At 61.6% G+C, this 56,409-nt stretch carries 51 protein-coding genes and 1 pseudogene (2 of these 52 cut by a window edge); 19 read left to right on the forward strand and 33 right to left on the reverse strand.

What is annotated here, in order from left to right; translation table 11 throughout:
• Window positions 1–103 carry the end of a DUF2750 domain-containing protein gene (locus tag C7I36_RS06195; RefSeq protein WP_106452847.1) on the forward strand. Its footprint begins 239 nt before the window's first position, so 103 of the gene's 342 nt are visible here — the last part of the coding sequence; the start codon falls outside the window, past its left edge; the stop codon is at window positions 101–103.
• Between the two features lie 50 nt (window positions 104–153).
• Here the strand turns inward: C7I36_RS06195 and C7I36_RS06200 are convergent, their stop codons facing one another.
• Entirely contained in the window at window positions 154–2,703 is a 2,550-nt protein-coding gene (locus tag C7I36_RS06200) for a bifunctional diguanylate cyclase/phosphodiesterase (protein ID WP_106452848.1), read from the reverse strand.
• A 205-nt stretch (window positions 2,704–2,908) separates the two neighbouring features.
• On the opposite strand from C7I36_RS06200, the gene wrbA reads away from it, so the two are divergent.
• Window positions 2,909–3,508: an NAD(P)H:quinone oxidoreductase gene (wrbA, locus tag C7I36_RS06205; RefSeq protein ID WP_106452849.1), complete on the forward strand. Its 600-nt coding sequence runs from the start codon at window positions 2,909–2,911 to the stop codon at window positions 3,506–3,508.
• Window positions 3,509–3,522: 14 nt separating this feature from the next.
• Here the strand turns inward: wrbA and C7I36_RS06210 are convergent, their stop codons facing one another.
• The 6 genes from C7I36_RS06210 to C7I36_RS06235 form a co-directional block, all read right to left on the reverse strand.
• A complete protein-coding gene (locus tag C7I36_RS06210; RefSeq protein ID WP_106452850.1) occupies window positions 3,523–4,176 on the reverse strand; it encodes an HAD family hydrolase in 654 nt (217 codons plus the stop codon).
• Window positions 4,176–5,192, reverse strand: a complete 1,017-nt coding sequence (locus C7I36_RS06215; RefSeq protein WP_106452851.1) for an ABC transporter ATP-binding protein — start codon at window positions 5,190–5,192, stop codon at window positions 4,176–4,178. Before C7I36_RS06215 ends, C7I36_RS06210 begins: the two co-directional genes overlap by 1 nt.
• Window positions 5,192–5,974 (reverse strand): ABC transporter permease, encoded by a 783-nt coding sequence (locus C7I36_RS06220; protein WP_106452852.1) that lies wholly within the window; start codon window positions 5,972–5,974, stop codon window positions 5,192–5,194. Before C7I36_RS06220 ends, C7I36_RS06215 begins: the two co-directional genes overlap by 1 nt.
• Window positions 5,967–6,821: an ABC transporter permease gene (locus C7I36_RS06225; protein ID WP_106452853.1), complete on the reverse strand. Its 855-nt coding sequence runs from the start codon at window positions 6,819–6,821 to the stop codon at window positions 5,967–5,969. Before C7I36_RS06225 ends, C7I36_RS06220 begins: the two co-directional genes overlap by 8 nt.
• 218 nt (window positions 6,822–7,039) lie before the next feature.
• Window positions 7,040–7,843 carry an alkaline phosphatase family protein gene (locus tag C7I36_RS06230; protein WP_106452854.1) on the reverse strand — a complete coding sequence of 268 codons (804 nt, stop codon included), beginning with the start codon at window positions 7,841–7,843 and terminating at the stop codon, window positions 7,040–7,042.
• Window positions 7,844–7,845: 2 nt separating this feature from the next.
• Window positions 7,846–8,892, reverse strand: coding sequence for an ABC transporter substrate-binding protein (locus C7I36_RS06235; RefSeq protein ID WP_106452855.1), 1,047 nt, complete (start codon window positions 8,890–8,892; stop codon window positions 7,846–7,848).
• A gap of 179 nt (window positions 8,893–9,071) precedes the next feature.
• Between C7I36_RS06235 and C7I36_RS06240 the strand changes: the two genes are divergently transcribed.
• Window positions 9,072–9,803, forward strand: a complete 732-nt coding sequence (locus tag C7I36_RS06240) for a UTRA domain-containing protein (protein WP_106452856.1) — start codon at window positions 9,072–9,074, stop codon at window positions 9,801–9,803.
• A 10-nt stretch (window positions 9,804–9,813) separates the two neighbouring features.
• Here C7I36_RS06240 and C7I36_RS06245 read toward each other — a convergent pair whose 3' ends face one another.
• Entirely contained in the window at window positions 9,814–11,544 is a 1,731-nt protein-coding gene (locus C7I36_RS06245) for a potassium/proton antiporter (RefSeq protein ID WP_106452857.1), read from the reverse strand.
• A 171-nt stretch (window positions 11,545–11,715) separates the two neighbouring features.
• Between C7I36_RS06245 and zapE the strand changes: the two genes are divergently transcribed.
• A complete protein-coding gene (zapE, locus tag C7I36_RS06250; RefSeq protein WP_106452858.1) occupies window positions 11,716–12,828 on the forward strand; it encodes a cell division protein ZapE in 1,113 nt (370 codons plus the stop codon).
• An 80-nt stretch (window positions 12,829–12,908) separates the two neighbouring features.
• Here the strand turns inward: zapE and C7I36_RS06255 are convergent, their stop codons facing one another.
• Complete coding sequence (locus tag C7I36_RS06255) at window positions 12,909–13,844, reverse strand: AEC family transporter (RefSeq protein WP_106452859.1); 936 nt, start codon at window positions 13,842–13,844, stop codon at window positions 12,909–12,911.
• Between the two features lie 75 nt (window positions 13,845–13,919).
• Complete coding sequence (locus tag C7I36_RS06260; protein ID WP_219899603.1) at window positions 13,920–14,198, reverse strand: AAA family ATPase; 279 nt, start codon at window positions 14,196–14,198, stop codon at window positions 13,920–13,922.
• A 144-nt stretch (window positions 14,199–14,342) separates the two neighbouring features.
• On the opposite strand from C7I36_RS06260, the gene C7I36_RS06265 reads away from it, so the two are divergent.
• Window positions 14,343–15,503, forward strand: a complete 1,161-nt coding sequence (locus C7I36_RS06265; RefSeq protein ID WP_106452860.1) for an AAA family ATPase — start codon at window positions 14,343–14,345, stop codon at window positions 15,501–15,503.
• Between the two features lie 82 nt (window positions 15,504–15,585).
• Here the strand turns inward: C7I36_RS06265 and C7I36_RS06270 are convergent, their stop codons facing one another.
• The 16 genes and pseudogenes from C7I36_RS06270 to C7I36_RS06340 all read right to left on the reverse strand — a co-directional run bounded on the left by C7I36_RS06270 (window position 15,586) and on the right by C7I36_RS06340 (window position 34,154).
• Complete coding sequence (locus C7I36_RS06270) at window positions 15,586–16,236, reverse strand: AAA family ATPase (RefSeq protein WP_106452861.1); 651 nt, start codon at window positions 16,234–16,236, stop codon at window positions 15,586–15,588.
• A gap of 37 nt (window positions 16,237–16,273) precedes the next feature.
• On the reverse strand, window positions 16,274–16,468 hold the full coding sequence (locus C7I36_RS06275) for a hypothetical protein (RefSeq protein ID WP_106452862.1): 195 nt from the start codon (window positions 16,466–16,468) through the stop codon (window positions 16,274–16,276).
• Between the two features lie 425 nt (window positions 16,469–16,893).
• Window positions 16,894–20,007 carry a type III restriction-modification system endonuclease gene (locus tag C7I36_RS06280; RefSeq protein ID WP_106452863.1) on the reverse strand — a complete coding sequence of 1,038 codons (3,114 nt, stop codon included), beginning with the start codon at window positions 20,005–20,007 and terminating at the stop codon, window positions 16,894–16,896.
• Window positions 20,004–20,690 (reverse strand): DUF4276 family protein, encoded by a 687-nt coding sequence (locus C7I36_RS06285; protein ID WP_106452864.1) that lies wholly within the window; start codon window positions 20,688–20,690, stop codon window positions 20,004–20,006. The genes C7I36_RS06280 and C7I36_RS06285 overlap by 4 nt, the downstream gene beginning before the upstream one ends.
• A complete protein-coding gene (locus tag C7I36_RS06290; RefSeq protein WP_106452865.1) occupies window positions 20,683–21,789 on the reverse strand; it encodes an AAA family ATPase in 1,107 nt (368 codons plus the stop codon). The genes C7I36_RS06285 and C7I36_RS06290 overlap by 8 nt, the downstream gene beginning before the upstream one ends.
• Window positions 21,790–21,798: 9 nt before the next feature.
• A complete protein-coding gene (locus C7I36_RS06295) occupies window positions 21,799–23,670 on the reverse strand; it encodes a site-specific DNA-methyltransferase (protein WP_106452866.1) in 1,872 nt (623 codons plus the stop codon).
• A gap of 53 nt (window positions 23,671–23,723) precedes the next feature.
• Complete coding sequence (locus tag C7I36_RS17855) at window positions 23,724–24,134, reverse strand: DUF4391 domain-containing protein (protein ID WP_181256305.1); 411 nt, start codon at window positions 24,132–24,134, stop codon at window positions 23,724–23,726.
• 14 nt (window positions 24,135–24,148) lie between these two features.
• A pseudogene (locus C7I36_RS17965) lies at window positions 24,149–24,427 on the reverse strand (DUF4391 domain-containing protein); the annotation flags it as partial.
• Window positions 24,424–25,599, reverse strand: a complete 1,176-nt coding sequence (locus C7I36_RS17540; protein ID WP_219899604.1) for a C-terminal helicase domain-containing protein — start codon at window positions 25,597–25,599, stop codon at window positions 24,424–24,426. The gene C7I36_RS17540 and the pseudogene C7I36_RS17965, both read right to left, overlap by 4 nt.
• Window positions 25,520–27,715, reverse strand: coding sequence for an SNF2-related protein (locus tag C7I36_RS06310; RefSeq protein ID WP_219899605.1), 2,196 nt, complete (start codon window positions 27,713–27,715; stop codon window positions 25,520–25,522). Before C7I36_RS06310 ends, C7I36_RS17540 begins: the two co-directional genes overlap by 80 nt.
• 257 nt (window positions 27,716–27,972) lie before the next feature.
• Window positions 27,973–28,821, reverse strand: a complete 849-nt coding sequence (locus tag C7I36_RS06315; protein ID WP_106452868.1) for a hypothetical protein — start codon at window positions 28,819–28,821, stop codon at window positions 27,973–27,975.
• Between the two features lie 51 nt (window positions 28,822–28,872).
• The gene (locus tag C7I36_RS06320; RefSeq protein WP_106452869.1) at window positions 28,873–29,523 is read right to left on the reverse strand and encodes a hypothetical protein; all 651 of its coding nucleotides are present in this window, start codon (window positions 29,521–29,523) and stop codon (window positions 28,873–28,875) included.
• Window positions 29,524–29,551: 28 nt separating this feature from the next.
• The gene (locus C7I36_RS06325) at window positions 29,552–30,013 is read right to left on the reverse strand and encodes a hypothetical protein (protein ID WP_106452870.1); all 462 of its coding nucleotides are present in this window, start codon (window positions 30,011–30,013) and stop codon (window positions 29,552–29,554) included.
• 50 nt (window positions 30,014–30,063) lie between these two features.
• The gene (locus tag C7I36_RS06330; protein WP_106452871.1) at window positions 30,064–30,819 is read right to left on the reverse strand and encodes an LEM-3-like GIY-YIG domain-containing protein; all 756 of its coding nucleotides are present in this window, start codon (window positions 30,817–30,819) and stop codon (window positions 30,064–30,066) included.
• Window positions 30,820–30,948: 129 nt separating this feature from the next.
• Complete coding sequence (locus C7I36_RS06335; RefSeq protein WP_106452872.1) at window positions 30,949–31,941, reverse strand: helix-turn-helix transcriptional regulator; 993 nt, start codon at window positions 31,939–31,941, stop codon at window positions 30,949–30,951.
• 119 nt (window positions 31,942–32,060) lie between these two features.
• Window positions 32,061–34,154 carry an AAA family ATPase gene (locus C7I36_RS06340; protein ID WP_106452873.1) on the reverse strand — a complete coding sequence of 698 codons (2,094 nt, stop codon included), beginning with the start codon at window positions 34,152–34,154 and terminating at the stop codon, window positions 32,061–32,063.
• A 432-nt stretch (window positions 34,155–34,586) separates the two neighbouring features.
• Here C7I36_RS06340 and C7I36_RS06345 point away from each other — a divergent pair, with 432 nt between their 5' ends.
• From C7I36_RS06345 to C7I36_RS06365, 5 genes are all read left to right on the forward strand, one after another.
• Window positions 34,587–35,168: an anthranilate synthase component II gene (locus C7I36_RS06345; protein WP_106452874.1), complete on the forward strand. Its 582-nt coding sequence runs from the start codon at window positions 34,587–34,589 to the stop codon at window positions 35,166–35,168.
• 388 nt (window positions 35,169–35,556) lie between these two features.
• On the forward strand, window positions 35,557–36,771 hold the full coding sequence (locus C7I36_RS06350; RefSeq protein ID WP_106452908.1) for an aspartate aminotransferase family protein: 1,215 nt from the start codon (window positions 35,557–35,559) through the stop codon (window positions 36,769–36,771).
• A 78-nt stretch (window positions 36,772–36,849) separates the two neighbouring features.
• The gene (astA, locus tag C7I36_RS06355) at window positions 36,850–37,878 is read left to right on the forward strand and encodes an arginine N-succinyltransferase (protein WP_106452875.1); all 1,029 of its coding nucleotides are present in this window, start codon (window positions 36,850–36,852) and stop codon (window positions 37,876–37,878) included.
• A complete protein-coding gene (gene astD, locus C7I36_RS06360) occupies window positions 37,871–39,340 on the forward strand; it encodes a succinylglutamate-semialdehyde dehydrogenase (protein ID WP_106452876.1) in 1,470 nt (489 codons plus the stop codon). Before astA ends, astD begins: the two co-directional genes overlap by 8 nt.
• Before the next feature lie 112 nt (window positions 39,341–39,452).
• The gene (locus C7I36_RS06365) at window positions 39,453–40,256 is read left to right on the forward strand and encodes a DUF1338 domain-containing protein (protein ID WP_106452877.1); all 804 of its coding nucleotides are present in this window, start codon (window positions 39,453–39,455) and stop codon (window positions 40,254–40,256) included.
• A gap of 98 nt (window positions 40,257–40,354) precedes the next feature.
• Here C7I36_RS06365 and C7I36_RS06370 read toward each other — a convergent pair whose 3' ends face one another.
• Complete coding sequence (locus tag C7I36_RS06370; RefSeq protein WP_106452878.1) at window positions 40,355–42,319, reverse strand: TonB-dependent copper receptor; 1,965 nt, start codon at window positions 42,317–42,319, stop codon at window positions 40,355–40,357.
• Between the two features lie 234 nt (window positions 42,320–42,553).
• Between C7I36_RS06370 and C7I36_RS06375 the strand changes: the two genes are divergently transcribed.
• The 7 genes from C7I36_RS06375 (at window position 42,554) to C7I36_RS06405 (ending at window position 48,207) form a co-directional block, all read left to right on the forward strand.
• The gene (locus C7I36_RS06375) at window positions 42,554–43,873 is read left to right on the forward strand and encodes a sensor histidine kinase (RefSeq protein WP_106452879.1); all 1,320 of its coding nucleotides are present in this window, start codon (window positions 42,554–42,556) and stop codon (window positions 43,871–43,873) included.
• Window positions 43,848–44,378, forward strand: a complete 531-nt coding sequence (locus tag C7I36_RS06380; protein ID WP_106452880.1) for a response regulator transcription factor — start codon at window positions 43,848–43,850, stop codon at window positions 44,376–44,378. Before C7I36_RS06375 ends, C7I36_RS06380 begins: the two co-directional genes overlap by 26 nt.
• Window positions 44,287–45,282 (forward strand): NAD(P)-dependent oxidoreductase, encoded by a 996-nt coding sequence (locus C7I36_RS06385; protein ID WP_106452881.1) that lies wholly within the window; start codon window positions 44,287–44,289, stop codon window positions 45,280–45,282. The genes C7I36_RS06380 and C7I36_RS06385 overlap by 92 nt, the downstream gene beginning before the upstream one ends.
• Before the next feature lies 1 nt (window position 45,283).
• Entirely contained in the window at window positions 45,284–46,801 is a 1,518-nt protein-coding gene (locus C7I36_RS06390) for a cryptochrome/photolyase family protein (protein ID WP_106452882.1), read from the forward strand.
• Window positions 46,802–47,050: 249 nt separating this feature from the next.
• A complete protein-coding gene (gene hupA, locus C7I36_RS06395) occupies window positions 47,051–47,323 on the forward strand; it encodes a nucleoid-associated protein HU-alpha (RefSeq protein WP_106452883.1) in 273 nt (90 codons plus the stop codon).
• Between the two features lie 106 nt (window positions 47,324–47,429).
• Complete coding sequence (locus tag C7I36_RS06400; RefSeq protein WP_106452884.1) at window positions 47,430–47,849, forward strand: hypothetical protein; 420 nt, start codon at window positions 47,430–47,432, stop codon at window positions 47,847–47,849.
• A gap of 1 nt (window position 47,850) precedes the next feature.
• Window positions 47,851–48,207, forward strand: coding sequence for a sirohydrochlorin chelatase (locus C7I36_RS06405; protein WP_106452885.1), 357 nt, complete (start codon window positions 47,851–47,853; stop codon window positions 48,205–48,207).
• Window positions 48,208–48,268: 61 nt separating this feature from the next.
• On the opposite strand, the gene purD is transcribed toward C7I36_RS06405, so the two are convergent.
• Both purD and purH read right to left on the reverse strand, forming a co-directional pair.
• Window positions 48,269–49,555: a phosphoribosylamine--glycine ligase gene (gene purD / locus C7I36_RS06410; RefSeq protein WP_106452886.1), complete on the reverse strand. Its 1,287-nt coding sequence runs from the start codon at window positions 49,553–49,555 to the stop codon at window positions 48,269–48,271.
• A gap of 347 nt (window positions 49,556–49,902) precedes the next feature.
• Window positions 49,903–51,486: a bifunctional phosphoribosylaminoimidazolecarboxamide formyltransferase/IMP cyclohydrolase gene (gene purH / locus C7I36_RS06415; RefSeq protein WP_106452887.1), complete on the reverse strand. Its 1,584-nt coding sequence runs from the start codon at window positions 51,484–51,486 to the stop codon at window positions 49,903–49,905.
• Between the two features lie 197 nt (window positions 51,487–51,683).
• On the opposite strand from purH, the gene zntR reads away from it, so the two are divergent.
• Complete coding sequence (gene zntR, locus C7I36_RS06420) at window positions 51,684–52,112, forward strand: Zn(2+)-responsive transcriptional regulator (RefSeq protein ID WP_106452888.1); 429 nt, start codon at window positions 51,684–51,686, stop codon at window positions 52,110–52,112.
• 145 nt (window positions 52,113–52,257) lie between these two features.
• Window positions 52,258–53,547 (forward strand): purine/pyrimidine permease, encoded by a 1,290-nt coding sequence (locus C7I36_RS06425; protein WP_106452889.1) that lies wholly within the window; start codon window positions 52,258–52,260, stop codon window positions 53,545–53,547.
• A gap of 66 nt (window positions 53,548–53,613) precedes the next feature.
• Here the strand turns inward: C7I36_RS06425 and C7I36_RS06430 are convergent, their stop codons facing one another.
• The 4 genes in view from C7I36_RS06430 to C7I36_RS06445 are tightly spaced (at most 58 nt apart) and all read right to left on the reverse strand, a layout consistent with a single transcriptional unit that may run on beyond the window.
• Window positions 53,614–54,036, reverse strand: a complete 423-nt coding sequence (locus C7I36_RS06430; RefSeq protein WP_106452890.1) for a universal stress protein — start codon at window positions 54,034–54,036, stop codon at window positions 53,614–53,616.
• Between the two features lie 6 nt (window positions 54,037–54,042).
• Window positions 54,043–55,359, reverse strand: coding sequence for a TRAP transporter large permease (locus C7I36_RS06435; protein ID WP_106452891.1), 1,317 nt, complete (start codon window positions 55,357–55,359; stop codon window positions 54,043–54,045).
• Window positions 55,359–55,889 carry a TRAP transporter small permease subunit gene (locus tag C7I36_RS06440; RefSeq protein WP_106452892.1) on the reverse strand — a complete coding sequence of 177 codons (531 nt, stop codon included), beginning with the start codon at window positions 55,887–55,889 and terminating at the stop codon, window positions 55,359–55,361. Before C7I36_RS06440 ends, C7I36_RS06435 begins: the two co-directional genes overlap by 1 nt.
• Window positions 55,890–55,947: 58 nt before the next feature.
• Window positions 55,948–56,409, reverse strand: partial view of a TRAP transporter substrate-binding protein gene (locus C7I36_RS06445; RefSeq protein WP_106452893.1) — the end only. The gene runs 546 nt beyond the window's last position; only the last 462 of its 1,008 coding nucleotides appear in the window; the start codon falls outside the window, past its right edge — the gene reads right to left on this strand; it ends in the stop codon at window positions 55,948–55,950.

The raw sequence follows: 56,409 nt of genomic DNA on the forward strand, positions 1-56,409 counted from the left end.
GGAAGATCTGTCCGAAGACGGCGTGCGGATCGGTCCGAACTGGGACGAAGAGCTGGACGGCATCGAGCTGGACGTGCTGGAACTGGTCAAGGATTTCGCCTGATCCTGCGGGGCGCCTCGCTCGTTGGCCCCCGCCCGCGCGGCGGGGGCCGTTCAATCCCCCCAATGGGCCATCCCGGCCCTGAACTCGGCCAGCGGCAGCGGCTTGGAAAAATAGAAGCCCTGTAGCCGGTCGCAGCCGCGCTCGGTGAGATCCCGGCGTTGCGCTTCGGTTTCAATGCCTTCGGCCACCACTTCCAGTTGCAGGTGACGGGCCATGGTGATCACGCCCTGCACTATGGCCGCACTTTGCGGATGGTCGGTAATGTCGGCGATAAAGCTGCGATCCAGCTTGATCTTCTGGATGGGCAGGGTTCTCAGGTAGCTGAGGCTGGAAAAGCCGGTGCCGAAGTCGTCGATGGCGGTAACAATGCCGAGCCGGCGCAGGCGGTGCAGGGTGGCGATGGCCTGCTCGGTGCCCGTCATCAGCACGCCCTCGGTAATTTCCAGCTCCAGCCGCCGTCCCGGTATGCCGTGCCGTTCGAGCAGGGCGCCCAGCTCTTCCACAAAACCGGCCCGGTGAAACTGCAGCGGAGAGATGTTGACCGCCACCGTCAGGTCGTCGGGCAGTTGCCGCAGGTCGCGGCAGGCCTGCTGGAGCACCCACTGGCCGAGGGGGATGATCTGCCCGGTCTGTTCGGCCAGGGGGATAAAGGCGGCGGGCGGGATCAGTCCCTTGTGGGGATGGCGCCAGCGGGCCAGGGCCTCGGCGCCGCGCATGGCCCCGGTGCGGGCGTCCACCACCGGCTGGTAGTGCAGTTCGAACTGGTTGTGCTGCAGGGCTTCCTGCAGCTCCCGGCGCAACAGGACATACTGGCCGTTGCTGCGGTTGCCGTCCCCCTCGTACCAGTGCCAGGTATTGCGCCCCTGGCGCTTGGCCTCGAACATGGCCTGGTCGGCGAAACGGATCAGATCGGCCGGGTGCCGGTGGCGGGCGGCGTGGGTGGCGATGCCGAGGCTGGCGCTCAGCTGCAGCCGGTGGCCGGGCAGCTCGAAGGGGGTGGACAGCAGGGACAGCAGCTGTTCGGCGCGGCGGATCAGTGTCTTGTCGTCGAGCCCGGGCAGCAGCAGCACGAATTCGTCGCCGCTGAGGCGGGCCAGCAGTTCGCCGGGTTCCAGCACGCTCTTGAGCCGGTTGGCCACCGCCAGGATCAGTTCGTCGCCCACATGGTGGCCCAGGTTGTCGTTGACCGGCTTGAAGTCGTCAAGGTCGATGTAACACACCGCCAGCGGGCTGTGCCGGCGGCGGCTCAGTTCATCGTCATGGGCCAGGCGGGCCTCGAACTGGCGGCGATTGGGCAGCCCGGTCAGGTAATCGTGGCCGGCGTAGTAGGCCAGTCGTTCCTCGTTTTCCTTCTGGCGGGTGATGTCCTGCTGGATTTCCACAAAATGGGTGCAATTGCCCTGCTCGTCCCGCACCGGGCTTATCACCAGCCGGTTCCAGAAGGCGGTGCCGTCCTTGCGGTAGTTGCGCACCGTGATCTGCAGTTCCTGCTGCTGGCGCAGGGCCCGTTCGATGCGGTCGGCGCTGGCCGGGTCCGGATCCGGCCCTTCGAGAAAGCGCGGATTGCGCCCCAGCACCTCCTCGCGCCGGTAGCCGGTCATGGCAAGGAAGGGGCTGTTGGCGTAGACGATGGGATGGTCGGGCTGGCCGGCATCGAGGATGACCACGCCGTTGGTACTGGCCTCTATGCCGCGCTGCAGCAGCCGCAGTTGGGATTCGTCCCGCCGGCGCCGGCCGATGTCCCGGGCAATGCCGTAGACCCCGAGTACCTGCTGGTTGACGATGATCGGCAGCTCGGTGACCTCCACCAGGCAGAATTCGCCCCCGGCCCGCACCAGGGTGATTTCGCACTGGCGCGCCCGGCCCTGGCAGACGTCGGCAAAGGCGGCCTCGGCCCGCGGCCGGTCGGCGACGGTGACCAGTTCGCCGTGGTGGCGCCCGGCCAGCTCGCCGGGGCTGAAACCGGTGAGGGCGGCAGTGCCGGGATTGGCGCTGACGAAGCGGCCGTCGAGGTCCAGCTCGAACACCGCGTCCGGATGGTGCAGGAACAGGGAGCGGTAGCGTTGCTCCTGCACCTGCAGGCTCTGCCGGTCCTGGTCGCGCATGACCGCCAGCGCCACCAGGGCGGCGGCCCGGTCGACCAGTTCGTGATCGGCCGCCCGGGGCCGGGCCGGCTGGCCGTGATAGATGGCAAAGGTGCCGAGCAGGCGGCCGTTCCGGGTCAGTACCGGGGTCGACCAGCATGCCTGCAGCCCCTCGGCGGCGGCCAGCCGGTGAAAGCCGTTCCAGCCCGGGTCTTCGGCGATATGTTCGGTGACGACCAGGCGGCGGTGGAAGGCGGCGGAGCCGCAGGTGCCGATGCCCGGCCCCACCGGTATGGCGGCCAGGGCCCGGGCGTAGTCGGCGGAAAAGCCCGCGCCGGCGGCGAAGGCGAGCTGGTGGTGGTCGGGGTGGTAGAGCATGACGCTGCAGCGGGAACCGGGCAGCTGCCCTTCGATCATGGCGGTAATGGCGGCCAGGGTCCGGGGCAGGGGGGCGTGCTGGGCAATCATGTCCTGGATGCCCTGTTGAGCTTCAAGCTGCTGCTGAAATCGGTTCATCGTAAGGGTACTGCCGCCGGAGGTCGCAAACGGGGTCAAGGGCAGTAAAGCAAAAGCCACCTGGACTGTAAATGAAATGTTTTGCCGTTGCGACCTTGGTCTGAGAAGGGCGCCGCCTTGTCGTCCCCGCACTGTCGGCTAGATTGAATGGGGGACGGCCGGCGCGTTCACGTCGGCCCAACAGTGGCATCAAAGGAGCCCAACCATGAGTAAATTGCTGGTACTTTATCATTCCATGTACGGCCATATCGAAACCATGGCCGAGGCGGTGGCCGAGGGTGCCCGGAGCGTGGCCGGAGTAGAGGTCACCGTCAAGCGGGTACCCGAAACCATGCCCGAGGAGGCCTTTCGCGCCGCCGGCGGCAAGACCGATCAGTCCGCCGAGGTGGCCAGGCCGGCGGAGCTGGCCGATTACGACGCCATCATCTTCGGAACCCCGACCCGCTTTGGCAACATGAGCGGCCAGATGCGCAACTTCCTCGATCAGACCGGCGGCCTCTGGGTCAAGGGGGCCCTGGTGGGCCGGCTGGCCAGCGTCTTCAGCTCCACCGGCACCGGCGGTGGCCAGGAAATGACCATCACCTCCACCTGGACCACCCTGGCCCACCACGGCATGATCATTGTGCCCATCGGTTATGCCACGCCGGAAGTGGCGGATATTTCCCGGGTCGGCGGCGGTACCCCCTATGGCGCCAGCACCATTGCCGGCGGCGACGGCTCGCGCCGGCCCGACGACCGGGAACTGGCCATTGCCCGTTATCAGGGAAAAACCGTGGCGACCCTGGCGCACAAGCTGTTTGACTGAAAAATCCGGCGCCCCTACAGGGTCCAGCTCAGTTGCCGCCAGCCCCGGCTGGCGGCAATGTCCGCCAGCGGCGCGGCGGCGTTGACCACCGCCGCCTCGTCCACATATTCCAGCAGCGGCAGGTCGTTGTGGGAGTCGCTGTAGCCATAGCTGAATGCGGGGCTGAGCCCCTGCCGTTCCAGCCACTGGGTCAGCCGCGTCACCTTGCCCTGCCGATAGCTGAATACTCCCCGGGCGCGACCGTTGTAGCGGCCCCGCTCCAGCTGCGCCTCTATGCCGATGGCCTGCTCCACCCCCAGGGAGAGGGCGATGGGCGCCACCAGGTATTCGGCGGTGGCGGAAATGATCAGGCAGCGGTGCCCCTGGCGGCGGTGCCAGTCCAGCGTGGCCCTGGCCTGGGGATAGACCAGGGGCGCTATCTCGTGCTCGATAAAACGGGTAACCAGCGGCGCCAGTTCGTCGGGGCGGCGGCCTTGCAGGGGCGAGAGGGTCAGGGTCATGTAGGCCTCCATGTCCATCTCGCCTTGGTAGTAGTCCGCCATCAGCCGGCGCTCCTCGGCCAGCAGGGCCTCGGATACCCGCCCCTCGCGGGCCAGGAAGGCCAGCCACAGGCTGGCGGAATCGCCGGCAATCAGGGTTTCGTCCAGGTCGAAAATCGCCAGTGCCATCAGGCCACCTCTTTCAGTTCATCACGGGGAAACAGCAGCTCCACCCGGCTGCCCACCGGCAGCAGTGCCTGCGGGCCCCGGTTGAGGGTATCCACTTCCAGGGTGGCATGCTCCAGCCGTACCCGATAGCGGATCACATTGCCCAGCAGCCGGTGCTGCTCCACCTCGGCGGGCAGCGGGGCCGACATGGCCGGGCCATAGTCCCGCCCGGGCTCGCGGATGTAGATGGCCTCGGGACGGATCGCCAGTTTGCCCGCTATGTGCAGCCCGAACAAGGCCTGTGCCTGGGCCGGACCGAGCAGGTTGTAGCTGCCCATAAAGCCGGCCACGAAGTCGCTGGCCGGGCGGGTGTAAACCGCCTCGGCGGTGTCGGCCTGCACTATGCTGCCCTGGTTCATCACGAAGATGCGATCGGACAGGGTCAGCGCTTCTTCCTGATCGTGGGTGACGAAGACGGTGGTCAGCCCGAGCTGCTGCTGGATGGCGCGGATCTGCTCGCGCAGCCGTTTGCGGATGGGGGCGTCGAGGGCAGAGAGCGGCTCGTCCAGCAGCAGGATACGCGGGCGCACCACCAGTGCCCGGGCCAGGGCGACGCGCTGGCGCTGGCCGCCCGAGAGCCGGGCCGGATGATGGTGCTCGCGGCCGGTCAGGCCCACCAGCTCCACCGACTCCGCCACCCGGCGGGCGATCTCGGCCTTGTCCAGTTTCTGCATGCGCAGCCCGAAGGCGATATTGCCGGCCACCGTAAGGTTGGGGAAGAGGGCGTAGCTCTGGAACACCATGCCGATGCCCCGCTGCTGGGGTTTGAGCCAGGTGATGTCTTCCCCCGCTACCCGGATCCGGCCGGTGTCGGGGGGGATCAGCCCCGCCAGGCTGCGCAGCAGGGTGGACTTGCCGCAGCCCGAGGGGCCGAGCAGGGTGATGAATTCCCCCTGGCGGATATCGAAGCTGATATCGCTGAACACGGGGGTGTCGCCAAAGGATTTGGCGAGGCGGGCAACTTCCAGATAAAACATCAGGCTCTCCGGGATTGCAGGCGCAGGGCCAGCCAGGTGGCGGCGCCGATAAACAGGAAATAGGACATCACCATGGCGCTGGTAAAGTGGCCGCTGTTGGTGCGCTGGCTGTACAGGTAGACCTGCAGGGTTTCGAAGCGGGTGCCCACCAGCATGTTGGCGAACACGAACTCCCCGAACAAAAAGGAAAAGGCCAGGAACAGGGCGCTGAGCAGGCCGTTTTTGATGTTGGGCAGCACTACCTGCAAAAAGGCGCGGGTGGTGCCGGCCCCCAGCAGGTGGGCGGCGTCCATCAGATCGCGCAGGTTCACCGCTTCCAGGTTGTTGGCCAGGGACCGGTACATAAAGGGCAGGCCCAGGGTGAAATAGCAGCACACCAGTATCCAGGGGGTGCCCACCAGCGGCAGGGGGCCGCCGGCGTAGAGCTGCAGCAGGCCCACCGACGACACCACGGGCGGCACCGCGAAGGGCAGCAGCACCAGCAGGTTCATCAGCCCCTTGAGCCGGGGAAAATAGTAGAACACCACGAACAGGGTGGGCAGGATCAACGCCAGGCTCAATGCCAGGGCGGCGGCGCACACCAGCAGGGAGCGGCCGAAGGCGGCGAGGAAACGGCCGTCGGACCAGAGCCTCTGGTACCAGTCCAGGGTAAAGCCCCGGGGCAGGATCTGCGCGCCCCACTGGGCGGAGAGGGAATACACCAGGGTGATGAGGATGGGGGTGGCGAGCAGCGCCACCAGGGTCCAGACCGTGAGCCGGGCGGGCAAGGGGGGCTTATTCATGGCGACTCCGGGCGATCAGCCATTGGTTGACGGCGGTCACCAGCACCAGCAGGGCCATCAGCAGCAGCGACAGGGCGGCCGCCAGTTGTGGCTCGAGGAAGATATCCCCCGCTACCAGGCCGGCGATCTGGATGGTGACCAGGTTGTAGTTGCTGGTCATCAGCGCATAGGTGCTGGCGTAGGCGCCGAGGGCGTTGGCCAGCAGTATGATAAAGGTACCGAGCAGGGCCGGGCTCAGCACCGGCAGCGCCACCCTGAGCCAGTAGTGCAGCGGGCCGGCCCCGAGCAGGGCGGCGGCCTCGCGCCAGTCGGCCTTGATGGCGTCGAAGGCCGGGTAGAGCAGCAGCACCGCCAGGGGGATCTGGAAATAGGTGTAGAGCAGGATAAGGCCGGCCCGGGAGTACAGGTGGAACTGTTCGATCAGGCCCAGCTCCCGCAGCAGCAGGGTGGCGGCGCCGTTCATGCCCAGCAGCACGATAAAGGCGAACGCCAGGGGCACGCCGGAGAAGTTGCTGGCCATGGTGGTGAAGGCCACCACGGCGTCCCGCAGCCGGCCGGGCACCTGGCGCAGCGCCGCCGTGCCCGCCAGGGCGATGCCCAGCCCGAGCAGGCTGGACCAGAAGGCCAGGTCCAGGCTGTTGGCGAAGGACTGGCGGTAGAAGGGCGAGCCCAGGATCTCGCGGAAGTTGGCCAGGCTCCAGTCGCCGCCGGCCTGGAAGCTGTGGATCAGCACCCAGGCCATGGGGGCGAGCTGGAACAGCCCGAACGCCAGGGCGAAGGGCAGCACCAGGGCGAGCGGCAGCAAGCGGCGCCAGGAAGCGGGTTTGGCCGACGTCGACGCCGTCACCTCACCAGTCTGGCTGTCAGCCTGGCGGGCGCGGCCAAAGGGCCAACTCCGCCGACACGCCGCAAGCACATCCCTGTGGGCTCGCACATGCCATCCATGGCATGTGACGGTCGGCGGAGCCGTTCCCTTTGTCCGCTCATCGGACGCTGAGGTGCTTGGCGGAAATTCCGCTACGTTTTTATCGGCATCCCGCAAGTTGCCGGAAATAGCTTGTTCATTCATTTCAGTAACTCTCCGCAGACCGGCTTGTCGTGCGCAAGGCCCAGCAGGCTGGCGAGGGTGCCGCACAGTTCGAGCTGGCGGGGGCGGGCGTGGCGGTCGTGACTGAAGGCGTCGCCCAGCACGAACAGCGGCACTTCCCGTTCCTCGGGCAGGGTGCCGCTGTGGCTGTGGTCCCGGTTCATGCCGTGGTCGCTGGTCACCAGCACCTGGTAGCCCTCGGCCAGCCAGCCCGGCAGGTAGTCCGCCAGCCAGAGGTCGAGGCGGCGGGCGCTGTTGCGGTACTGGCTGGAGTCCAGGCCGTGCTTGTGGCCGGCGTCGTCCACGTTCATCGGGTGGACCAGCAAAAAGTGCGGATCAAAGCGCCGGCGCAGCCATTCGGCGTCCAGCAGCAGGTGGCAGTCCGGGTAGTCGTCCCTGTGGTAGAACACCCCGTACTGGATGGCCAGGCGTTCGTCCTGGGTGAAGCGATCCCGCACCGCCTGGTAGGGGGCGCGGTTGTACAGCTCGCTCAGCCAGTGGTAGGCCGCCGCCGCCGTGGTCAGGCCGGCGGCGCGGGCCAGGGTGAAGATGCTCTGCTCGCGGCTGGTGCGCACCACCTGGTTGTGCACCACGCCGTGGTCCACCGGCCGGGTGCCGGTGAGGATGGTCTCGTACAGGGGGCGGGACACCGCCGGCAGCTCGCACTGCAGCTTGTAGCCGGTTGCCCGTCCCGCCTCGCACAGGCCAAGCAGGTAGCCCAGGCTGTGCTGGGCTACCTCATGGGCCAGACCGTCGATAAGGACCAGTATGACCTTGCGCATGCTTACCTCTGCTGATGCATCAGCACTTCGCTCTGCCACTGGCGCGGCAGCCGCTTGGTGCTCTGTTCCCAGGCCTCGAAGTCGGCGATGGGGCGGGCCTTGGCGTACATGTCATTGGGCAGCAGCTGGGCCTGCACGTCGGCGGGCAGGGTCACGCTGGTGCGGATGGGGCGGGCATAGCCCCGGGCCAGGTTGATTTGGCCGGCGTCGCTCAGTATGTATTCCCGGGCCAGCTTGGCGGCGTTGGGGTGCTTGGCGTACTTGTTGATGATGGTGGCGTAGCCGGAGATCAGCGAGCCGTCGCTCGGGATCACCACGGTGAAGCGGTCGCGGTCGATCTGGTCCCGGTAGTTGAGGGCGTTGAAGTCCCACAGGATGGCCATTTCAATCTCGCCCTTTTCCAGGTTGGCGATATTGGTGTCCACCGGCGACAGCCGGCCCTGTTTGGCCAGGTCGGCGAACAGCTCCAGGGCCGGGGTGAGGTTGGACTCGTCCCCGCCGAGGGCGAAGGCGGCGGCCAGCACGGCGCTGTTGGCCTGGGCGGCCACGCCCACGTCGCCCACCGTGACCTGGTAGTCGCCGTCCCGCAGATCGGCCCAGGAGGCGGGTGCCTTGGTGACCAGCTCGTTGTTGACGATAAAGGCGATGGTGCCGGTATAGCCCAGCACCCAGTGGCCGTCCTCGTCCTTGGCCCAGGCCGGGATTTCGTCCCAGGTGCTGGGTTTGTAGGGCTGGGTCACGCCCTGCTGCAGCGCGATGGGGCCGAAGGCGGCGCCCACGTCGCCGATGTCGGCGGTGGCGTTTTCCTTCTCGGCGGCGAACTTGGCGATTTCCTGGGCCGAGCTCATGTCGGTGTCCTGGTGCTGGAGGCCGTATTGCTCGCCCAGATCCCGCCAGGTGTCTTTCCAGTTGGCCCAGGAGTCGGGCATGCCGACGCTGTTGATCCGGCCTTCGGCCCGGGCCTTGGCTTCCAGTTCGGTGAGGTCGGCGGCCTGGGCGGTGGCGCTCAGGGCCAGGGTAATCAGACTTGCGCTAAACAGGTGTTTCATCAGTTCCAATCCTCTGGACTAGGTCAGGTTCGGAACTCATGCTAGGCAGCAAATGTGACACTAAGGCGACACTTTGGTGGCAGTTAAATGCCATTTTGATGAAGTTTTGCACGATATCCCTGTCATTAGCCTGTCACGGCCCGCTGGCAGGCTGGCGTGATTCGTTACTGGACTAGGCCATGACAGTGGAGTTGCAACCCAAAACCCAGACTGCCCTCATCACCGACACCCTGCGCCGCCAGATTGCCGGCGCAACCCTGGCGCCGGGCGCCAAGCTGCCCGCCGAACGGGAACTGGCGGCCCTGTTCGAGACGACCCGTATCACCGTCAAGGAGGCGTTGTCGATACTGGAGGCGGAGGGACTGATTTACCGGGAGGAACGGCGCGGCTGGTTTGTGTCGCGCCCGCGCCTGGTCTACAACCCGGCCAGCCGCTCCCATTTTCACGCTCTGGTGGCGGCCCAGGCGCGCCGCGCCGAAACCCGGGTGCTGGCGAGCCGCTGGGTGCCGGCGCCCTGCGAGCTGGTGGCGGAAATGGAGATTGCACCCCTGAGCCGGCTGTTTCGTTTGTGCCGGGAGCGACGCATCGACGGCCGCGCCGTGCTCTATGTGGAGCACTTTCTGCGGCCCGAATGGTTTCCCGGCATAGAGCGCCAGGATCTGAGCCAGTCCCTGACCGAGCTGTACCGGCGCGAGTACGGGCTGGAGTACGGCCGTTCCCGCTTCGATATCTGCCCCACCGCGGCCCGGGGGGAAGCGGCCCGGGTGCTCAACCTGGCGCCGGGCAGTCCGGTGCTGGCGGTGACCCGCATCAATTACGACCAGCACGGCCGGCTGCTCGATTGCGACCGGGAGATCTGGCGCCACGACGCGGTGCGTATCCGCGTCGACAGCCAGCACCGGAGGGAGTAAGGGCCGGGCGCTAGAGCGGGGCGTCCTCGGCCTGGGGCAGGGCGCGCAGGCCGACGGTGGTGACGCGGTTGCCGATCATGCCCCTGACCTGCAGGCAGACGTTGTCCAGCACCAGGCCGCCGCTGTCCTTCAGATCCTCGGCCAGATCTCGGCGCAACAGCTGATCCAGGGTCAGTTGCGGCTCCACCGCCAGGTCGATGCCGTAGGAATGGCGCAAGTCCTCCACCCGGGTGCTGCCCTTGAGCCTGAGCTCGGTGTCGGGCAAATCCAGGCGCGGCGCCTCGGCCACCTGGGCGAAGACGCAGTCCACAAAAGGCCGGGTTTCGGGCTTGAGCACCACGAACAGGTGATCGCCCTGCTGCAAGCGGGTGGAGCCGCGCGGCGGAATAACGGTGGTACCGCGGGTGATCATCGCCACCACGGTATCGTCGGGCAGTGCCATCTGGGACAGTAGCCGGCCGGCGGCGCGGGGGTGCTCGCCCAGGGTGTATTCCACAATGTCGGCGTCGATGTCGCCGACGGCGGTGATCTCCAGGGTGGCGGCGGGGGCTGCCGGCGGCGGCTCGGTCAGGCCCAGCCGACGGGCCACCAGGGGCAGGGTGGAGCCTTGCAGGGTGGCGGAGATCAGCACCACGAAGAACACCACGTTGAAGATGAGATCGGCGTTGGGCAGGCCGAACATCAGCGGGAAAATCGCCAGAATGATGGGCACGGAGCCGCGCAGGCCAACCCAGGACACCAGGGCGATTTCGTTGCGGCTGAAGCGGAACAGCCGGAGCATGGGCACCACCGCCAGCGGACGGGCCACCAGGATCAGCACGGCGGCAATCAGCAGCCCCTGCCACCAAACCTCCAGCAGGGATTCGGGATAGACCAGCAGGCCGAGCACCACGAACATGGTGATCTGGCTGAGCCAGGCCAGGCCGTCGTGAAACAAAAAGGTGCCGCGCTGGAACACGAAGCGGCTGTTGCCGAGCACCACGCCGGCCAGGAAGACCGCCAGGAAGCCGCTGCCGCCAAGGTTGGCGGCGATACCGAAGGCCAGCAGGCCGCAGCTGGCGACCATCACCGGGTACAGGCCGGAGGCCACCAGCTGGATGCGGTTGATCACCCGTACCGACACCCAGCCCACCAGCAGGCCGACCACGGCGCCCAGGCCCATTTGCATCACGAACAACTGCAGCAGGCCAAGCCCGAAGGGCATGTCGTTGACCAGCACTTCCAGCAGGCCCACGGTCAGGAAGATGGCCATGGGGTCGTTTGAGGCGCTTTCTATTTCCAGGGTGGACTTCAGCCGTTTATTGATGTGGATGCCGGCGTTGCGCAGCAGGGAAAAGACCGCCGCCGCGTCGGTAGAGCCGACGATGGCGCCGAGCAGCAGGCCCTCGAGCAGGGGCAAATCGAGGATATAGGCGGCGGCCACGCCGGTGACCAGGGCGGTCACCAGCACGCCCAGGGTAGCCAGCAGCGAGGCCGGGCGCCACACCATCTTGATGGAGGACACCGGCGTTTGCAGGCCGCCGTCAAACAATATCATCGCCAGCGCCAGGGTACCCAGGGCATGGGCGGCCTGGGGGCTGTCGAAGGCGATGCCGCCGATGCCGCTTTCCCCGGCCAGCATGCCGGTCAGCAGGAACAGGACCAGCACCGGCAGCCCGAGGCGGGCCGACAGCTTGCTGGACAGAATGCCAAACAGGATCAGGATGGCGGCGAGCAGTATCAATCGGTCGATCGCGAACATGGTGTCATATCCCGTTGTTATGGTTATTACTGGGGCAGGTAAGACCATTATGTTATATCAAGCACGCCCGGCCGTGCACCGGAAAAGGCGGCCGGGACGGTGGGAAAGTGGCTTGTCCGGGCTGGCCGGCTATGGCCTAATGACCCCCTTCATTGCCGCCTGCGAGTGCCCATGACCCCGCTTTCTCCCCATGCCGCCTACCTTGACGCCCTGAATGCGGGCTTTCGTGACGACCCCGCCCAGCGCCGGGCCGTTGCCGCGCTGGAGCTGTGCCATCGCCAGCTGCAGGCGGGCGAGGCTGCCGGCGGCATTTACCTCTGGGGCCCGGTGGGCAGGGGCAAGACCTGGCTGATGGATGTGTTTTTCCGGAGCCTGAGGGTGCCGGCCCGGCGGCTGCATTTTCATCATTTTATGCGCTGGGTGCACCGCCGCCTGTTCCAGCTCACCGGCACCGAGGATCCCCTGGCCCGGCTGGCGGCGGAGCTGGCCGCCGAGGTCCGGGTGCTGTGCCTGGACGAGCTGTTCGTGAGCGATATCGGCGACGCCATGCTGCTGGGCCGCCTCTGGCAGGGGCTGTTCGCCGAGGGCCTGGTGCTGGTCACTACCTCCAACCAGCCGCCCGAGGGACTCTATGCGGAAGGCTTCAACCGGGAACGTTTCCTGCCTGCGGTGACCGCCATGGCCGAGCGGATGCAGGTGCTGTGCGTGGATGGCGGCGAGGATCACCGGCTACACCCGGGCCAGGCCCGCCGCCGCTACTGGGTGCGCTCGCCCGGTGTGCTGGCGCCCTTGTTCCGGGAGTTGGCGCCGGCGGCGGACACGGAAGAGGTGCTGGCGCTGGGGCACCGGCGGATCCCGGTGCTGGGCTGCCGGGACGGCGTGCTTTGGTGTCGCTACCAGGATCTGTGCGAGCAACCGCTGGCGGCGACCGACTTTATCCTGCTCGGCGACCGGTTCCGGCATATCCTGCTGGAAGGCCTGCCCCGGCTGGACGCGGGCACCAGGCTGCAGGCCATCGCCCGCGGCACCGAAGACGGCGCGGCCCAGGTGGCCGCCGGCGAGCGCCGGCTGCCGCCCCTGTCCCGCCAGGACGACGGCGTGCGGCGCTTTATCGCCCTGGTGGATGAATGCTACGACCGGCGGATACCGCTGTGGCTGGAAGCGGACGTGCCGCTGGACGAACTCTACCGGGACGGCGCCCTGGCCTTTCCGTTCCGCCGCACCCTGAGCCGGCTGCGGGAAATGCAGCTGGCCAGGTTTGGGCTGGCGGCAGAGAGCGGTTAAATAACGGTGCCGAACGGTAGATTGCGACCGGCTTCCGCTAAGCAGAGCCTCCGCGCGACAGCACTATTGGGAACGGTGATTTAACGTACCAGCAGCAGAATGACGGACAGGCTGACAAAGGCGGCTGCCGTGGTCAGCAGCAGGGTGCCGGCGGCAAAGCTGCGCTGGCCGTACTGGCCGCCGATGATGGGATAGATGCTCATCATCGGCATGGCGGCCATCAGGATCACCGCCAGTTGCAGCTGTGGGTCGAAGGGGGGCAGCCACCACACCATCAGTGCCACCAGCAGCGGGTGGGCGACCAGTTTGCCCACCATGACGGTGCCCATGCCGGCCAGGTTGCCCCGCACCGGGCTGCCCACCAGGGAGCCGCCGATGACGAACAGGGCCACCGCCGCCGAGGCCCGGCCCAGCAGTTCCAGGCTGGTGGCCATGGCCTGGGGCAGGGCAAGGTTGAGGGCCGAGGCCAGGATGCCGGCGGCGATGGCCAGCACCAGGGGATTGCGCAGTACTCGTGCGGGCAGGCCGAGCAGGGCCTTGCCGAAGCTGCCGCCCTGGCCGCGGTGGGCGTTGAATTCCAGCACCGCCAGGGCCAGCGGGATAATCAGCAGGTTTTCCACCAGCAGCGCCAGGGCAAAGGCGCGCGCCGGCGGCTCGCCAAACACCTGCAACAGCACCGGATAGCCGAAAAAAGCGCTGTTCGGTACCACCATACCCATGGATTTCAGCGCTCCCAGCACCGCTTCGTTGTTCAGCACCTTAAGGGTCAGTATCAGTCCCAGTATCAGCAGCAGCAGCGAACCGCCGGCATAGGCCAGCATATAGCCGGGCTCTATCACCTGGCCTACGCTCAGGCCCGACAGGGTATGGAAAATCAGCGCCGGCATGGCGAAATAGAGCACGAACCGGCCCATGCCCGGCACCGCCTCGGCCGGCATCAGTCGAAAGCGCACGGCGCCGTAGCCCAGGGCGATCAGGATAAAAATGGGGGCGGTAATGGCAATGACGGCCAGCATGGCGACTTCCTTCGGGGGAATAGGTGGTAAATCCGGCCAGAATAGCACCCTTCAGAGGGAATTCAGTTCCCGCAATTAAGGAAGGCAATTGCTGCCAGTGGGCCATCGGAATGGCTCCGGCCGGGGTAGGCTCCCGTTGGGGGTGCTCAGAATGCGCTCGGCCCCGCCTTGCTTGCTGCTCCATCGCTGCAGCCTGCCCTTAATCAGCTCGGGCAACATACGGAAGTAGTCAACAAAGTTGCTTTTGCCTGCGCCGTTGGCGCCAATCAACACATTAAGCGAGCCCAGCGGTAGCCGCTCCAGATGGCGAATGGACTTGAAACCGCTGATAGACAGATGCTTGATTGTGCTCATTTGGCTACCCGGTGGCTGTTGTATGCCTGATTATGCCCGATCTCCGCCGCTCAGGTGGTGGCCCTGTTGCTGGGATAAGTGGCAATTTAGTTGCTTTTATCTATTATGGATAATTATTGCTGATATATAAAAATGGATAAAAGCATGAGCACTGTTTATCTGCGCCCGGAACTGGCCGAACAAATGGCCAGCCAACTGCTGAACCCCGGTGTGCTGGACGAGGGGCTGCGCTCCGGGTTGTTCTTGTCCGGCATGCGTCGCACCGGCAAGACCACCTTTTTGCGCCACGATCTGATCCCGGTGCTGGAGGCCAAGGGCGCCCTGGTGATCTACGTGGATCTGTGGAGCGATACCCTGGTCAGCCCGAGCAAACTGCTGCATAACGCGCTGAAGCACACCCTGGCCGAACTGCAGTCTGCCGGCTCCGGCATGCTGCAACGGCTGAAGCAGCGTAAGGGTGCCGAAGTCAGTGTGATGGGATTTAGTTTCAGCTTCAATATCGACCATATCGGTCAGGCAGAGGGGCCGACCCTGGCCGAAGTGCTGACCAGCCTGGTCGAGCAGGCCAGGACCGATGTGGTGCTGGTGGTGGACGAAGTACAGCAGGCCATGACCACAGAAGACGGCCGGCAGATGCTGTTTGCCCTCAAGGCAGCGCGGGATGCCATCAACCCCAGGCCTGGCACCCCGGGTCATTTCCTGTTTATCGGTACCGGCTCCCATCAGGCTCAGGTCAGCGAGCTGACCGCCAAACGTAACCAGGCGTTCTCGGGAGCGGTATCCCTGTCGTTTCCCCTGCTGGATGAAGGCTATGTCTCCTTCCTGCTGGCGCGGCTTGCCGAGCAGGGGGAGGACACACTGCCATCCCTTGCCGTGGCGAATCAGGCCTTTCAGTTGCTGGGACACCGGCCGGAAGAAATGCTCAAGGCCCTGCGCCAGTTACTCAGTACCCTCAAAACCCAGGGGGGAGACCCGGATGCGCTGTTGCCGGTGATCGCCGGGACCCTGAGATCCATGGCGGCGGATATGGAACTGATGAAGCTGGAGCAACTGGGGGAGCTGGCCAAGGCTGTTTTTGCGCGTATTGCTGAACGGGACGACGGCGCCAAGGGCCTGTTTTCGGCCGATGCCGCCGCCGGCTATGCCAACCGGCTGGGGAGGGAGGTCAAGGTGGAGGAAATCCAGCCCGTGCTCAACGTGATGGTGGCGGAAAACCTGGTGATGCGCACCGGCCACGGGGTGTACTCGGTGGCCGATCCCTTTGTGCAGGAGATATGGCGGGAGCGGCTGGATATGTGGTTGTAATCACCAGGAAAAGGGGGTGGAGTATTGAAATCTTGGGTGCATGCCAGCGCTAACCCGAGGTACTTATCAGTGCCCCCTTGCGTCAGGGGGCAACCTCGAAAAATTCGAAAAGGCGCTCGGCGTAAGGCTTGGCATTGCCCACCCTGGCCCGCAAACGGGGCAGGCCGGCGCCGATAATCAGCAAGGGCAGGCGGTCTTGCGCGCAGCGGTGCAGAGCACTGAGTAAAGCCTGTAGCTCCACTTTCGGCATATCCTGCAGTTCGTCAATGTACATCAGCAGGGCCGTTTGGGCTGCTCTGGCCGCCATTCCCACCTGCTCCAGCAGAGCCGTCAAACCTCCCTCCAAGTCCCCGTTGTCGGCCAGGCCCGGCTCGGGCGCTAAATCCAGGCCTACTTCAATATCACCAAACCTGGTGTTGAGGGCGGTGGCAAAGCCCGCCAGCGCCCTAAGCCCTTGCTGGGCGGACTCCTTTACTGGACCTACCTGGATCAGCCGCAACAGGGCCTGGCGCAGTTGGGGAGCCAGCAAGGCGGGCAGGGAGCGGCTTTCCGGTGTTTCGATACGAAGGAGGTGAATGCCTGCTTTTTCGGCATCCAGCCTTAGCTGCCCCAGCAACTGGGTTTTATCTACTCTGCTCGGCTCCAGCAAAAGCATGCTCTTGGCGGGGCGCCCCAACCGCAGGCGGGCAATGGCGATGCGCACCGCTGCCCGCAGACAGACCCCGATCCGCAACGTTGCGTCCCTCTATAACCATTCTCCCCCTATAGGGTTATTTTTTAGCCACCTCGGTCAGGACCCGTAGCGCCGATTCCAACAGGGATGATGGCTTCAATTGCAGGTCGGGGTTGCCGCATTGGGGGCATCGCTCCGGCAGCCCCATGATCACGTCTCCCATGGGAGGCAGACTCTTCTTCCACCCGCATTGGCGGCAAAAAGTGGTCAGGGGAGGCAGCTTGGTCGGCATCTCGAATCCTTTTGAATAGGGCCATGGCGTAAAGTGTTTTGTTGATAAAAACCAGTTTGACATGGCAGGCGACATTCAACGTCGCCTGAAGGGCTTTGATTTGTTGCGACTATGCCAGGGGATAGCTCACCCCTATAGGTGTTTCCCCGATATGGCGACATGATTTGTCGCCCTGTCGTAGATACTGGCTTGCAAATACCGATCTTGGAATGCTCAAAAATTGATTAAACAAGCAGTTCCAACCTGCAACCCCGGCATTTTACTTTGCATTTTCATATTCGCTGGGCAGAATGCCAGTAAACAACAACTGGAATACGTGTTTTTTCCAAGCCTTGCACGCCAATCCAGATAACAAAAAAGAGAACACGCACTCCTGGCCCTCTGTTCGTGGCCAGGATAACTAATATTAATCAGACAAAAGCCTGTTAGCGTTCACTCGCCACTTTGCCCCCCACCAAGTCCATCAGCTGATTGTAGTTGGTGACGACATCGTACTTCACGTTTTCGCCCGGGCTCTGGCCACTGATTTTGTCGAAGAAACGGCGGGCGCAGTCGATCTTGCGCTCTTCTATGCCTCGTAGCTCCAGGGTAGACAGACTGCCCTTGGTCTCGGCGATGAAGTACACATGCTTCACGCTGCCTTCTTTAAAAGCGATGGCCCAGTCCGGGTTGTAGTCGCCCACCGGGGTGGGGATGAGAAAACCACGGGGCAGCTTGGCGTACACCACAACGTCAGGATTGGTATCCAGCTCGGCTACAAAGTCACGCTCTATATTGGAGTCGGTGATCACGTAATCGTAGATATGGTTTTTCAACTGGCTACCGGCCAGCGAGAAGTCTTGCCGGCTTTGGGCGGCGGTGAAAATATCCGTATCGTAGCGGTCGTCGGTTTCATCGTAAGAGAGCTTCTCGATAATCACCGAGGCCTTCTGCTCTTTGATTAGGCGGGTAGCTTCCGCCAGAAAATGCTCCGGATTCTGTTTGAACTGACTAAACACCGCAGGCTGAATTTTACTCAGAATGGCGGCAATGGTTCTGCGGGTCAGGTTGGTATCTGTGGCCAGCTTGCCCACCAGATCGTATTTAACGCCAGAATAAGCGCTGGCACTGTGATACTCGCCCTGAGTGTTGGAAAGCTCAAACCCCTGGCCCGACTTGAGCTGTTCGTCGGTCAGGTTGTCCCGTTGCACGCCGGCCTGAATGATGTACTGCAGGGGAGTAACCTTCAGCTCCTTATCGAGCACGCGAATACAGTTAGTAATCAACTCGCTGGAGTCGAAGTCCACCTTGTAAACGGCCTTTTTGTTGATCCGTGCCCAAAGCGCCTGGAATTCCTTTTTTTGGAAGTTGTCATTGAGCGGGTTGGTTTTGGGCTTACGGCCGTCACCTATATCCGGCATGGCGGCAGTGCTGAACACGCCGTCGATAAGGGTCAGGATCTGCTCTCGATAGGGCTCAAGTTCTGCCGGCAGTGGTGCCAGGCTGCCTTCGGCCTTGGCCGAATGATAGGCCGGAGTGATGGCGTCGTTATCGTCGGTATAGTCGTTTTTCAGCAGGTATCGATAAATCTGCCGGGCCATGTCGGCAGTCACTTCAACCTTGCCCTGGTCGGTGGTCATGACCTTGCCGGTAAAGTAATCCACGTCTGCCTTGCGCGGGCGGGCCGACAGGGACTCGCTGATTTCCCGTTGCAGGTTACCGACAAAGTCCTTGTAGCTTTCGCTGGCAATCACCGACAGCACATTGATGTTGTGAACGGTGGCGGGATGATCCTGGCGGTCGCCGTGCTGGTTGACGCACAGGCGCAGGCCCCGGCCCACTTCCTGACGGCGGGATATGGTGTTGTCGCTGTGCTTGAGCATGCACATCACGAACACATTGGGGTTATCCCAGCCTTCGCGCAGTGCCGAGTGAGAAAAAATAAAACGGGTGTCTTCCTCGAACGACAGCAGCTTTTCCTTGTCCTTCAGGATCAGATCATAGGCATCCACATCATCGGACAGCCCGGCGTCCTCGCCTCGGGCCTTAACGCTGGGGTCTTGCAGGCGCTTGGTTTTTTTGTCGATGGAGAAATAGCCGTTATGGGTGCGATCCGGGGTGATTTTCTCCAGATAGGCCCGGTAGGCATGGTTATCCAGCGGCAGCCCGGACAGGTACTCGTCTTTTATCTGCTGGTATTCCTGCTCAAAGATGCGGGCATATTCACCTTTATCGTCTTGTGCTTCGTAGTCCCGGTACTTGGCCACTTCGTCAATAAAGAACAGAGACAGCACCTTGATGCCTTGGGCGTGAAGCACCTGCTCTTTCTCGAAGTGCGCCCGAATGGTTTCGCGGATCTGAATGCGCCGAATGGTGCCTTCGGTCACATCGCCGGTGGCTTCACCCGCCTGCAGCACATGGCCGTTGGTAAACTCGACGGTATCGCTGTTGGCATCTATCTGGCTGACCACAAAACCACGGTACTGCTCCAGCTCATTACTCTCGTCAAACAGGTTATCGCCCAGCTTCAGCCGCTTGATCACGCGCTTGATGCCGGATCCCTGACGGACTTCCATGTCCACCCGGGCCACCGGTGCCTTTTTGGAGATCTCGATGGACTCCAGGTACAGGTAAGCAGTGGTGCCGGCCAGGCCCCTGACGGAAATGCCGCGTACGGCAATTTTCTTGACCAGCTTCTGGTTGTAGGCATCCAGCGCATCCAGCCGGTGCACCTTGTGGTGCGTGGTTTTATGGGTGGCGGAATAGCGCAGCACCATCAGCGGCTTGAACTTGGCCAGGGCGTCGAGGGTTTTCTTGCCTTCCATTTTCTGCGGTTCATCAAGAATGAGAATGGGGCGGTTGGCGCTGATCACATCGATGGGGCGGCGGGACTGAAAATCATCCAGTTCTTCGTAAATGCGGCGGTTATCCTTGCCCGAGGCGTTAAAAGCCTGAATGTTGATCACCATCACATTGATGCCGCTGTCGGACGAAAAGCTTTCCAGCTGGTGCAACTGCCGGGAGTTGTAGATAAAAAAGCGCGCCTTTTTACTGTAGCTTTCGGCAAAGTGCTCGGAGGTGATCTGCAGTGATTTGTACACCCCTTCGCGAATGGCGATGCTGGGCACCACTATGATGAACTTGGTCCAGCCATATTTCTGGTTCAGTTCAAAAATGGTCTTGATGTAGCAATAGGTCTTGCCGGTGCCGGTTTCCATTTCGATATCCAGGTTGATATCGGAGCCGGGATGATAGCTGGCCGGCAGCGTCTTGCCGGTATGATCCTGATAGACCTTGAGCCCGGGAGAGAGCGGCAGGTTCTGGCTGCTTTGTACCTGGTGAATGTTTTCCAGCAACTGCTGTTCGCTCAGCACCAGGTCGGCGTTTTTGAAGCCATCCTGATCGGACATGTTCCAGCCGGCCTGGCCGTGTTTGTTGGTGGATACACCGGGGTCGATACGGTAGTTCACGTTTGAACTGAGCGGCTGGCCCACAAAGCAGTCCACCACCGAGGCCACCGCCTGGGTCTGATAGGGTTGAACCTTGAATTTCAGCTTCATGCCTGACCTCCGACCAGGGTTTCAAAATGGTTTATCCAGCGATGGAACAGCGGGCACTGCTCCCGCATGCGGGCAATGCCAATCTGTTGGGCAATGCTGATGCCCTGGGTGGTTTTGGCAAACTTGCCGGTGACAGACCAGTTATTTAAGCGCTTGGACGGGGCGGTTTGCGGGCTGTTGTTAATGGCCTCTGGCTCGCCGCAACCCTTGACCACGGCGGCCACCTCCGGCTCGGCCACTCCCAGCGCCCGGGCCAGAATGGCCGGCTCGCTGAACAGCAGGGCCTCAAACTCGTGCAGGGCCACAAAGGGCACAAAGCGGCGTTCGGCCTGCTGGGCGGAAAACAACTCTGACACCAGCTTGGCAGTGGCCTTGTTCAGGCACTCGGCAATGTCTGCCGGTCTGGCCTGGGGGGTGACAGCATCCAGCCCCGGCCATTCCCGCAAGCCGTAATAATCCACAAAGGTGGTGACATAGGTATCTGGGCGTTGCTTGAGGTGGGCTTCCAGATCACGGCGCACCCGCTCAAAGCGTACATCCCCGCCTTTTTGGCCGGGCTTGGATACCTGAGTAGCGCGCATAAAAATCATTTGATTGGCGAGATAGGGGGCCAGCACCGACTCAATAAAGATCTGCTCGGTCTTGCCCTCGACAATGACGACCACCTCGATGTAATCACTCATACACCGGGCCTCCGGCGATCACGTTCTTGATCCAGAGTTCGCCCAGCGAGTAGCTTTCCAGCCAGCTGGCGTAGTCCTGTTCGTTCAGGCGCTCAAAGGTGGAAGCGCCGTCCTGGCGTTTGACCACCACTATGTCTTCTACCGCAAATTGATCGAGCAGGGCCGGCGATTGGGTGGCCACAATCACCTGAGTGCGGGTGGCGGCTTGCTGAATCAGCTCCGCCAGGATCACAATGGCCGCCGGATGCAGGCCCAGCTCGGGCTCGTCGATAATAATGGTGGCGGGCGGATCCGGCTGCAGCAGGGCGGTGGCCAGGCAAATAAAACGAATGGAGCCATCGGAAAGGTGATAGGGCTGCATGGGGTAGTCGGAGCCCTTTTGCCGCCAGCTGATGTTGACCTCTTCCTTGGCTCCACTGGTTCTGGGCTGCAGAATAAAGTCGTCAAAAAAGGGCGTGACCAGGCGCACGGCATCCACAATGGCTTGATAGTCGCTGGTGTGGTTAGCCTTCAAATTAAGCAAAAAAGGACCGATATTGGCAGCATCGGTACGCAGCACTCGATTATCCTGCACGATCTCGTATTTGCGCATGGCGGCGGTGCTGCTGGTATCGTGAAAGTGATAAATCTGCCAGGAGGCAATGGCTTCAAAGACCGGACGGGAGTATTTGGCATCGGATGTGTTTTGCTCAACTTCCGCCACCATTCTGGACTTGCCATCGTCGCTGTCGCCCAGCAGCCACCAGCCGTTTTGGCTATGGCTGTAGTAGCGGGCTTCGTCTTCAATGGCGCAGCCGTCACTGGGAGTGGGCACCAGGTTAAAGCGAAAGCCCCGGCTGCCAAAGCGGGTTTCAAAGGTCATTTTCTGGGTGACCTTGTTGCCGTTGAACAGCAAATCAGTGGCTCCGCCGTTGTCGCGTACATAGCGGTTAAGGGTGCCGTCCATCAGGGCGCGCAGCATTTTAAAAAACGACAGCATGTTGCTTTTGCCGGCCCCGTTGGCCCCCACAATCACGTTAAGCGGGCGCAGTTCAAAGTCGTTCAGCTCGCGAATGGACTTGAAGCCACTGATGCTCAGCTTGTCTAAGGCACTTTTCATCACGACTCCTTAAATAGCCCGCACGTCGGTGCCGGGGGCCAGTTGCTTGAACATTTGCTCGGCGTTGATTTTAAGGCTGTCGGTGGCAAAGCCGTCATCCCGGAACACCACCCGCAGCGGGGCTTGCTCGGCCAGGGCCTTGAGCAGATCTTCGGTGATATTGCGGTCAAAACAGGCAACAAGGGCACCATCGTCCACGGTGTAGACGGTTTTGCTGCACAGAGAGTCTTTGCGAATGGGTAGTGTCAGGTCGATGCCCCAGTCCAGCAATACCTGGAACAGCAGGTCCTCTTCGGTGCGGTCCGGCTTGATATTGTCCACCAGCAGATCCAGGTTGCCCTGACTGAGTGCATCGGGGGAGTAGTAGATATCTGCCATATTGCTGGTATCGACCTTGAGCACGCGAAAGCCCAGATCCTGCTGATCCGCGTTTGGTTGTTCGCGCAACTCCGCCGCTACATTGCGAATTCGGGTCAGGCCCATCTCGAAAATGGAGCCCATGCCGGGTTCCGGCTTGGGCAGCGGCTCGGGGATCTGCACCCCAATAAAGCGGCGGTTGCCGCCGTCTTCGCTGTTTTGCTTTAGCACCGCATGGGCGCTGGTGGCGCTGCCGCTGAAGAAGTCCAGTACGATCTCATTGTCCTGAGGGTTGGTAGCCAGTTGTAACACTCGCTGGATCAGCTCGACCGGTTTAACTGAATTAAAGACGTTTTCGGTATGCTGAAAGGGAACATACTTTAGCAGTGTTTTTTTGGCGTCCTGAGTGTGCCCCACTTCCTTATAAAACCAGAGGGTTTGGGGTGTACGACCGGAAGAGACTTCGGACAGAAAGCGCTTTACCGCAGGAACATTATTGCCATCCTCTCCCCACCAAATTCTGTTATCCGCATTAAGCTCTTTAAACTTTTTTTCACTGAAACGCCAGTACATGCCTCTGGGAGGACCTTCAATCACTCTTCCTGAAGGACATGCAATGGAATAAATTCCTGCATCGTAGCGATTTCTCGCCGAAAGATCGGCTGACTTCCAAGGCCCCCTGGGATCGTTATCCGGGTTTTTATAGCGGGCTTCCATTTCCGGTGTTCTGGGCAAGGGGTTGGGACGCCATGCTTTCTTGTTGCGAGCGTAAACCAGCACATAGTCGTGATCTTCGGAAAACCAGTAAGCGGTGTTTTTGGGGGAGTAGACCTTTTGCCAAATCACCTGAGTGACAAAGTTGTCTTCTCCAAAGGTTTCGTTACATGCCTTTCTCAGGTTATCGACTTCGTTGTCATCGATGGAGATAAAGATAACGCCATCGTCTTTTAACAGATTGCGGGCAAGACGCAGGCGCGCATAAATCATGCTGAGCCAGTCGGAATGAAAGCGGCCATTGGCTTCGGTGTTGGCATTGAGCCGGGCACCGGACTCATCGGTCTGGTTGGAGCGCTTCAGGTAGTCACTGCTGGCTTCACTGTAGTCATCGTCATAAATGAAGTCCCGGCCTGTGTTGTAGGGGGGGTCTATGTAGATCAGTTTGACCTTGCCCAGATAGGTCTCCTGCAGCAGTTTTAATGCATCCAGGTTATCCCCTTCAATAAAGAGGTTCTGGGTGGTGTCGAAGTTAACACTGTCTTCCCGGCAGGGGCGCAGGGTCTTGGCGATGGGGGCATTGGCGGTCAGTAGTGCCTGGCGCTTACCGGGCCAGTTGAGGTGGTAGCGTTCCTGAGGGCCTTCCACGATGGAGCCGGACAACTCCTGCTTGAGCAGATCAAAGTCCACCGCCAGATGCAGGCTGTCGTCCGGGGTGCGGGACTCGGTGACGCAGTTGGGAAACAGCGCCCGAATTTTTTCAATGTTCTGCTGAGACATGTCGGGGCTGTGCATCTTCAGTTTGTCCATTTCTCATCCACTTTTATAGGCTGTAGTTATCTTGCATCAAGGCTCGGGGGGCTTCAGGATGCGCCGGCTCCCTCGGTCTGGCTCAGGGTGCTCTGTTCGTGTTGCAGGGCCTTAAGCTCTCGGTGAAGCTCGACCTTCCGTTTGAATTGTTTTTCAGTGCCGATTTTTTTACGCAGCGCGGCCATCTGCTTGTCCAGCTTGCGCAGGCGGCCCAGCCGGACAATGGCCTCGTCCATGCTCTCGCCAGCGATGGCCGGAATGGGCAGCAGGCTAACCAGCAGGGCCTGATAAAGCCGCTCGATGTTAATGGCGGCGGGCAGGGCGCTGCGGGGCGCGGTTGCCGGAATCCAGCCTGAATCCAGGTATTCCGAACGTACCCAGCTGGCGGCATCGGCGGCGCTTTTGCGCTTGTAGGCCGCCAGATAACGCAGCTGCTGCCGGTCTTCCCCCAGAGTACGCTGCAACTCAAAAATAATATGGCCTTGTCAATGGCGGCCACCACCTCTTCGGACAGGGTTTCCCCTTTGAGCTTGAGGGTGAACACCTGGATTTCCGTTACCGCTTCGGTCGCGGGCAAGTTTACCGTGTTGGGCGCGAGTTTGCAGGCCCAGATGATCTGCTCCAGCTCTCCCACAAAGCGGGCCTGCAGGGCACTGTTCACGGTAGCCTGTTGATAGAATTTGGTTTTGGGGATCACCTTGTCAAAGCGCGTTGGTGGCGGAAACTGCCAGCTACAAGACGACAGAGCCTGGGTCATGAGTGGGCCTCCTGTGCCTGCACCACAATAAAGGCCAGCAGCTCAAAGTCGTCCAGGCCCTGAATGCGGTTAACCAGGGCTGAGGTGCTGCCGCCGCCAAACAGGCTGTCGATGTCTTTTTCTTCCTTCACGGCCATCATGCTGCCAATGGCCTGACTGAGCAGCTCGGAATAATTGGCCATGTTTTGGCCGTCTTGCGTTGCTTCGTTGAAACGCCGGCACAGGGCATCGATGGGCTCTTGCTGGCCCTTGCAGCAGGTGCGCAGCAGATCGAGCAGGCGTTTTACGTCTATGTGGCTGGCGAGGGTATGCCCCTGCTCGTTAACGTACACCAAGTAATAGGGATGCAGCCGGTTTTGCTGGTCGGTAGTCACGCTGTTGTTGAGGTTGCGCAGCGCAAAGATCACGCCGGGCTCCAGCCCCAGTGCCGGGTTGGCCGGCACCAGGGCGTGCATGCCGCTGGGCTGGTTAATGGGCTCGCCGTAGTGTTTGACCATGGCGAGCAGGTCCATGCGAAACTCGTTCAGGCCCAGATCGGTGATGGACACGCCGGTTTTCAGATCTTCCAGCTCAATCACTTCTTCCTGCAGGCGCTTGAGTTGCTCCTTGCGGTAGGCCACGTCGTTGGCCTGGCTGCTGAGCACGTTGTCATCGCCGGTGGCGGTCACGTCCACTATGGTCATGCGGCTTTCAACCCGCTCCTTGAGGTTGATGTATTCATCCAGAGAAATATCGGGCCAGTAGTTCACCAGCTGAATGCACTGATTGGGGGAGCCGATGCGATCCACCCGGCCAAAGCGCTGCACAATGCGCACCGGGTTCCAGTGAATGTCGTAGTTGATAAGGTAGTCGCAGTCCTGCAGGTTTTGCCCTTCGGAGATACAGTCGGTGGCAATCAGCAGGTCTATTTCGGCCGGCTCGTCGGGCAGCACGCTGACCTTTGATTTGGACTGGGGCGAAAACAGGGTCAGCACTTCCTGAATGTCGTAGCCCTTGCGGCGGGTTTTAAGGGTGGTTTTGGGCAGCCCGGTGCCACCGGTGACCATGGCGGCATGAAGGCCGTGGCTGCCGCGCAGCTCCGGTGCCAGCTGTTCATACAGGTAGCTGGCGGTATCGGCAAAGGCGGTAAAGATAATGACCTTGCGGTTGCCCGGGTTGATGGGGTTGGCCATTTTGTGGGCGAGCTGGGCCTTGAGCTGCTGCAGCTTGGCATCTTCGGCGGGTTACCTTTTGCATGGCGGCGAGCAGGCCCGTTATCAGTTCCTGGTCGCCCTGCATGTCCTGCTGCCAGGAGGTGAGATCCATGTCGGTGAGCTTGATTTTGATTTTGTTGCCAATTTCCATGTCGTGATAGGAAGGCAGCTCGTCTTCATCCGCTTCTATGGCATCCAGCGCTTCCGCCAGGCTGCTGACCTCGGTTACGCCGTCCCGCCGGTAGAACTCGTCGATTATTCCCAGTAGTCGCTGGTGGTTGTCTTGCAGGGATTGCAGGGTACGGCGAAAAGCTTCTACCGAGCTTTCCAGTCGCTTGAGCAGGTTGGTGGTCATCAGCGCCACCAGGCTTTTTTCCCGGTCGGCTTGCTTAAGCTTGCCACGGCCACCTTCTACTTCGGTGTCGTACAGCTCTTCGTATTTTTTTAGCCGGCTGGGCAGTATGTAGCTGACCGGGGCATAGATGGACAGCTTGAGTTGCCTGAGCTGTTCAAAGATCTGGTTAAAGCCAAGCACGTCGTCACGGGTGGTGAGCGGGCAATGGTAAGACAGTGGTTTGAGCCGCTCGGGAAAATGACCGATGTCGGTGGTGTCGTAAAAGCTCTGAATGTGCTTGCGCGAGCGGGCGATGGTGACGCTGTCGAGCAGTTCGAAAAAGTCGAAATCCAGCGCATCCAGTATGGCCTTGGCGGTTCTTTGCTCCGGCTCCAGTTTGGACCAGTTATTAAACACGGCCTGGGCCTGGTTGAAGATTTGTTCGACGCTTTTGGTGGTTTTCAGGTGTTTGGTCAGTTGGCTGGAATCGCCTTCGTAGGCCAGTGCCAGCTGGTTGCGCAAGTCGGTGAAACGGTTGTTGACCGGCGTGGCGGAGAGCATCAGCACCTTGGTTTTGACCCCGTCGCGGATGACCTTGTTCATCAGCTTCTGGTAGCGGGTTTCCCGGTCCTTTACCGCGTCGTTGTTGCGAAAGTTGTGGGATTCGTCGATTACCACCAAGTCGTAGTTGCCCCAGTTGATACGATTGAGCGAGGTGCCGAAAGACTCGCCACTGGTGCGGCTGAGATCGGTGTGGCAGAGCACATCGTAGTTGAACCTGTCTTTGGCGAAGAGGTTGGTTGTGAGATTACGGTTATAGTTCAGCCAGTTGTCGGCCAGTTTCTTGGGGCACAGCAGCAGCACCGACTTGTTGCGCAACTCGTAGTATTTGATCACCGCCAGGGCGGTGAAGGTTTTGCCCAGCCCTACGCTGTCGGCCAGTATGCAGCCGTTGTAGCTTTCCAGCTTGTTGATGATGCCGGTGGCGGCATCTTTCTGGTAGTTGAACAGCTTGTTCCAGATCAGGGTGTCCTGATAACCGGTTCTGTCGTTGGGCAGTACATCTTCATTGAGGTCGTCCAGAAACTCTTTGAAGATGTTGTACAGCATGATGAAGTAGATTTTTTCGGGCGAGTTTTCCTTATACACCGACTCAATGTGCTGGCAGATGGTATTGGTCACGTCCTGCAGTTTGTCCGGGTCGCTCCAGATTTGATCGAACAGCGTCAGGTATTGGGCGGTGAACTCGGGTTGCTTCATTTTGTGTACAAAATTGGAAACCGCGTTACCTTGCTGGTAGCCCAAATCGACGGCGGTAAAGCCGTTGATGGGAGCAAACAGCGTGCTCTCGGAGCCCCCGGAAACCACGGCGAAGGGCTGCATGGGGGCATGGGTGCTGTTCGATTTGAAGGTGGCTTTTTGCCGCATCCAGTTAGCGCATTCCCGGGCAATGGCCTTTTGGGTCAGCTTGTTTTTAAGGTGAATTTCAAAGTCGGTGCCATACAGGCTTTTTTCACGGCCAGCCTTGGGAATGAAAAACTCCCGCTGCTCTTTTCTCAGCTTGTCGGTGACGTTATCGGCAACAAAGGTAGGGGAGGTGAACACAAACTGCAGCGACTCGATGGCCGACAGCTCTTTTTTGAGCGCTTCATAGGCGTAGATGGAGAAGCAGGACGCCGCTATTTTCAGCCTGGAGCCCGGTGTGAGCGTGCCCTTCAGCTCATCACCCAGCAGGTGATTGATGTTGTCGATGATGTTCATGGCTTGTCCATCCTGCCTGTATCCGGCGTATTACGCTTTTTAGGTCAATGAGTTATCGTAGCCAACTTTTTGTGTCAAGAACAAGCTCAAGAGGGCATAATTCATCATTGATCCAAATCTGAAGATGGCCAGTCCGGTGTTGAGCCAAGACGGAAGCATGTTTTGCCTGAAATTTAGTCAAATTATGCTTCCGCCTGATATAGATAATGGTTGCCTTCGTCTGCCATGAGCTTATCCAGAGGTGATCTCAAGATAGCTTATTTGTGGCTTTTATATGCTTCCAGATACCATTCATATAACTTTGTTTGTATTTCTTCTTCAGCCAAGTGAAGAGGGGTGAACTCTGAGAAAATATAGGATTTCTCTGAAAAGAAAGGGTAGCTTATTTCTGTACCATCAGGCTCTGCATAGCTAAGGATTGTGTCGCTTGCTAAATCAATAAATTCATTTTGTGATAATTTTTCACCTTCCATATCCTCAGCCATTGCCGGTAGTTCGATGTCGTTACGCTCACGGCTATGATCGAATAATAAAAAGTCAGCAAGTGCATTTAAGGATTCTTCGTCCCAGAATCGATAGCGCATATATTTTTCTTCATAGGCGTTGGTGACTGCATTAATAAACTCGTACGACATCAGGTTGATTGATGGAATATTAAGGTTATATTGTTCATAGTCATCCCAATTGTATCTTTTATTAATGTCCTGTCTAAGTCCCAACACATTTTGCATAATGAGTTTTTTGGATGCAGCAGTGGCACTGCCTCTTAATACGTAAGCGCTCACCTTCTCATTCTCCACCGTTTCCAGTGCTTTTTCTATTGCTGCTGAAATAATATATTTTTTTATCTTTGGTATGACTGAGTTGGAAATCCAGCCTATGCCGAAGGTAGGGCGGTCAGTGCTACCGTAGATTACACAACTGGGAATGCCAGGAGTGAGTATTATTTCAAGATTTTTTATGGTTAAGTTTAATTTGGTGTTGTTTAAGAATTGATTTACACCCTCCCTGATTTCCTTCAATCGACTCTCTCTTTCCTCTATTTCCCACTCTTCCAGACCATCATTGTAGCCATAAAAATCTGGGTGTTTTTTGCTGTCTTCCATATTTTTACCTTGTGTGTTTTTAAAGTTAGTGAATTGTTTTATAAAGCAGGCTTAGGTGACAATAAGCACGCTGGCTCTTGTCCCCGGCTCGTCAATGGTAAAGCGGGCGGCGTAGGCGACTGTTGGCTGGGTAAGGATTCTCTCATCAAAAAAACGGATGATGGTCTCAAAATCTTCCATGCGGTTGGCGTGCTCTATGGAAAGCGAGGCGACAATATATATCCCCTTTACTTCTCCCAGGTTTTCTATCCCCTGAAAATGAGTCGATAGATAGCTTTCATCAATTTCTGCCGCATCGGTGTATGGGCTTTCATAAAAATGAATGTTCTCGCCTTTGCTTATAACGGTCAGCAAGTCCATCAGGTCCACGCCAACGAGAGAGGGCTTGTTGATTGACTCGATCAAATCGAATACACAGTTGCGATAGGCACCATCATTTTTTACTTGAATGGTTTTCAGGCTACTCTGGTCGGCGGGTTGTTCCGACAACACCACGCAGGCGTTTGCCTTTACCAGTTGGTTTTGGTGCCGGCACAGCCAGTCCTCCGGCGGCGCTACCAGCATCAGCAGATCGCTGAATTCCACGGCTTGTTCCAGGGCGTCCGGCGCAAAGAAGGTGGCTACCTCCTGTGGTCCGTTCAGGCCGTGGGTGAAGTCGATAATCCCCACCTGGTGCGGCGGGGTGTCGTATTGTTCAAACATAAAGGCTGGCCTTGGGTTGGTGGTGGGATCAGTAGCGGTATTCGCACTCACTCAGGTCGCCCAGTACTGTTTGGGTGCTTTGAGGCGAGGGGGCAAAGCTGGCGACTTTTTTCTGGTTTACGTACACATCAAACTGGGCGGCACCTTGAATGGCTTCCCGGAACGAGTACCAGGCGTTGTCGCCATTGCGCCAGCCCAGGGAGTCGGGCATCCAGTAGGCCTTGCCGTCGATCAGCAGTTCAAGGGTGTTGCTATCGCTGGGAGACAGATCCTGGCCGTTGGCCAGGGTAAAGTTAACGCCGGTTAACTCGCCGTTTTCGCTGTAGCCAATATCACAGTTGATGGTAAAAACATCACCCTGTTCGTTTTGTATGCTGTTGGACGATATGCCTTGTCCGAACTCGGAGTTCCAGATATTGGGAATGGCTTGGGCCGAAGTGGCAGCCAGCAAAATGGCAGAAAAAATAAGCTGTTTGATGTGAGAGTTCATATATGCTCCTTTTATTTCATGAGTCCGAATATTTCATTTTTACTGTCGACTTAATCATTTTTAGCCTTTTGAAAACCAACGCGTACAAATGGGTGGCCAAAGCTTCGTTCTTTTTCGATGACTTTTCCTATATATAAATTTCTGATATGTTGATCGGCTTTTCTTCCAATGAATTCCCATCTTCTGTTTTCTTTGTTTCTGGATATGGTTCTGGTAAAATATTCTTGAGTTCCTGCTTTAACCCAGCCGTGTATCTCATATACCTCTTTTATTATTCCATTGTAAGTGGCGTAACCATATTTTATGGATTCATCTCTTGGTATATTATGCCAGATGCCTCTTGTAGACTCAAAAAGTGCCAATTCACTCATTCCTGACTTATACGTGTCATTTAATAAGAATGCCAGCCCTTGATGTTCTGGTTGGATGATTACTGTTTCGCTGGAGTATAGATTGTGAATTTCATCTATAGTCATTCTGCCCATGTTTGATTCACAGCCTCTGATTTTGTTTTTGAGTTCCCCAACACCAAGTAGATCAATGCAGGTGGACTCAATTAGTGCTGCTGATTTCTCATCAAGTCCATGGCGCAATATATCAATGGCTATTTTTTGTTTTTTTATAAGATCTTGAATGAAAGCGTTTTTCTCCTGGCTTTCATCTTCTTTTAAATGTTGCAGGCATCGATCCCCCTTTCCTCTTCCAATGTAGAATGGTTTTCTCTCTGTGCCGTTTATTTCACATAAGGCATAAACGTAATTGCTTATCTGGCGCAGTGTTTGATTATATTTTTTGTCTTCTTGCATGTTGATTCCTAAAGTAGTGGTTTGTGGGTGTGGTTGATGATAATAGGGGCTTTAGCTGTTTCTTTTTAATTTTTTAACAATTAAATGAGAGTTCATGTTGATAGACCCTATCTTTAGTTGGAAAAAAGTTTAGGCATATGCCGCCAGCATTTTACTGGCTTGCTCGGCGATGGCCTGGCGCCAATGGGCCGGCTCCAGCACTTCCACCCGGGCGCCAAAGCCCACCAGCCACCACTGGGTTTGCTGATCGTTGGGCACGGTGGCGGTGAGGGTGACCCAGCCATCCTCGTCGGGGGCGGAAAGCTGTTGCTGTTCGCTGACCGGGGTTTCCGCCAGTGTCCAGGCCACGCTGGCATCGATTCTGGCCACCAGTTGCACCTGTTGCCGGTCCAGCGGATAGCCGAAGGCGCCGTCGGCAATATAGTGTTCCACGCTGAAGGTGGGATGCGGCCGAAACGGCGCTTCGCTCGGTGCCAGTTGCTGAATGCGGTGCAGGGCGAACTGGCGAATGTCTTCATAGTCGTTCACCGTAGCCAGCAGGTAGCTGACGCTATGGCGCACCACCAGCCCCTGGGGATGCAGGGTGAACTGTTTCACTTCCTGTTTTTGCCGGCTGAGGTAATGCACCTCTATCGCCTGGCGCTGGAGCAGGGCATCGCTGATGCCCTGCCACACGGGCGGGGCGATGGCCGCCGGCAGCAGCGCCTTGCCGTTGGGAATGGCGCGAACCTGGCGGGCCCAGTCGGCAAAGCCATTTTCCCGCAGGCCGTCCAGAAACTTGCGGGCGTCGTGAAACTGGGGGCTGAGCTTGTCTACCGCTATCTGGGGCAACAGGCCCTTGAGGTATTCCTCCGCCAGCACCAGGGTCAGGGCGGTGGCGGTGTCCATGGCGGGCAGGGTGCTTTTGAAATTCGGGTCGAACGACCAGCGGTAGGGGCGTTCGCTCTGGTCGCAGATAAGCGGGTAATGACCCGATATTCTTTCCAGATCCCGCTGAATGGAGCGAAGGTTGACGTTGAAGCCCTTTTCTTCCAGCAGGGTTTGCAGGGTGGTGGTGGCCTTGAATTGGGGCGCGCGCGGGATCAATTGCAACATGGCAATGTAGCGGAAAAGGGTGTCCATGAGTGCTCCTGTTGGGGTGTCGGCATCCTGACGGAAACGCCAGCATACCCCATAAAGTGTCGTTTGTGTCTGTGGTTTGCGGGCCCTTCGCACCACCCGCCAGGCCGGTGTGAACGGCCTCAGTCGCCGGTGGCTACAAAGCCGATGGGCCTGGACTGCCCCCTGGTTTTCAGGGCATGTTCCTGCTCCAGCCCGGCGAGCAGGTTTTCCGGGCTCGGGCGCTCGCCCATCACGCCATGTCGGCGCAGCACGGCGGCGAAATCGCCCGGGGTCAGTTGCTCAAGCCGGCTCAGGGCCGGATGCAGGTGGGCGGCATCCTGCTCCCGGAATTCCCCCTGCAGTTGCTGGCCCAGTACCGTATTGAAATACATCCAGGCCTGCTCGGGGCTGAAATAGCCAAAGCCTATCTTGAAGTCGAACCGGCGCAGGGCGGCCGCGTCCAGGTGATCCATAAAGTTGGTGGCCATCACCAGAATGCCGGGATATTGCTCCATTTGAACCAGCAATTCGTTGACTTGGCTCACTTCCCAGTTGCGCACCGCGCCGGCGCGGCTGGCCAGGAGGCTGTCGGCCTCGTCAATCAGCAGGATGCCGCCACAGGCCTTGGCCTCGGCAAAGGCGGCGGCCAGCTTTTGCTCGGTGCCCCCCACATAGGGGTCGAGCAGGTCGGAGGCCTTTTTGGCGACCAGGGGTCTTTCCAGCGCGTCGGCCAGGTGGCCCGCCAGGGCGCTCTTGCCGGTGCCGGGGGGACCATACAGACACAGCCGGCCCATGCCGCTGCGTTTCAGCCCCCGGATGATGGGCTCCAGGGCGGTGTCGGTGGCGCACAGCGCCGGGTTGAACAGGGAAGGCTGGCGCTGCTGATTCAGCCGCTTCCAACGATAGCCGAGGGCCTGATACAGGTTGGCCAGAATGTCTTCCATAGCGCTCTCCACGTTTTCCGCCTTGCGATATCCGAGTTTTTTTACCACCCTGGCCGCCCGTGCCAGGTGCGCCGGCTCCAGCCTGCGCTGGCTGGCCAGTTGTTCCAGCCAGGGCTCGCGCACATTCAGCCCCCCAAGCAGCCGGCGTGCCATGCCCAGGCGTACCTCCGCCGTCAGCTCGGGCATGGCCAGCATCAGGTCGAAACGGCGGAGGTAGGCCGCCTCCATGCACGACACCTCGTTGCTCAGCCAGAGGGTGGGGCGGGGGTTGCTTTCCAGCAACTGGTTCACCCAGGCCTTCTGGCCCTCGCTGGTCTGCTCGTTGAACACGTCCTCCACCTCGTCGAACAGCACCAGGCTGTGGTTATCCTGGCGCAACACCTGCTGGCACAGCTGGTAGCGGGCGAAGCGCTCGCGGCCGTTGAGCGCCTCGCCGCGCGGGTCGGCGAATTTCACCTCGTGCAGGCTCCAGCGCAGGCGAGCGGCCAGGGCGCGGGCCAGCTCGGTCTTGCCGGTGCCGGGCGCGCCGTAAATCAGCACGTTCACTCCGCTTTGCCGGCCCCCGGCCCGGCTCAGGTAGCGCAGCAGGCGGTCGATAAAGGGCTGCAGGTGGGCAAAGTCGTCCAGCGTCAGCTGTGCCGGCTGCTGGCTGTTGGAAAAGGTGGTCAGCAGGCTGCGAGGCCCGTTTTCCTCATACAGCAGAATGTCGTCCAGGCCGCGCATCAGCTCCAGGCCGTTGCCATGGCGCTCGGTTTGTACCAGGCCACAGGCCAGCAGCGTCATCCCCGGTGCCAGTGCATGCGCCACCTGGCGGCGGGGGCGGCCGAGGGCGGTGGCCAGCAGGCCGATAAGCTGTTGGCCGCCCATCCAGTGCTGGTGAAACAGCTCCAGGGTGTTGGTCAGCACATTGTCCTGCTGCACCAGCACCAGAAAGGCCAGCACGTCGAGTTCGGCCTCTTCCAGTGCCAGGCTGTCGCCCAGCTGGCGCAGATTGCTCGCCAGGGGATCGGGAACCGGAATGGCTCGGCTTTCCTGCTCCGCCAGCAGGGTTTTCAACAACCGGATCACTTCTGAAGGGACCAGTTCGGAAGCGTCCAGCCCGGGCTCCAGGGATTGCAGCAGTTCGTCCAGCTCGTGGCGGCGTTTGCTCAGGGCCAGTCGGGCTCCGTCGGCCAGCACCAGCAGGCGCAGCGCCCACAGCAAGGGCAGCGGCGGATGGGGCGAGGACGACTGGGCGCAAGACCGCCGGCGCTTGCGCGGATGGTGGTGAAGGGTGTGCAGTGGTGGCATGGCTGCTCCTGATCTGGGGAGGAGTCATCAGAGTACGGAGGCGGGCGACATTTTGTGTCGTTTGGGTTGGAGCCCTGCCTTCCGACATGCTCCGGTGTTGCGGTTTATTATGTTGGGTAATAACCGAGTAGGTTATGTCTTTATTTCGTTCATCCATCTTAAGCTTTTTACAAGGTTTGCTGCGCATCGGAAACTGCGCCGGTAATGTGGTACTGGTGCCATATGCTTGGGCGTGTGCATCTTGTGCATCTATCTAGGGCAAGAAGGTCACCGAAGTTTGACGCCAACGGGATAGATGCGAAAATGCCGCATCCTCATGGGTGCTGTTGAGGCCTCGGTCCTGGGTATCAAATGAAGTTGCGGGTATCGGAGCGGGTATCAACGCAGTATTAGGCTTAATGCCATCAATAAAATCAAAGAGATAAGTGCAGTATGCTGCTGATGATCGATAACTACGATTCCTTTACCTGGAACCTGGTGCAGTACTTCGGTGAGCTGGGCCAGGAGGTAGTGGTGCGGCGCAATGACGAGATTGCCCTGGACGAGATCGCCGCCCTGGCGCCGGCGGGGCTGGTGATTTCCCCGGGGCCCTGCACGCCCAATGAGGCGGGGGTGTCATTGGCGGCCATTACCCGTTTTGCCGGCAGTCTGCCCATTCTCGGCGTCTGCCTGGGGCATCAGGCCATTGCCCAGGCCTTCGGCGGGCGGGTGGTGCGCGCCAGGCGGGTGATGCACGGCAAGACCTCACCCATCCGCCACAGGGGGTTGGGCCTGTTCCGGGAGCTGCCGGACCCGCTGACCGTTACCCGCTACCATTCCCTGGTGGTGGAACGCGACAGCCTGCCCGAGGATTTTGAACTGACCGCCTGGACCGAAACCGAGGCCGGCGCGGTAGACGAGATTATGGGCATGCAGCACCGCCACCTGCCGCTGCACAGTGTGCAGTTCCATCCCGAGAGTATCCTCACCCAGGGCGGCCATCGCCTGCTACAGAATTTCCTCGAACTGATTTGAGTCCCTTTTCGGTGCCATTCGCAGCCCATTAGCTATTCTGTTGCCGGCCCCTACTATTAGTTTTACTTATCGGGGCTATCAGTGTTTTTCGTTCGTCAGTCGCCGCCGGAGCGGGAATAATGCCCTTTCCGCCGGACGGCAGAGGCTGTGGTAAAAATTTTTCGGTTGCCCTTTTATGCATGGCAGGTGGCGTGCCGGTAGCCGGACCGGCGGTTTGATGCGAGCTTATGCAATATAAATGACTATATTTTTTACGTGGGCAATATAAATAACTGTAAAGTTGCGCATGTATAGAGACAAGTTATTGTTGTTTTGCAATAATACTCGCGTGTTTACATGGATTTAACTTATATCGCAGAGCATGCTGCGGTATCTGGAGGAGCAAAGCATGTCTGATATGGCTGTTACCCGCGAAATGTTCGACCAGGTCATGGTACCCAACTATGCCCCCGCCCAGGTGATCCCGGTGCGCGGCAAGGGTGCCCGTGTGTGGGATCAGCAGGGTCGGGAATTCATCGACTTTGCCGGCGGCATCGCGGTCAACTGTCTTGGCCACTGCCATCCGGCGCTGGTGTCCGCCCTCAAGGAGCAGGGCGAAAAGCTCTGGCACCTGAGCAACGTCATGACCAACGAGCCGGCGCTGCGCCTGGCCAAGAAGCTGGTCGACGCCACCTTCGCCGAGAAGGTGTACTTCTGCAACTCCGGCGCCGAGGCCAACGAGGCGGCGCTCAAGCTGGCCCGCCGTTACGCCATCGATACCCATGGTCCGGAAAAGACCCAGATCATCGCCTTTACCCAGGGTTTTCACGGCCGTACCTTTTTCACCGTGACCGTGGGTGGCCAGGCTGCCTATTCCGATGGCTTCGGCCCCAAGCCGGCCGATATCGATCATGTACCCTATAACGATCTGGATGCGCTCAAGGCCGTTATCTCCGATCGCACCTGTGCCGTGGTGATGGAGCCGCTGCAGGGCGAGGGCGGCATCATCAGCCCGGAGCCGGCCTTCGTCAAGGCGGTGCGCGAGTTGTGCGACCAGCACAATGCCCTACTGGTGTTCGACGAGGTACAAACCGGCGTGGGCCGCACCGGCGCCCTCTACGCCTATATGGACCTGGGGGTAACGCCCGATATCCTCACCAGCGCCAAGGCCCTGGGCGGTGGTTTCCCTATCGGCGCCATGCTCACCACCAGCAAGATTGCCGCCGCCTTCAAGGTCGGCACCCACGGCTCCACCTATGGCGGTAATCCCCTGGCCTGTGCGGTGGCCGAGGCCGCCTTCGATACCGTCAACACCGATGCCGTGCTGCACGGTGTGCGCGAGCGGGAGGCCTGGTATCGCGAGGGGCTGGAGGCCATCAATGCCAAGTACGGCTGCTTCAAGGAAGTGCGCGGCAAGGGCCTGCTGCTGGGTTGCGTGATGAGCGAGCAGTTCCAGGGCCGGGCCCGGGATTTCCTGCTGGCGGCGATGGAAGAACAGCTGATGGTGCTGATCGCCGGCGCCAACGTGGTGCGTTTTGCGCCTTCCCTGGTGATCACCAAGGACGAAGTGGCCGAAGGCCTGGCCCGCTTCGAGCGCGCCGTGGCCAAGGTTGTGAACGGATAACCCCTTCCGGCGACAGGATTTCAGGACGGGGCAGGGTTGCCTCGTCCTGGTCGCCAATTTTGTAATAAGGAGTTCTGCATGTTGGTGATCCGACCCATAGAGCAGAAAGATTTCCCCACCCTCAAGCAGATCGCCATTGAGTCCGGCCATGGCTTTACCTCGCTGCCGGTCAACGATGAACTGTTGCAAAACAAGATAGATCACTCCCTGGCGTCCTTCGCCAGCCGTCCGGCGGGCAAGGGCGAGTGCCTTTATTTCTTTGTGGCGGAAGACAGCGATACCGGCGAAGTGCTGGGCACCACCGCCCTGGATGCTGCCGTGGGCCTGTCGTCCCCCTTTTATACCTACCTGCTGGGCAAGCAGGTACACAGTTCGCGCAAGCTCGGCATCTACAATGTGGTCGAAACCCTGACCCTGACCAACGACTACACCGGGGTCAGCGAGTTGTGCACCCTGTTCCTGCGGGAGCCGGCGCGGGTGGGCCTGAACAGCCGGCTGCTGTCCAAGTGCCGCTTTCTGTTCCTGGCCGAGTTTTCCGAGCTGTTCGACCACCGTATCCTGGCGGAAATGCGCGGGGTGTCGGACGAGGGCGGCAACAGCCCGTTCTGGAGCTGGCTGCAGGAGCACTTTTTCTCCATGGACTTCCCCACGGTCGATTACCTGACCGGCATCGGCCAGAAGGGCTTTATTGCCGACCTGATGCCAAAATACCCGATCTACGTCAACCTGCTGTCAAAAGAGGCGCGGGCGGTCATCGGCAAGACCCACGACAAAACCCGGCCGGCCCTGCGCCTGCTGGAGGAGGAAGGCTTTTCCTGGCGTGGCTATGTGGACATTTTCGACGCCGGCCCCAGCGTGGAATGCGAGGTCAGGCAAATCCGCTCCGTGCGCAATAGCCGGCGGCTGACGGTGCAAACCGGCCATCCGGTGCATGCGGGCAAGTACCTGATCAGCAACACCCGTTTCAATGGTTTTCGGGCGCTGATCGGCGATATGGCGGTCAATGAAGAAAAAGCCCAGGCGGTGATGACCCCGGAGGTCGCCCGCCTGCTCAAGGTGGAGGACGGGGATACCGTCCGGGTAGTGGAGATGAAACTGAATGACTGACGCTGTGCAATACATCAACGGCCATTGGCTGGCGGGCGAGGGCGAGCCGTTTGCTTCCCTGGATCCGGCCAAAAACGAGGAAATCTGGCACGGTGCGGCGGCCGGCCCCGAACAGGTGGAGGCGGCCATTGCCGCCGCCCGCCGGGCCGCCCCGGACTGGGCCGGGCGCCCGGTCGACGCCCGCCTGGCCATTGCCAAGCGTTACGCCGAACTGCTCAACGAGCACAAGGACGCCCTGGCCCGGACGATCGCCCGGGAAACCGGCAAGCCCCAGTGGGAAACCCTCACCGAGGTGGCGGCCATGGTCGGCAAGGTCGGTATTTCCGAAAAGGCCTATTTCGAGCGCACCGGCACGGTGGAAAACCCCATGCCCGGCGCCCGCGCCTATGTGCGCCACAAGCCCCACGGCGTGGTGGCGGTATTTGGCCCCTACAACTTCCCCGGCCACCTGCCCAACGGCCATATAGTGCCGGCGCTGATCGCCGGCAATACCGTGGTGTTCAAGCCCTCCGAGCTGACCCCCCTGGTGGCCCAGGAAATGGTCAGGCTGTGGGAGCAGGCCGGCCTGCCCGCCGGGGTGCTCAACCTGGTGCAGGGCGAGGTGGCCACCGGCAAGGCGCTGGCGGCTCATCCAGGCATCGACGGCCTGTTTTTCACCGGCTCATCGCGCACCGGTAACCTGCTGCACAGCCAGTTCTCCTGCCAGCCGGGCAAGATACTGGCGCTGGAAATGGGCGGCAACAATCCCCTGGTGGTCACCCGGGTGGAAGAGGTGGACGCCGCCGTACACACCATTATCCAGTCCGCTTTCATTACCTCCGGCCAGCGCTGTACCTGCGCCCGCCGCCTGCTGCTGCCCCAGGGCGAGGCCGGCGACCGTATCCTGGCGCGCCTGATCGAGGTGACCAAGGCCATCCGGGTCGGCCGGTACGATGCGGATCCCCAGCCCTTTATGGGCTCGATGATCTCCGAAAAGGCGGCCAAGGCCATGGTGGCGGCCCAGGCCCATTTGCTGGCCCTGGGCGGCGAGTCGCTGCTCATGCTCAAGCACCTGCAGGCCGGCACCGGCCTGGTGTCGCCGGGCATCATTGAGGTCAGCGCCATCCGGGATCTGCCGGACGAGGAATACTTCGGCCCGCTGCTGCAGGTGATCCGCTACACTGAACTGCCCGCGGCGCTGGACATCGCCAACCGCACCCGCTACGGGCTGTCGGCCGGGTTGCTGTCGGATAGCCAGGACGACTGGGACTATTTCTTCCGTCATATCCGTGCCGGTATCGTCAACTGGAACAAGCCGATCACCGGTGCTTCCAGCGCCGCCCCCTTCGGCGGCATCGGCGACAGCGGCAACCACAGGGCCAGCGCCTATTATGCGGCGGACTACTGCGCCTACCCGGTGGCCTCGGTGGAAGACGACAGGGTGACCATGCCGGCCAGCCTGTCGCCCGGGTTGCAGTTTTAACGCCCGGGGCGAGGGAGGAGAGGGGCCGCCCGGCGGTCCCAGGTCCCGTCCGGCCCAGGGCCGGGCGGGTTGCGTGAATATAGGGATGATCCCATCAATAAGGAAAAAGAGCATGCACACTTCGGTCAACGCGCTGTTTGGCGCCCTCTGGCAGGATTATCTGAAGATGACCCCCAGCGCCCTCGACATCCACGCCCTGCTGGGCGGTGGCAGGCCCATCATCAACGATCACGTGGCCTTTCGTACCTTCCGCCATCCCAGGCTGGGGCTCGACAAGCTGGCCGCCCACTTCCTGGCGCTGGGCTATGAGCAGAAGGGCGAATACCATTTCGAGGCCAAAAAGCTCTACGCCCGCCATTACGAGCATCCCACCGACGCCACCGCGCCCAAGGTGTTTATCAGCGAATTGCTGCTGGAACAGTGCTCCCCCGGGTTGCAGCGCATCGTGGCCGGCCTGATCGACCAGGTGGACGAGGGCCTGCCCGCCCAGACCGGTTTCCTTTATTCCGGCGCGCCCTGGAAAGTCTCTTATCACGACTACAAGACCCTGCTGGAAGAAAGCGAATACGCGGCCTGGCTGGCGGCCTACGGCTTTCGGGCCAACCACTTTACCGTCAGCGTCAACGAGCTGGAGGAGTACGACAGCCTGGAAGAGGTGAACAGCGCGCTCAAGAACGCGGGCTTCCGGCTCAATGCCGTGGGCGGCGAGATCAAGGGCTCGCCCGAGGTGCTGCTGGAACAGTCCTCCACCATGGCCGACACCGCCATCGTCGAGTTCAGCGACGGCAAGGCCGAGTTGCCGAGCTGCTTCTACGAGTTCGCCCTGCGCTATCCCCAACCCGACGGCAAGCTCTACTCCGGCTTTGTCGCCGCCTCGGCGGACAAGATTTTCGAAAGTACCAACGTCAAGGGATAACAGCGGGAATACCCGCGGCTTGCCGACAACAACAAGTGCCCCCGGCCGGCATGAACCGGCCTCCTGCGGGGATGGCGCCTGGCGCCATCCCCGTCTTTTTAGAAACTGAGCTGCAGCTCGGCCCACCATTGCCGTCCCGGCTCCGCAATCCGTCCGGTCTGCGGATTGGCCCCGGCCATGTCGATTTCCTGCTTGTTGATGAATTCGCTGTAGTCCTTGTCGAACAGATTGTCGATGCCGGTGGCCAGCGTGAATTGGGGTGTGATTTTCCAGCCGGCGTTGAGGGAGAAGACGGTAAAGCCGGCGGACGGTCCCTGGTCCTGGCCGACAATATTGCCCTGGCCCTCGGCAAAGCGGTGCTGGGCGGCGACGTTGCGCATCAGCAGGGCCAGCTCCTGGCTGCCGTTGTCGTAGCCCAGGCGGGTGTTCAGCTCGAGCGGCGGAGTCTGGCCCAGGGGAAGATCGTCGCTGGTATTCTGGCCATGGGTATAGGCCAGGCTGGATTCGATGGACCAGTCGGGGCTGAACTGCCAGCGGATTTCCGCCTCGCCGCCCAGGCGACGAGCATCGATATTGCGGGCCAGGGCGTGATCCCGGTTGTCGACCAGAATAAAGTCGTCCACCCGACCGGCGAACAGCGACAGAGAGCCGCTCAGCTGGTCCTGACGATAGAGCAGGCCGGCATCGAGCTGGCGGTTGGTTTCGGTATTCAGGGCGCCGTTGCGGTTGCGTTCCCAGAAATCCGGCGCCCGCTCGGCCTGGCCGTAGCCGGCGTACCAGGTCCAGGCTTGCTGGCGGTGTTCCAAGCGTACAAAGCCGGCGTGCAACCGGTAATCCTGCTCCTTGAGGGGGTTATCGATGGCGAGCGGCTCGAAGCGGGCCCGGGTATGATCGAGGCGCAGGCCGCCGATCAACTGCTGCTTGTCGTTCAGTTGCCAGTGGTCCTCCACGAAGACGCCGAGGTTGTCGAAGGACTGGGTATCCCGGTAGGGCTGGTCGCGATAGCGGTCAGCGGCGGCGGCCGTCATGCCCATGGCCATGCGCGAGCGGTGGTCGTCCTGCATCCAGTCGACTCCCAGTTGGGTATGGTGAGCGCCCAGGTTCAGCTCCGCCAGCAGCCGGGCGGTGTCGGTGGTTCGCTCGGGGTTCATGGCTTTGTACATGCCGCTGACCGGACGCAGGCTGTAATTGTCCATCACATGGTCGATCAGGCTGTGGCCGTATTGCAGTTGCACCTTGCCAAGCCAGGGGGTAATGGCCTGGCGCTCCAGCCTGAGGCCCCAGGCATCCCGGTCGAACTGGCTGCCGTCCAGCGCCCGGTCGGCATAGGCGGCCTCGCCCCGGCTGCGATCGTAGGACAGCTCCAGCAGGCTCAGTTCGTCCGGGGTCAGCCCCAGTTGCAGGCTCTGGCTGCGCTTGTCGTAGGCCGAGTGCACCCGCTCGCCGCTTCCATCCCGATAATCGTCGGCCTGGTTGTGGTTGGCGTTGAGGCGCAGGTATCCCAGCTCGTTGCCCGCATCCAGCCCGGCGAAGGCATCCAGGCGGTCGGCGCTGCCACCGGTCAGGCCGCCGTCCAGGCTGAGTGCTCCTTCGCCGTAATAGCGCGGGTGGCGCAAAAACTGTACCGAGCCGGCCACCAGGCCGGGTCCCTGGGTGACCGTCTGCGGCCCCTTGGTGATCACCACCTCGTCATAGGCGCGGGGAAAGATATAGGCGGTGGGTGGATCCATGCGTCCGCCGCAGCCACCGAGCACATAGCTGTTGTCGCTGGTAATGGCGAGCCGGGAGCCGCCCAGGCCGCGGAACAGCGGGTCGCCCGCCATGCCGCCTTTACGGGTGATGTTCATGTTGGGCACGGTTTTCAGCAGGCCGGTGCCGTCGGCCGCCGGAATGGGCTGCACCGGCGATTGGGGATCCAGGCTCAGCCGGTTGGGGTGGACCAGTGGCGAGGCGGTGATGATGATGCTGGTGGCGGTGCTGATCGGCGGCTCGCTCTGCTCGGCGCGTACGCCGTTAAGGGCAAGCAGGGGTAGGGCGAGGGGAACGAGATAAGCCTGTTTCATGGGGTTGCCGTAGGTTCTGATCGGTGGAAAGACGGGTAAAAAGAAGGCCGCCGCCGGGCAAGCACCGGCGGCGGCCCCGGTCACGACTGAGCAAGCGAGGGCGCGACCACGGGCCAGACTCTACGGCCGCCGGGCCGGCGCGACAATGCGGCATATTGTCGCAGGGTAGGGTTTGATGTCGGTCAAGACGGGCGGGCGCCGGGCGGGCATAATGGTCCATTTCGAGGGAATGGGATGGAAACCGACAAGGCCGCCGGCCCCCTGTTCAGCAAGCTGCCCTTTGTGCAGACCATGCGCTGGCTGTTCTGGCTGGCGCTGACAATATCCCTGTGGCTTACCGATCATTTCCTGCTGCCGGTGCTCGGCCCCGAGCTGTGGCGGGTGCTGCTGGCGCTGGGCCTGGTCAACGGCGTGACCACCTGGCTGTGCCGGCGCTGCCCCGGGTGGCGCGGCTGGGGCGTGGCCGGCCTGCTGTTCGATATTCTGGCGCTGACCCTGGTGGTGGCCTTCAGCGGAGGGGTGATGAACCCGGTGGCCTCCCTTTATCTCTTTCCCTTGCTGATTGCCGCCCTCACTTGTCGGGCCCGCGTTGCCTGGCTGCTGGTGGCCGTTGCCACCGCCTGCTATCTGTCGCTGTTCCGCTGGTACCGGCCGCTGACGGCGGACGGCCACCCTCATCAGGGGGCGGGCGAGCCGCTGTTCAACCTGCACCTGGTGGGCATGTGGCTGACCTTCGGCCTGTCGGCGGTGCTGATTACGGCGGCGGTGTCCTGGTTGATCCGCCGCCTGGCCGACAAGGAACGGCAGTTGCGCCAGGCCTACCAGAACCAGCAACAACAGGAGCGCTTTTTGCTGCTGGGCATGGAATCCGCCTCGGTCGCCCACCAGCTGTCGACCCCGCTCAATAACCTGTTTTTGCTGGCCGAAGAGTTGGAGCAGGAGCCGGCCCTGTCTGCCGAGGGAAAGGCTCATCTGGACACCCTTCAGCGGCAACTGCTGCTGTGCCGGGACGTTCTCTGGCAGCTCAAGCACAGGGCCGAGGCCCCCGCCGGGCCGGTGTGGCTGTTCGACAGCCTGCGTGGCTACCTGGCGCGCTGGAACAACCTCAGGCCGGACGTCCATTGTCAGTGGTACGACGAGGGGCTGAGGCAGGATTATCGGGTGTGGCTGGACGAACCCTTCTGGGCGGCCCTGCTCAATATTCTGGACAATGCCGCCGATGCGGGCGAAAACCGGGTGGAGCTTTACACCACCGTGATCGACGGCCGGCTGCTGGATATCGGCATCCATAACCGTCAGGGCCACCTGAGCGAGGAGCAGTTGCGCCGGGCCGGGCTCAACCAGCAGGAGTCGGCCAAGCCGGCGGGGCTGGGAATGGGCGTGTGGCTGGCCCATGCCACCTTCTCCCGGCTGGATGGCAGCCTGACCCTGCGCAATCACGCCGAGGGCGGCGTTTACGCCCGCATCCGCCTGCCCCTGCGCCTGGCCGGCGAGGGCAGCCCTTGCCCTGTATCGACGGGAGGCGCCGATGCGGCATTTTCTGCTGGTGGATGACAATGCCACTTTCGCCACCCTGCTCGGGCGCAGCTTTGCCCGCCGGCAACTGGCGCTGTCCTGGGCCGAAACCGGCGAGCGCGCCCTGGCCTGCCACCCGGCGCCCGAAGGCATCATCCTGGATCTCAACCTGGGCGAGGAAAGCGGCCTGCAATTGTTGCCGGCCCTGTGCCGGCGTTTTCCCGGGGTGCCGGTGCTGGTACTCACCGGTTATGCCAGCATCAGCACGGCGGTGACCGCGGTCAAGCTGGGGGCCACCCAGTATCTGCCCAAGCCGGCGGACGTGGACACCATTCTTGCCGCCTTCGAGGCGCCCGACATTCCGGTGGCCCCGCCGCCGGAGGAGCTGGTTGCCTTTCGGCCATCGGTGCGCAAGCAGTCCTGGGAATATGTGCAGTTTGTGCTTCAGCAGCATGAGGGCAATATTTCCGCCGCCGCCCGGGCGCTCGGCATGCACCGGCGGACCCTGCAGCGAATGTTGCAAAAAAAGCCCGCCCCCCGGTAAAGTCCGGGGTGTCATCCATCCATCCAAGGAAGCGCAAGCAATGAAACTGGCATTTATCGGACTGGGGGTCATGGGTTTTCCCATGGCCGGACACCTGCGGCAGGCGGGCCATGAGGTGTGCGTGTATAACCGCAGCCCGCAAAAGGCGGCCGACTGGGTGGCGCGTTTTGGCGGCTCCCGCGCCGACACCCCCGCCGAGGCGGCCCAAGGCGCCGACCTGGTGATGCTGTGCGTGGGCAACGACGACGACGTGCGCGCCGTGGTGTATGGCGAGCAGGGCGCCCTGGCCGGAATGAAGGCGGGCGCCCTGCTCATCGACCACACCACCACCTCGGCGGAGCTGGCGGAGGAGCTGGCCGGCAAGGCCGCCGAGCGCGGCGCGCGCTTTATCGACGCCCCCGTTTCCGGCGGCCAGCTGGGGGCTGAAAACGGTGCCCTGACGGTGATGATTGGCGGCGCCGAGGCGGACGTGGCCGAGGCCGCGCCGGTGCTTGCCGCCTACGGCAAAAAGGTGACCCGGCTGGGCCCGGTGGGATCGGGCCAGCGCTGCAAGATGGTCAACCAGATCTGTGTCATCGGCGCCGTGCAGGGGATCGCCGAGGGCCTGATGATCGCCAAAAAGGCCGGGCTCGACATTGCCACCCTGATCGAGGTGCTGGCCGGGGGGGCGGCCCAGAGCTGGCAGTTGCAAAACCGGGCCCAGACCATGGCCGAGGGCAAGTTCGACTTTGGGTTTGCCGCCCAGTGGATGCACAAGGACCTGGGTATCTGCCTGGATGAAGCCAGGCGCCAGGGGCTGACCCTGCCGCTGACCGAGCAGGTGCACCAGGTCTACGAGGCATTGCTGGCCGAAGGCCTTGGCCGCTGTGATTCCACCGTGGTGATCAAGGCGCTGGAGTCCTGACATGGGCCGCCTGCTGCTGGTGCTGGGAGACCAGCTCAGCACCGGGCTCGACCTGCTGCGCGAGGCGGATCCCCGCCAGGATACCCTGCTGATGGCGGAGGTGGCGGAGGAAGCCCATCAGGTGGTGCACCACCGCCAGAAGCTGGTGATGTTTTTCAGCGCCATGCGCCACTTTGCCGCGCGCCTGGCCGCCCAGGGCTGGCGGGTGCGTTATGTTCGTTACCGCCAGGGGCTGGCGAGCCTGCCGGCGGCCATCGCCCAGGCACTGGCGGAAGAGCCGGCAACGGCGCTGTGGTGGACCCGGCCCGGCGACTTTCGCCTGGCCCGGGCGCTGGCCGCCTTTGGCGAACACCTGCCGGTGCGCCAGTTCGAGGACAACCGTTTTATCGCGCCGTCCGGGTTCTTTGCCCGCTGGGCCGGCGGCCGCCGCCAGTGGCGGATGGAGTATTTCTACCGGGAGCTGCGCCGCCATACCGGCCTGCTGATGGAGCAGGGCCGGCCGGTGGGCGGGCGCTGGAATTACGACACGGACAACCGCAAGCCCTGGCGGGGCGAGCCGGCACCGCCGGTATGGACGCCGCCGGCCACCGATGCCCTGACCCGGGAAGTGCTGGCGGAGGTGGCGGAGGATTTTGCCGACGGCTTCGGTGAGTTGGCCTCCTTCGACTGGCCGGTGACGCCCGAGCAGGCCGAGGCCTGGCTGGAGCGGTTCCTGGCCGAGGGGCTGCCCGGGTTTGGCGATTATCAGGATGCCATGGCCGAAGGGCAGCCGTTTTTATTCCATTCCCGGCTGGCGGCGGCCCTCAACCTGGGGTTGCTGTCGCCGCTGGCGGTGTGCCAGCGGGCGGAGCAGGCCTGGCGCGAGGGACGCTGCCCGCTCAATGCCGCCGAGGGCTTCATCCGCCAGATCCTCGGCTGGCGTGAATATGTGCATGGCTTTTATCACTGGCAGGGGCCCGGTTATGGCCGGCTCAACCACTTCGGCGCCAGCCGGCCGCTGCCCTCCTGGTACTGGAGCGGCGCCACCCGGATGCGCTGCCTGAGCCAGGCGATAGGGCAGATCCGCCGCTTTGCCTACGGCCACCACATCCAGCGGCTGATGCTGACCGGCAACTTTGCGCTGCTGGCCGGGCTGGCGCCGGAGCAAGTGAATGCCTGGTATCTGGGAGTCTATGCCGACGCCCTGGAATGGGTGCAGTTGCCCAATACCCACGGCATGGCGCTGTTTGCCGACGGCGGCCTGCTGGCCAGCAAGCCCTACGCGGCCGCAGGCGCCTATATCCAGCGGATGTCCGATCACTGCCGGCACTGTCCTTACCAGGTGCGCCGGCAAACGGGCCCCGGTGCCTGCCCTTTCAACAGTCTTTACTGGCACTTCATGGCCCGCCACCGGGACCGGCTGGAAGGCGTTGGGCGGCTCGCCTTGGTGTATGCCAACTGGGATCGCAAGACACCCGCCGATCGCCAGGCCATCCTCGATTGGGGGGAGCGGCTGCTGGGCTCGCTGGAACGGCTGTAGCCGCCACGACCCGCGGCAGAAGCTGGCCGCCGGCGGTCTGGGGGCTATTGGCGGCACCGCGCCGGCTCGGCTATGCTGAGGGCGTCTCGGGCCTGGCCCGGGCCTCTCCTTGCGGTTATGTGATGTTTTCCGCAGTTTACGCACAAAACAACGGCACTCGATGCGGGGCGCCAAGACAAAGGCTTTGCTTGAGCCCGAAATTTGAATAGAGTGGGCAACCGCTTAATGCCAAGTGAGAAAGGATACCCTATGAACAAGACTCAGCTTGTCGATGCAATCGCCGCCAAGGCGGATCTGAGCAAGGCTCAGGCCAAGGCAGCCCTGGAAGAAGTACTCAACGGTATCACTCAGAGCCTGAAAGAAGGTGATCCGGTTCAGCTGGTCGGCTTTGGCACCTTCAAGGTGAATCATCGCGCCGCCCGCACCGGCCGCAACCCGCAAACCGGCCAGGAAATCCAGATTGCAGCGGCAAACGTGCCCGCCTTCGTGGCTGGCAAGGCGCTGAAAGACGCGATTAAATAAGCTTCCCCCCCAAACCCGGCGCCGCCGGGTTTTTTTCATCTCTTCTTGCTCCTTTGATCCCCTGGTTGTTATAACTGAGACAGGCTTGCCGCCCGTGGAGGATGTTATGGAAATGAACGCAATTCGCCAGGTCGCGATTCCCTGGGCGGGTGCCCGGGGGCTGGCCACTGGACTGATGCTGACCGAGCTGCACCAGGATGTATGGAGCGGCAGCCTGGAGCTGGCCATGGGCATTCCCACCAATATCGACACCCCGCCGCAGGTGGTTTATTGGCTCAGTTTTGGCCACCTGTTCGGTTATCGGGTGCTGGAAGGGGCGGACGTGCTCGATTTTCTCCATGACGAGGGCGACACCGACTGCCAAATCCAGTTGATTACCCCGTCGCGTTTCCTGACCTGGTTCCACCAGGAAACCCAGGGCTCGCACCTGGAAGAGGATATCCAGCACTATCGCATTGCCAGCTGGGATTTTTGCGTCGATATACTGGCGGCCCAGCCGCCGGACGTCTGTATCAAAAAGGAGTGATATGAACGGTTTTATCCTGGTCGCCCACGGCAGCCGCCGGGCGGCCGCCAACGACGAAATCGCCGCCTTTGCCACCTCCCTGGCCGAAGGCCTGGGCGACAGGTATGCGGTGGTCGGCCATGGTTTCTGGGAGCTGGCCGAGCCCAGCCTGGAGCAGGCCATCGATGCCCAGGTGGCGGCCGGCGCCACCGACATCCGGCTGTTTCCCTATTTCCTGGCCCAGGGCAAGCATGTGGTGAAGGACCTGCCCTCGGTGCTGGAGCAGAAGCGGGAGCAGTATCCGCAACTGAGCATCACCCTGCTGCCCCACCTGGGCGCCCTGCCCGGGTTTGCCGACTGGCTGGGTCGGCAGCTGTAAACCGCCGCCAAGGCGCAAAAAAAGAGGGGCCTATCCGGCCCCTCGGTATTATCCTTCCAGCTTACGCCTGCTGTTCCCGCTCGATGGCGCGCCAGGCGATGTCGTTGCGGTAGAAGACGCCATCCCATTCGATCTGGCGGGTTACCCCATAGGCGTTGGCCTGGGCCTCGGTCACCGTATGGCCCAGGGCGGTGGCGCACAGCACCCGGCCGCCGGAGGTGACCAGTTCGCCGTCCTTGAACTTGGTGCCGGCGTGGAACACCTTGGTGCTCTCGGTTTCGGCGGGGATGCCGGTGATGACGTCGCCCTGGCGATAGTGGCCCGGGTAGCCGCCCGCCGCCAGTACCACGCCCACCGAGGCGCGCGGGTCGAACTCGGCGGTCACTTGGTCCAGCTCACCCCTGCAGCCGGCCAGGCACAGCTCCACCAGATCCGACTGCAGGCGCAGCATGATCGGCTGGGTTTCCGGGTCGCCGAAGCGGCAGTTGAACTCGATCACCTTGGGCTGGCCGCTCTGGTCGATCATCAGGCCGGCGTAGAGGAAGCCCTTGTAGACGTGGCCTTCTTCCGCCATGCCGCGCACCGTGGGCATGATCACCTGCGCCATGATGCGGTCGTGGATTTCGGGCGTGACCACGGGGGCGGGGCTGTAGGCGCCCATGCCGCCGGTGTTGGGGCCGGTGTCGCCGTCGCCGACGCGCTTGTGATCCTGGCTGGTGGCCATGGGCAGCACATGCTCGCCGTCCACCATCACGATAAAGGAGGCTTCCTCGCCGTCGAGGAATTCCTCAATCACCACCCGGCTGCCGGCGTCACCGAAGGCATTGCCGGCCAGCATGTCGCGGACCGCCGCCTCGGCCTCTTCCAGGGTCATGGCGACGATCACGCCCTTGCCCGCGGCCAGGCCGTCGGCCTTGACCACGATGGGCGCGCCTGTTTCGCGCAGATACTCCAGCGCCGGCTCCACCTGGGTGAAGTTCCGGTAGTCGGCGGTGGGAATGCGGTGCCGGGCAAGGAAGTCCTTGGTGAAGGCCTTGGAGCCTTCGAGCTGGGCGGCGGCGGCGCTGGGGCCGAAGATGGCCAGGCCTTCGGCCTCGAAGGCGTCGACCACGCCGGCCACCAGCGGGGCCTCGGGGCCCACTATGGTCAGGCCGATCTGTTCCTGCAGGGCGAAGGCCAGCAGATCCTTGATGTCGGTGGCGGAGATGGCCACGTTGGTGAGGCTGGGCTCGAGCTCGGTGCCGGCGTTGCCGGGGGCCACGAATACCTGGCTTACCTTGGGAGACTGGGCGGCTTTCCAGGCCAGGGCGTGTTCACGACCGCCACCGCCGATAACCAATACCTTCATGGTCTGTTCCTTAAACTGTTAAAACGAAACCTGTGGACACTGAGGGTAGACCAAAGGGGCGGCCCCGACAGCATTCGGGGCTGCCGGGGAAGGGGCTTGCAGGCGGCTGCATCGGTCGGCAAGAGGGATGGGGTGACCTCTAAGCCGACCGTTGGCGCCAGGGATGGCGCCGCCGAGCCCCCAGGGGCGAGCTTGCTCGCTGGCACCAAGCTTTTTGCCTGACCGAACTTCCAGTGAAAGTTCGCAGCAGGCAAAAAGCGCCGGTGGCAACGATAACGGCGAGTCGGCGTGAGGTTGCCCCATCCCGACCGTCGCCGCTTTCCGCAACCGCCTCCCACTGGCCCCTGTCAGTGCCGGAAATGGCGCATGCCGGTAAACACCATGGCCATGCCGTGCTCGTCGGCGGCCTGGATCACTTCTTCGTCGCGCATGGAGCCGCCGGGCTGGATCACACAGCTGATGCCGGCGGCGGCGGCGGCGTCGATGCCGTCACGGAAGGGGAAGAAGGCGTCGGAGGCCATCACGGATCCTTCCACCTGCAGGCCTTCGTCGGCGGCCTTGATGCCGGCGATCTTGGCGGAGTACACCCGGCTCATCTGGCCGGCGCCCACACCTATGGTCTGGCCGCCCTTGGCGTAGACGATGGCGTTGGACTTGACGAACTTGGCCACTTTCCAGCAGAACAGCAGGTCTTTCAGCTCGGCTTCGGTGGGCTGGCGCTTGGAAACCACCTTGAGGTCGGCCAGGTCCACCATGCCCTGATCCCGGTCCTGCACCAGAATGCCGCCGTTGACGCGCTTGATGTCGAGGCCCTGAGTGCGGCTGTTCCACTGGCCGCATTCCAGCAGGCGCACGTTCTTCTTGTCGGCCACGGCGGCTTTCGCCTCGGCGCTGATGGACGGGGCGATGATCACTTCCACGAACTGGCGATCGATAATGGCGCGGGCGGTGGCCTCGTCCAGCTCGCGGTTGAAGGCGATGATGCCGCCAAAAGCGGAAGTGGGGTCGGTCTGGTAGGCGCGATCGTAGGCTTCCAGCAGATCCTTGCCCAGGGCCACACCGCAGGGGTTGGCGTGCTTCACAATCACACAGGCCGGCTCATCGAATTCCTTCACGCACTCAAGAGCTGCGTCGGTGTCGGCGATGTTGTTGTAGGACAGTTCCTTGCCCTGCAACTGGATGGCGGTGGCCACGGACGCCTCATCCACGTTGTTTTCCACATAGAAGGCGGCGCTCTGGTGGCTGTTTTCGCCGTAGCGCAGATCCTGCTTCTTGGTGAACTGGTAGTTGACGGTGCGCGGGAATTTCGAGCCCTCGGCGGCCTCGTGGTAGGCCGGCACCAGGGTGCCGAAGTAGTTGGCGATCATGCCGTCGTACTGGGCGGTGTGTTCGAAGGCGGCGATGGCGAGATCAAAGCGGGTGGCCTGGGTCAGGCTGTTGCCGTTGGCGTCCAGCTCGGCCAGCAGGCGGTCGTAGTCGCCGGCGTTGACCACTATGGCCACATCGTTGTGGTTCTTGGCCGCGGCGCGCACCATGGTGGGGCCGCCGATGTCGATGTTCTCGATGGCGTCTTCCAGGGTGCAGTCAGGCCTGGCCACGGTGTTGGCAAAGGGGTAGAGGTTGACCACCACCATGTCGATGGGCGCTATGCCGTGCTCGGCCATGATGGCATCGTCCTGGCCGCGGCGACCGAGGATGCCGCCGTGCACCTTGGGGTGCAGGGTCTTGACCCGACCGTCCATCATTTCCGGAAAACCGGTATAGTCGGACACTTCGGTTACGGCCAGGCCCTGGTCGGCCAGCAGGCGGGCGGTGCCGCCGGTGGACAGCAGCTCTACGCCGCGGGCCTGCAGGCCACGGGCGAAGTCGACGATACCTTGTTTGTCGGACACACTCAGCAGAGCACGGCGAATGGGTCGGGCAGTTTCCATTATGTTCTCGTTCCTTTAACGATCAATCGGGGGGTTTGGTAAAATCGGCGCTGCCGCCGGCTTTACCAAACCGCCTGGCGTGCCAGAACGGAGGCGGCATATTCTACTGTATTTTGTGGTGTCTTGTTTGACTATTTGCTTTGGTGTCAAGAGGTTTTATGTGTAACAAAACCCGGGTGGGAACAAGGGAGTAAGGGATGTTTCGGATCGGTGAACTGGCCAGGCAGTTCGGCATCAAGGCCGACACCCTGCGTTTTTACGAGAAGGAAGGGTTGCTCAGCCCCAGCCTGCGTACCGCCGCCGGCTATCGGCTGTACAGCGAGGAAGACCGCAACCGGCTGCATTTTATTTTGCGCTGTAAGCGGGTCGGGTTTTCCCTGAAGGATATCGACGAACTGCTGTCGCTGCGGATCAGCCGTTGCGAGGTCGCTTGCCGGGAGGTGAAGGCGGTGGCCGATGCCAAGCTGGCGGACGTGGAGGAGCGGATCCGCGAGCTGGAGCAGTTCCGGCACTCGCTCAGGCTGTTGTCGGACGCCTGCTGCGGCGGCTCGGAAAGCGCCGAGCACTGCTCCATCCTCGAGGCACTGGACGGTAGGCTGCCGAACACCGAGAATAACGCCCGTTAACGCCCCCTGAAATGGCCGCCTGTCGCGGCCTGTCTTTGTGTGCCCCGCTCTCATGGGGCAGCCGTGCCGCCTGTGTTCCTGTTTGGCGCTATTATCCGAGCGCCCACGGGCGCCTGCTTTCATCTGTTTATCACGGGAGACGTCCATGCGACACCACCTGGGCTGGGGACTGAGCGTGACTCAGTGGTTTGTTTTTCTGTTGGCCAACGCCCTGGCCCTGCCGATAGTGCTGGGCCAGGCCTTTGGCCTGACCACGGCCGAGGTGGCCGGGCTGATGCAGCGCACCCTGTTGCTGGTGGGCCTGAGTTCGGGCCTGCAGGCCTGGCTGGGCCACCGTTATCCCATCGCCGACGGCCCTGCCGGATCCTGGGCCATCGTCTTTGTGGTCATGGCCTATATCGGCCGGGAGCAGGGACTGGACAGCCCGGATACCCTGCGCCTGCTGTCGGGCGGGGTGCTGGTGGCGGGCGTTATCATGCTGGTGCTGGGGCTGGCCGGCCAGGTGCACCGGTTGTTGTTTTTGTTCACCCCCCTGGTGACCGGCTGTTTCATCCTGCTGCTGGTGATCCAGCTGTCCGGTGTGTTTGTACGCGGCATGGTCACGGATCCGGCCACCGGCGCCATGAGCCTGCCGGTGCTGCTGATTGGCCTGCTGGTGTTCCTCGGGGTGCTGCTGTGCTCCTTCAGCCGCCACAACCTGCTGCGTACCTATGCGGTGCTGGTGGGCATCGGCGCCGGCTGGCTGGCCTTTGTCCTGTTCGGGCTCGCTCAGCCCGCCGGGGCCGCCCCGGCGTCCGGCCTGCAGTGGCCCGAGTTGTTCGCCTGGGGCGCGCCCCGGCTGGATGCGGGCATGCTGGTGGTGGCGGTGCTGTTTTCGCTATTGCTGTTTTCCAACCAGATAGCGGCAGTTACCGCGGTATCGGCGGTGGTGCGCGAGCGCGATGCCGACGGCAACCGGGTGATCAACCGCAGCAGCGCGGCGTCCGGGATCAGCCACCTGCTGGCGGGCGCCGGGGCCACCATAGCGGTGGTACCCTTGCCGGTGACCGCCGGTTTTATCCAGCTGAGCGGCGACGACCGGCGTGCGCCCTTTCTGCTGGCCTGCGGTTTGCTGGCGCTGGTGTCGCTGTTCCCTGCGGCGCTGGGGGTGCTGTCGCTGCTGCCGGCGCCGGTGGCCAATGCCGCCCTGCTGGCGACCTTTATCAAGCTGGTGAGCCTGGCGTTCCAGTTGCTGACCCGCAAGGCCATGGACAACAGGGCCAGCACCATTGTCGGTGTGGCCCTGCTGCTGGGGGTGGGATGTATGTTCCTGCCGCCGGAGCTGTACCGACACTGGCCCGGCCTGGCCCAGTACCTGCTGGGCAACGGCCTGCTTACCGGCACCCTGCTGGCGTTGGCGATGGAACAGCTGTGGCCGAAAGGGAAGGGGCATTAATCAAGCAAGAGAGGGACGGGTTGCCCCGGATAAACCGGGGCCTGCAGAATTCCAGTCCCCGGCTTTTTACCGCACCACCAGCACGGCGCACTTGGCGTGGCGCACCACTTTGGAGGAGTTGGAGCCGAGCAGGTAGGTCTCGGCTCCCGGCCGGGAGGCGGGCATGATGATAAGGTCTGCCTCGTGCTTTTTGGCCCGCGCCAGTATGGTGTCGTACACCACGCCATGGCGAATCCACAGCCGGCCCCGGTGCTCGGCGGGGATCTGGGCCTGCATGAAGTCCGCCATCTGTTGTTCCACCGCCTGGTCCAGTTTGCTGATAAGCTCCCGGGAATACAGCGGCGCCGCCGCGTGGTGAATGCGTGCCGAGTTGACGTAGAGCAGGTTGATCCTGCCCTCCGGGTGGCAGAGCCGCAGCGCCGCCTCCACCACCTTGTCGTACAGTTCCTGGTGTTCGAAATCCAGGGGCAAGAGTATTTGCTTGAACATGAATCGTTATCCCATCAGCTTGTTGGGCAGCCAGGTGACCAGTTCCGGCACCAGCATGCACAGGATCAGCACGCCCAGCTTGAGCAGCACGAACGGCAGAATCGACTTGTAGATATCCATCATGGTCACCCCGGGAGGCGCTATGCCCTTGAGGTAGAACAGGGCAAAGCCGTAGGGCGGGGTCTGTACCGCTATCTCGATGTTGAGGATCATCAGGATGCCGAACCAGATGGGATCATAGCCCAGGCTCACCGCGATGGGGGTGAACAGGGGGGCGCAGATCAGCACGATGATCATCTCGTCGATGATAAAGCCGAGCAGCAGCATCACCACCTGCATCATCATGATGATGACGATGGGCGGCAGATCCAGGCCGGCGGCAAAGTCGGCCACCATGCCCTGTACCCCCATCAGCAGGTGGAAATTGCTGAACACAGAGGCACCCAGCACTATCCAGATGGCCACGCTGACCAGCAGCGCGGTTTCGATGCCGGAGCGTTTCATCATGCTGAGCTTGAAGCGTTTGTACATCAGCGCCAGCAACAGGGCGCCGACCACGCCGATGGCGCCGGACTCGGTGGGAGTGGCGATGCCGCTGATGATGCTGCCCAGCACCACCACGATAAGCAGCAGTGCCATAAAGCCGTCGCGCAGGGTGATAAAGCGCTCGCGGGCATCCTTGGGCACGTCCAGGGCATGGCCCATGGGGGCCCGGCTGGGATTGAGCCGGCAGGAGATCACCACGTACAGCACCAGCACGGTAATGGAGATCAGCGCCGGCACCAGGGCGGCGACGAACATCTTGCCCACCGAGGTCTGGGTGGTGGAGCTGAACAGTATCATGGGGATGCTGGGCGGGATCAGTATCCCCAGGCCGCCGCCGGCCATGATCACCCCGAGCGCCAGCTTCTTGTCGTAGCCGCGCTCCAGCATGGGGCGCAGGGCGATGCTGCCCGAGGTCATGATACCGGCGCCGATGATGCCCACCATGGCGCCGATCATGGAGCAGACGCCGATCACGCTGATGGCGAGCGAGCCGCGGATACGACCGATGATCAGCTGGCTGGCCTTGAACATGGCATCGCCGATGCCGGAACGGGTCAGCAACTGGCCCATGTAGATGTAGAGCGGTATGGCCAGCAGTACAAAGCTGAACAGGGTACTCTCTATGGTGGTGGGCACTATGTTGAAAATGCCCTCGCCCCAGGTGGCATAGCCGAGCAGCATGGCCACGCCGCCGAGCGCCAGGCCCACCTGGGCCCCCATTACAAAGGAAATCAGCACGCCCACCAGCAGCAGGGCGGTAATCAGTTCAATACTCATTATTCTTCGTCCTCTGACAGCAGGGACTCACCGGTGATCAGCTGCCAGCCGTCTTTGAGCATGTCGGCGGACAGTTGCAGCAAGAACAAAAGGGCGGCGGCGGTGACCATGACCCAGAAGTGGCCGATGGACGGACCCCACTCGGACTGGCGGGTATAGCCGAAATCGATGGCTTCCAGCGCTTTCTCCCAGCTTTTGCTGGCGATAACACACAGGAAAAAGCCGCCCAGGGTGTTGGACACCAGGTCGAACAGGTTCTTCATCCGCTGGGATACCGCCAGGTAGACGATATCCACGTTGATATGGGCCTTTTTCAGCTGGGCATGGGCTCCGCACAGGGCGCCGATGTAGCCGAACAGGAACAGGGAAACGTCATAGGCCCAGAGGGTGGGGCTGTCGAGTACATAGCGGGAGAACACCTCGAAGGCGATGGTTCCCGCCAGTAATGGCAGGGCCAGGGCGATGGTATGGCTGACGGCGGAGACCAGCAGCCCGACCCCTTTGCACCATAAACAAAGCAGTGTTTTCATCATGCATCCGTAGATTGAAAGCAACTGCCCCGCGGTTGCGGGGCAGGTCAGGGATGGGTTACTTGAGCATCTCTACCAGCTGGGCGCTGTATTTATCGGTTTTGCCGTAGTGTTCCCACACCGCCTCGGCGGCCTGGCGCCACTGGGCCTTGTCGGCGTCGGAGGCCTCGGGGCTCCACTGCATGCCGATTTTCTCCATGTCGGCGACCGCTTCCTGCTCCCACTGGGCGGACTTTTCGGCCTGCTGCTCGGCGTGCCACTTGGCGGCGTTGCGCACCACTTCCTTCAGATCGTCCGGCAGCTTGTTCCAGGCGTTCTTGTTCACCAGCACCGGCAGGGCCTGGGCGCTGGATACCGGCAGCGGATACATGTATTTGGCCACTTCGGCGAAGTTGCCGTCGCGGTGGTCGATCAGGTTGGAGCCAATGGTGCCGTCGATCACGCCGGTGGCCAGGCTGGTGTAGGTTTCCCCCCAGGCCAGGTTGACCGGAGAGGCCCCCAGCTCGCGGAAGAAGCGGCC

Origin of the sequence: Zobellella taiwanensis (genome assembly GCF_003012795.1) — a bacterium.
Classification (GTDB): Bacteria; Pseudomonadota; Gammaproteobacteria; order Enterobacterales; family Aeromonadaceae; genus Oceanimonas; species Oceanimonas taiwanensis.

Coding starts and splice junctions, on each gene's coding strand:
- C7I36_RS06200 (WP_106452848.1), bottom strand. CDS start 2,703: ATGAACCGATTTCAGCAGCAGCTTGAAGCTCAACAGGGCATCCAGGAC.
- wrbA (WP_106452849.1), top strand. CDS start 2,909: ATGAGTAAATTGCTGGTACTTTATCATTCCATGTACGGCCATATCGAA.
- C7I36_RS06210 (WP_106452850.1), bottom strand. CDS start 4,176: ATGGCACTGGCGATTTTCGACCTGGACGAAACCCTGATTGCCGGCGAT.
- C7I36_RS06215 (WP_106452851.1), bottom strand. CDS start 5,192: ATGTTTTATCTGGAAGTTGCCCGCCTCGCCAAATCCTTTGGCGACACC.
- C7I36_RS06220 (WP_106452852.1), bottom strand. CDS start 5,974: ATGAATAAGCCCCCCTTGCCCGCCCGGCTCACGGTCTGGACCCTGGTG.
- C7I36_RS06230 (WP_106452854.1), bottom strand. CDS start 7,843: ATGCGCAAGGTCATACTGGTCCTTATCGACGGTCTGGCCCATGAGGTA.
- C7I36_RS06235 (WP_106452855.1), bottom strand. CDS start 8,892: ATGAAACACCTGTTTAGCGCAAGTCTGATTACCCTGGCCCTGAGCGCC.
- C7I36_RS06240 (WP_106452856.1), top strand. CDS start 9,072: ATGACAGTGGAGTTGCAACCCAAAACCCAGACTGCCCTCATCACCGAC.
- C7I36_RS06245 (WP_106452857.1), bottom strand. CDS start 11,544: ATGTTCGCGATCGACCGATTGATACTGCTCGCCGCCATCCTGATCCTG.
- zapE (WP_106452858.1), top strand. CDS start 11,716: ATGACCCCGCTTTCTCCCCATGCCGCCTACCTTGACGCCCTGAATGCG.
- C7I36_RS06255 (WP_106452859.1), bottom strand. CDS start 13,844: ATGCTGGCCGTCATTGCCATTACCGCCCCCATTTTTATCCTGATCGCC.
- C7I36_RS06260 (WP_219899603.1), bottom strand. CDS start 14,198: ATGAGCACAATCAAGCATCTGTCTATCAGCGGTTTCAAGTCCATTCGC.
- C7I36_RS06265 (WP_106452860.1), top strand. CDS start 14,343: ATGAGCACTGTTTATCTGCGCCCGGAACTGGCCGAACAAATGGCCAGC.
- C7I36_RS06275 (WP_106452862.1), bottom strand. CDS start 16,468: ATGCCGACCAAGCTGCCTCCCCTGACCACTTTTTGCCGCCAATGCGGG.
- C7I36_RS06280 (WP_106452863.1), bottom strand. CDS start 20,007: ATGAAGCTGAAATTCAAGGTTCAACCCTATCAGACCCAGGCGGTGGCC.
- C7I36_RS06285 (WP_106452864.1), bottom strand. CDS start 20,690: ATGAGTGATTACATCGAGGTGGTCGTCATTGTCGAGGGCAAGACCGAG.
- C7I36_RS06290 (WP_106452865.1), bottom strand. CDS start 21,789: ATGAAAAGTGCCTTAGACAAGCTGAGCATCAGTGGCTTCAAGTCCATT.
- C7I36_RS06295 (WP_106452866.1), bottom strand. CDS start 23,670: ATGGACAAACTGAAGATGCACAGCCCCGACATGTCTCAGCAGAACATT.
- C7I36_RS17540 (WP_219899604.1), bottom strand. CDS start 25,599: ATGGCCAACCCCATCAACCCGGGCAACCGCAAGGTCATTATCTTTACC.
- C7I36_RS06310 (WP_219899605.1), bottom strand. CDS start 27,715: ATGAACATCATCGACAACATCAATCACCTGCTGGGTGATGAGCTGAAG.
- C7I36_RS06315 (WP_106452868.1), bottom strand. CDS start 28,821: ATGGAAGACAGCAAAAAACACCCAGATTTTTATGGCTACAATGATGGT.
- C7I36_RS06320 (WP_106452869.1), bottom strand. CDS start 29,523: ATGTTTGAACAATACGACACCCCGCCGCACCAGGTGGGGATTATCGAC.
- C7I36_RS06325 (WP_106452870.1), bottom strand. CDS start 30,013: ATGAACTCTCACATCAAACAGCTTATTTTTTCTGCCATTTTGCTGGCT.
- C7I36_RS06330 (WP_106452871.1), bottom strand. CDS start 30,819: ATGCAAGAAGACAAAAAATATAATCAAACACTGCGCCAGATAAGCAAT.
- C7I36_RS06335 (WP_106452872.1), bottom strand. CDS start 31,941: ATGGACACCCTTTTCCGCTACATTGCCATGTTGCAATTGATCCCGCGC.
- C7I36_RS06340 (WP_106452873.1), bottom strand. CDS start 34,154: ATGCCACCACTGCACACCCTTCACCACCATCCGCGCAAGCGCCGGCGG.
- C7I36_RS06345 (WP_106452874.1), top strand. CDS start 34,587: ATGCTGCTGATGATCGATAACTACGATTCCTTTACCTGGAACCTGGTG.
- C7I36_RS06350 (WP_106452908.1), top strand. CDS start 35,557: ATGTCTGATATGGCTGTTACCCGCGAAATGTTCGACCAGGTCATGGTA.
- astA (WP_106452875.1), top strand. CDS start 36,850: ATGTTGGTGATCCGACCCATAGAGCAGAAAGATTTCCCCACCCTCAAG.
- astD (WP_106452876.1), top strand. CDS start 37,871: ATGACTGACGCTGTGCAATACATCAACGGCCATTGGCTGGCGGGCGAG.
- C7I36_RS06365 (WP_106452877.1), top strand. CDS start 39,453: ATGCACACTTCGGTCAACGCGCTGTTTGGCGCCCTCTGGCAGGATTAT.
- C7I36_RS06370 (WP_106452878.1), bottom strand. CDS start 42,319: ATGAAACAGGCTTATCTCGTTCCCCTCGCCCTACCCCTGCTTGCCCTT.
- C7I36_RS06375 (WP_106452879.1), top strand. CDS start 42,554: ATGGAAACCGACAAGGCCGCCGGCCCCCTGTTCAGCAAGCTGCCCTTT.
- C7I36_RS06380 (WP_106452880.1), top strand. CDS start 43,848: ATGCGGCATTTTCTGCTGGTGGATGACAATGCCACTTTCGCCACCCTG.
- C7I36_RS06385 (WP_106452881.1), top strand. CDS start 44,287: ATGAGGGCAATATTTCCGCCGCCGCCCGGGCGCTCGGCATGCACCGGC.
- C7I36_RS06390 (WP_106452882.1), top strand. CDS start 45,284: ATGGGCCGCCTGCTGCTGGTGCTGGGAGACCAGCTCAGCACCGGGCTC.
- hupA (WP_106452883.1), top strand. CDS start 47,051: ATGAACAAGACTCAGCTTGTCGATGCAATCGCCGCCAAGGCGGATCTG.
- C7I36_RS06400 (WP_106452884.1), top strand. CDS start 47,430: ATGGAAATGAACGCAATTCGCCAGGTCGCGATTCCCTGGGCGGGTGCC.
- C7I36_RS06405 (WP_106452885.1), top strand. CDS start 47,851: ATGAACGGTTTTATCCTGGTCGCCCACGGCAGCCGCCGGGCGGCCGCC.
- purD (WP_106452886.1), bottom strand. CDS start 49,555: ATGAAGGTATTGGTTATCGGCGGTGGCGGTCGTGAACACGCCCTGGCC.
- purH (WP_106452887.1), bottom strand. CDS start 51,486: ATGGAAACTGCCCGACCCATTCGCCGTGCTCTGCTGAGTGTGTCCGAC.
- zntR (WP_106452888.1), top strand. CDS start 51,684: ATGTTTCGGATCGGTGAACTGGCCAGGCAGTTCGGCATCAAGGCCGAC.
- C7I36_RS06425 (WP_106452889.1), top strand. CDS start 52,258: ATGCGACACCACCTGGGCTGGGGACTGAGCGTGACTCAGTGGTTTGTT.
- C7I36_RS06430 (WP_106452890.1), bottom strand. CDS start 54,036: ATGTTCAAGCAAATACTCTTGCCCCTGGATTTCGAACACCAGGAACTG.
- C7I36_RS06435 (WP_106452891.1), bottom strand. CDS start 55,359: ATGAGTATTGAACTGATTACCGCCCTGCTGCTGGTGGGCGTGCTGATT.
- C7I36_RS06440 (WP_106452892.1), bottom strand. CDS start 55,889: ATGAAAACACTGCTTTGTTTATGGTGCAAAGGGGTCGGGCTGCTGGTC.